The following is a 57,671-nucleotide window of genomic DNA, read 5'->3' on the forward strand; positions in this document are numbered from 1 at the left end:
TATAAATATGAGTTGTGGATGTAAAACATCCGGCGATTCGTCCCATTCTTGCGGAACAAAATCTGCGAATGGCTGTGAAAGTGTAGATACTTGCGGAAATAGCTATAAATTAAGCGTTTTCGATTGGCTCTCGAATATTAACAATCCATCTCAATCTCAAACAGATTTTGTGGAAGTAAGATTCAAGAACGATCGTAAATTTTTTTATAAAAACGTCAATAACTTACCGCTTCATATGGGAAGCGTTATCACAGTAGAATCTAGTCCGGGTCACGATATAGGTGTAGTAAGCCTTACAGGAGAATTGGTGAAAATTCAGATGAAAAAGAAAAATGTCTCTGAAGAAAACCCTCTAAAAATTTACCGGTTAGCCAACCAAAAGGACATTGAGGTTTGGCAAGATGCAAGAGGAAAAGAAGAAGCTGTAAAAATTCAGGCAAGAAAGATTGCGATCGCACTTAATCTCGAAATGAAAATCACCGATGTCGAATTTCAGGGCGACGGTGCCAAAGTTACGTTCTTCTATACCGCTGAAACCCGTGTGGATTTCCGGCAGTTAATTAAAGAATTTGCTTCTTTGTTCCGTACCAAAATCGATATGAAACAAATCGGTTTCCGACAGGAAGCTGCAAAAGTTGGAGGTATTGGATCGTGCGGAAGAGAATTGTGCTGTTCAACTTGGTTAACGGATTTCCGATCTGTGAATACCAACGCGGCGCGCTACCAGCAACTGAGCATTAATCCTCAAAAATTAGCCGGACAATGTGGCAAATTAAAATGTTGTCTGAACTATGAACTCGACAACTATTTGGATGCGCTGAGCCATTTCCCATCTTCCTCAACAACGCTTGATACTGAAAAAGGGAAAGCTTTCTGTATCAAAATTGATGTTTTCAAGAAGAGAATGTGGTTCGCTTATGCAGATCACTCCATGGCCTGGTATGATTTAGATGTTGACGATGTCAAAAAAATGATTGCCAAAAACAAGAAAGGCGAGAAAGCACAACCTTTAGAAGATGTAAAAGTTCTTGATGCTCCAGTGAAATCAGTAGATTTAATTCAGGAAAACAACATGGATCGCTTCGAAAGAAGAGGTAAAAGTTCGGGTCCCAATAAAAATAAAAGAAAGCCGAATAATCAACAGAAGCCGGATAATAACTCTACTGGAAATCAAGGAGATAGAAGAAAAAGAATTTCTGAAAAACCTGCTGGGCAAGCACCTGATAAACAAGGTGATAAACCTGCTCAACCCAATGCAAAGTCACCTCAACAAAAGCCAAAAAACTTTAAAAAGAAACCACAGCCAAAACGTGATGACAATGCATAAGATAATGGGTGCTTTTTTCGTTTTGTTTTTTCTTGCCAGTTGCAGCAATGATTCTGAGCAAGTGTTTTTGAATAATCTCAATGGAAAATGGGATAAAAAAGCGGAACAGAAATTTGACTTTAAAGTGACGGATGCTCAAAATCCAAAAAATATTATATTTGTTGTAAGAAACAATAACGATTACCCGTATAGCAATATCCGGATGATCGTTAATTTTCAGGATGGGCAAACCAAAGAGAAAAGTACCGACACTTTAAATTATATTTTGGCAGAACCCAATGGGAATTGGATTGGTAAAGGGTTTGGAGATACTAAAGAAATTCATTTTCAATATAAAGTAGACTATCAGTTCCCTGCAAACGGTAATTATTCAATCGGAATTATTCAAGCGATGAGAAATGATAACCTGCCCGGAATTGAAGATATAGGCGTAAAAATAGAAACGGCAAAACCGTAAACTTATTTATGGAAAACACACAGAATAAAGGAAGCAAACCGCAAAAGTTTCCGCTTCCTCCAAAAAAAGTCAAGAATACTGGCTGGAAAAGGTGGGTCAAAATAGTATGGACCGCACTGATTCTCTTGATCGTAGGGATTGCAGGTGTATTTTTCGCGGTGTCACAAGGTTTCCTTGGTGACATGCCCGACGTAAAAGAATTAGAGAATCCCGATATTTATGTAGCCTCTGAAATTTATTCATCAGACGGAAAAATGCTCGGTAAGTTTGAAAAGGAGAAAACTCAGCCAATTACTTATAAGGAATTGCCACCTTACCTGATTTATGCACTACAAGCTAAAGAAGATGAGCGATTTAAGGAACATTCCGGGATCGATCTTCAATCTGTAGCGAGAGCAATAGCGTATGGAGGTAATAGAGGTGGTGGATCTACGATCACCCAACAGTTGGCAAAACTACTTTTTACAGGAACCGCTTCTCAAAATAAAATTCAGAGATCTTTTCAGAAACTGAAAGAATGGGTTGTAGCAGTAAGTCTGGAAAAAAGATATACAAAAGAAGAAATTATCACGCTTTATTTCAACAAATTTGATTTCCTCTACAATGCCAATGGTATTGAGATGGCATCTCGAGTTTACTTTAATAAAACAACCTCGAAACTCACACTACCAGAAGCAGCAATGTTTGTAGCGATGCTGGAAAACCCGGTGAAGAATAATCCGATGCGAAATGAGGAAAGAGCAAAGAGCAGAAGAGACGTCGTTCTGGATCAAATGTTAAAGACCGGATATCTTGATCAGGCAACTTTTCAGCAGGCGGTAAGTACTCCGATTGCAGTAGATTATCATCCAATTAAATCGATTGATGATGGTTACTCGGCTTATTATAAATATTATTTAAGAAAAGAAATCGAGAGCTATATTAAAGATTATGAAAAGAAAACCGGTAAAACTTTAAATTTATTTAAAGATGGTTTGAAAATTTATACGACCCTGGATTCTAAAATGCAAACCTATGCTGAAGAGGCAATTAAAGAACATTTAACAGATCTGCAGAGTCGATTTGACGCCGAGCAACGAGGAAGAAAGCAAAGACCTTTCTATAAAATTAATGATGCTCAAATCAGTTCCATCATGCTTAGCGCAATGAAGAGAACGGGAAGATATAAGCAACTAAAAAATGCGGGAGTTCCAGAGGATTCAATTATGCTGGACTTTAAAAAACCAATTAAAACTTCGAGATTTACCTGGAAAGGCGAGGAAGAAGTTGAAATGTCTCCGTGGGATTCTATCCGTTATCACAAACAGATTGCACAGGCTGGATTAATGTCAATGGTTCCAGGAACCGGAGAAATTAAAGCTTGGGTTGGTGGAATCAACTGGCAGCATTTTCAGTATGATCATATTAAACAGGGGAAAAGACAGGTTGGGTCGACCTTTAAACCTTTTGTTTATGCAACAGCAATTATGAAATTAGGAATGACACCATGTTCTACCGTTTCAAATGCGACTTACACCAAAGGTTCCTGGAGCGTTAGAGGAAGAGGTGGAATGCTTACATTACGAGATGCTTTAGCACAATCTCAAAACCCGGTAGCCGTTCGATTAATTGAAATGACCGGTGTAAAAAGTGTAATACAAACGGCCAGAGATTTAGGAGTAACTGAAGAAATCCCGAACGAATATGCAGTGGCATTAGGTTCATCAGATATTACTATTTTTGAAATGTTAGGTGCTTACAGTACTTTTGCCAATTACGGAAATTACATCAAACCCGAAATGATCTGGAGGATTGAAGATGCCAACGGACGCGTTATTAAAGAAGTAAAACCAGTCACTAAAGAAGTCATGAACGAGTTATACGCTTACACCATGATCGATTTAATGAAAGGGGTGGCAGAGTTCGGTACCGCTTCTGGAGAATTAGGAAGAAGAGGTGTTGCCAAAGGAATTGAAATCGCAGGAAAAACCGGAACAACACAGAATAATTCCGATGGTTGGTTTATGGGAATAACCCCAAATCTTGCGACGGGAGTTTGGGTAGGCTGGGAAGACCGAGCCACTCACTTCTATGGAACTGGTGAAGGACAAGGAGCGAAAATGGCTTTACCGATCTGGGCGATCTATATGAAGAAAGTTTGGGCCGATAAAGAATTAGGAATTACTCCTGAAGATAAATTTGTGAAGCCTTCCAACTGGACCGGGAACTGTGCAGATCTTCAAGGACTGGGTGGATATGGCGACGATGGTGGTTTACAAACTATTGACGAAATTAAAAATCCAACAATTGTTGAGCCGACCAATACAGAAAGAAAACCGGCTGCGAAAAAAGAAGAAAACGTGAATGAGAAAATTAATACCGGCGACGATATCGATTTTAATAAATAGCGTTCATTTACAGAATAAATAGAAACATCCTTTCAATCTTTTGGAAGGATGTTTTTTTTAGCGAACTTTGAAATATGAATTTAGACCAAATTACTCAACAATATTTAGAACTCTTTCCTGGTGACCTTTCTGGGAATCCAATGCAAAGACAAACGCCAAAAGTTGTCTTTTCAACCGCGAAAATTGCTCATTTCGAAAATCCTGAATTGATTATCTCGAACGAAAAACTGTCCGAAGAAATAGGTTTAGGGAAAATTGAAAAGCAAGAAGACCTGGACTTTTTAAATGCAAAGTATCTTCCTTCAAATGTAAAAACGTACGCAACTGCTTACGCGGGACATCAGTTCGGAAACTGGGCAGGACAGCTTGGTGACGGACGTGCAATTTTTGCTGGAGAGATTAAAAATGACCAAGGTTTAAAATCTGAAATCCAATGGAAAGGTGCCGGAGCAACACCTTATTCTCGACATGCTGATGGACGAGGAGTTCTTCGCTCTTCCGTGCGGGAATATCTGATGAGTGAAGCGATGTTTCATTTGGGAATTCCAACAACGCGTGCTTTGTCGCTGTCGTTTAGCGGAGAACAGGTCGTACGTGATATGTTGTACGATGGTAATGCGGCTTATGAAAAAGGCGCAGTGATGACCAGAACCGCTCCAAGCTTTTTACGGTTCGGACATTTCGAATTGCTTTCTGCTCAAGGAGAAATTGAGACTTTACAGCAACTTACTGATTTTACGATTGAAAATTATTTTCCTGAGATTGATAGTGACAGTCCAAACAAATATGCTGACTTCTTCAAAACAGTTTCAGAGAAAACCGCTGACATGATCGTGGACTGGTTCCGCGTTGGATTTGTTCACGGCGTGATGAATACTGATAACATGTCGATTCTCGGCTTAACGATCGATTATGGACCCTTTTCTTTTTTAGATGAATATGATCTGAATTTCACGCCGAATACGACCGACTTGCCTGGACGGAGATATGCCTTCGGAAATCAGGCCAAAATCGCACAGTGGAATCTTTGGCAATTGGCGAACGCTCTATTTTCTTTAATTAAAGACGAGTCTATACTTGAAAATATCTTGAATGATTTCAACACCAATTTCTGGATCAAACATGATGAAATGATGGCAAAGAAATTCGGGTTTGATAAATTGCAGGAAGGTGATGACGAAATTTTTACTTCAGCACAACAAGTGATGCAGGATTTAGAAATCGATTATACTTTATTTTTCAATAAGCTAGAAACTTATTCTGACGATATTGATTTCAAAATTCACTTTAAAGAAGTATTTTATTCAAGAACAACAGAAGAGCAGTTTGAAAAATTAAAAGAATTTCTTACTCTTTATCAAAATCGATTAGCGAAAAATTCTATTTCAAAAACAGATTCTTTAAATCTCATGAAAGCGAACAATCCTAAATTCATCGTTAGAAATTATTTACTCTTTGAATGCATCAATGAATTGAATGAAGGAAAGAAAGATTTGCTGACCAAACTTCTAATCGCTCTCGAAAATCCTTACGAAGAAATCTACCCGGAATTTTCTGTAAAAAGACCGAATCTATATGACGGCCAAACCGGCTGCTCTACCCTTTCCTGTAGTTCTTAAAATTCCTTACTTTTACCGAAATTAACTACCTTGAATTTGAAACAAAAATTGACCGATTTTCTCAAAACTATTTTCCCGGAAACAAAATTCGAATTGTTTTTATTCCTTCTATTCATAATTGTTTATGGAATTTTGGGAACGGTGATCGCATTGGATTATCGAATTATTTTTGATAACAGAATTCCGTGGGATGCCTACTTCAGTTTTGACAATCGGGCGATCGTAATGACTGGCGGCGGATTTGAACGACATCCTTTAGCAAACTATTTTTTCAACTGGATCCGCGAGTTTGCTTTACTTTTTTCTAATGGCAAAATGAATGAAACTTTCCGACTCGTTTTGGCTTGGTGCAGCAACTTTGCGGTAAGTTTAAGTTTAGTTCAGATCTATAAATATTTAAAGAATATCATCACTTTACCGAAAAAGATTTCTTTGTTGATTCTCTTCTTTTTCTCTTTTTTTAGCACTCCAATTTTACTTTCTTTCACGCCGGAAACTTATACTTACACCTTATTATTTTTAGTTTTATTTAATTATTATGCAGCCTTAAAATTAAGAAAAGAAGAAAAGATTCCAGCAACCGCTTTGGCTTTGGCAGCAGTTTCCATCGGTGGTTTAACAGTTACAAATGTGGTGAAAGTTTATATCCCGCTTCTTTTTGAAAAAGGTGTTTTTAGAAACTGGCGAAAACTTGGAAATTTACTTTTGCGTGGTTTGATCTCCGTTTCGGTTTTTGTATTCCTATTCATGTACCGGTTGGATTTTAAATTTTTAAATTTTTTAAATAAATCTGGCGAACAGTACGAAAAGTTTTCTAATCCGAATGTGACCCCGGTTTGGGATATGATCGCCTCTTGGTTTTTCGGTGGTAATATGCTTTTCAGCGGTTTCGTGACTAGAGATTATCATAATAAAAAAGGATTCGAGTACAAAGCATTATTCATGGATGTTTATACTTCCTGGATTCCGTATGTATTTGTAGTAGCAGTTTTAATTCTGATTTTGTGGAGTTTTGTCAAGAATTTCAAAAATAAATTTGTTCAGATCCTGATGATTTCGTTTTTGGTAGATATTGTGATTCACTGCATTCTAAAATTCGGATTGCACACTTCTTACATTTACGGCGGACATTTTATATTCGTGGTTCCGTTGCTTCTCGGCTGGTTATTTTATGGTTATAAAGATTCGCCGAAAATACTTTCTATTTTGTACATTACGGTTTCTATATTACTCTTTTATCTGATCGTTAATAATATTTTCAGAATGACTGAATTCTTTGATTTTCTGGAAATGTATTATCGCTAGTTCGACCCAGACCGATCTTAATAAGATATGAAAATCTGCAGCCTCTCGTCCTTAAAGACGAGAGAGCTCTTTTTGTGCAACGCAGTGGAACAAAAAAGCGGGAGTACTTCGACAGGCTCAGTATAAATTCAAGGCGGAAATGTCTGCCCAAATAAAGAACAGTAAACTTATTGGTGTCTTATACTATCGCAGATCTTTTTGTAAACAAAAAAACGCACTTCACAGCGCGTTTTATATAATAGAGAATATTTACTTCTTTTTTGCTTTTACTTTATCCACTTCATCTTTTAAGAACGGATACTTCTGCTGCATATCTTCCAGAAGATGAGGGTCTAATTCTAAAGCTGTTGCCAATGATTCTCTCCCTTTTTTCTGATTATTCAATTGTAAATAGCAATTGCTTAACTGATAAAACAATTCGGCTCTGTTGTGCATTTTTGTCGCTGCAATCAAGACATTTACCGCTTCTTCAAATTCGCCAATCAGCATCAAGACTTCTGAGTAGGCGTACCAATTGTAGAACCGTGTTGGCTCATAATCAACCAACCTTTTCAGGCAAGCCAGACTCTCTTCAAATTTTCCACCTTCGATAAATAGAAAGGCGAGTCTTTTTTGATAATCCAGATTCGATTCGTTCAGTGAAACTGCTTCTTTTGCGAAATGCAGCGCCTCTTTCATGCCGCCCATTTCTTCATAGACATAGGATTGCTCCATCATTGACAAATAAAACTGCGGATCATCACGCAGTGATTTCTGAAAAGAATTTAAAGCTAAAACAGGCTGCTTATTTTCTTTGTAACACAAACCAATTTTATAAAAAGTAAATGATTTGGTATATTCTAAAGCTAACATTTCTTCGTAAACGGCAACGGCTTTTAACCACTCGCCCATCGCTTCGAAACACGCTGCTTTATTGGCATAAACTCCAACTGACTGCGGATTGATCGCCAACAAATAATCAAAACCTTTGATGGCTTCTTCGTATTTCTTCTTATTAAAGTAAAACTGTCCGTATTCGTACCACGCGGTTTCCGAGAAAGCAAATTTATCCAGATAACCATTCAAAAATTCGATGGCTTCATCGCTGCGTTTGAGTTGATTATAGCAGAACATCACGTTTTCTAACGAATATTCATCCTGTGGATCAAAATTGAGCGCCAGCTTATAATGCTTTAATGCTTTAAACGGATCTTCTAAATTCACGTATTCGTCAGCAATGAAGTTATGCAGAAAATTTTCTTCTTCTTCAAGTTTTAGTGCTGTTTCACAAAACTCAATGGAACGTCTTGGATTTCCAAGGTTTGAATAATATTTTGCACAGCAAACCAGGAAGTCTGTATTGTCCATACAGGATTCCTTCAGGTTATTCATCAGTTCTTTGGCTTCAGCATATTTTTCTAATTCCAAGAAAACTTCGAATTGCTTTATTTTTAGATCAAGGGAGTTTGGGTGAATTTTTAATCCATATTTTGTCGCCATATCGGCAAAGGAAATATCTCCCATTTCGAGGTAATAAATAATGATCTCTTCATATTCTTCGGTTTCGAAGTAGAATTCATCATTATTCTCGACCATTGCTTCGAACTTCTCTACGAGCTCGTTTTCAAAAAATTCTTCCAATATATTGTCTCTTCGTTATTTACAAAGTATGAAATTATCTTGCACACTTCGTAAAAAACTATTTTAATTAAACTTTAATAATGAAACCGTAAGGCTAAAATTATTATTTCTTCTCTTTCTACTTTATAAATCAATCGATGTTCTACTGTAATTCTTCTACTAAAACACCCAGAGAAATTATGTTTTAATTTTTCTGGCTTTCCTATTCCAATAAGTGAATGAGGATTTACTGAAATCTCTTCAAGCATTCTACTAATTTTATTTTGAACAGAAATAATCCCAGATTTTTTCCAAAATACTAAATCTTCTTTCGCTTGAATAGTGAAAACTATTTCCATAAACTGTCAATAGATATCTTTTCAAAATCACCCTCTTTAGCGGCTTCTAAAGACTTTTCTAAATGATTTCTATTTGATTGTGTAGAATTTAAGTATTCTGTTTCATCACGAAATTCATTTACATCCTCCTCAAAATCGACCTCAATCGCTTTAAGGATCGCTTTTATCTTTTCGGATTCTTTTTTGTTTTTTGGATTTATGGTAATGGTCATCGCTCAAATTTAAATTAAAGTTACTTAATTCTATTTAAATCAAACTTCTTATTTTTTCAATCATTTGATCTCCAAGACGGTCAGCTTCTTCTTGAGAAAACGCTTCGGTGTAAATTCTAATAATCGGTTCTGTATTTGATTTTCTTAAATGAACCCAGTTGTTATCAAAATCTATTTTTACGCCGTCAATGGTAGAAATATCTTCTGTTTGATACTCTTTTTCCATTTTAGTTAAAAGAGAATCTACGTCGATATCCGGAGTTAATTCAATTTTCTTTTTCCCCATGAAATAACTTGGGTAAGTCGCTCTTAATTCTGAAACGGTTTTATTTTCTTTCGCTAAATGCGTTAAAAACAAAGCAACACCCACCAAAGAATCGCGACCATAATGAAGTTCAGGATAGATGATTCCTCCGTTTCCTTCGCCACCGATAACTGCATTTTTCTCTTTCATTAAAGTGACGACGTTTACCTCTCCAACAGCGCTGGCGAAATATTCAGAACCTAAATCTCTCGCAACATCTCTTAATGCACGACTCGAAGAAAGGTTAGAGATTGCCGCTCCTTTTTGATGTCGCAAAAGATAATCAGCTACGGCAACCAAAGTATATTCTTCGCCGAAAAGTTCGCCGTTCTCATCAACTAAAGCCAAACGGTCAACATCAGGATCAACAACGATTCCAACATCAGCTTTCTCGGTTTTCATGAGTTCGCAAATGTCTCCTAAATGTTCTTTTAAAGGTTCTGGATTGTGTGGGAAATGTCCGTTAGGTTCGCAATATAATTTTACAACTTCACAACCTAACTCTTCCAACAATTGCGGAATTGCAATTCCGCCGGTGGAATTTACAGCATCGACAACAACTTTAAATTTCTTGGCTTTAACCGCTTCTGCATCGACCATTGATAAATCCAGGATCTTTTGAATATGAATATCGAATCCATCATTTCTGGTTTCGTATTTTCCTAAATCATCAACTTCAGCATAATCAAATTCCTGACTTTCTGCGAGAGCTAAAACTTCAGTGCCATTTTCACCGGTAATGAACTCGCCTTTTTCATTTAATAATTTTAAAGCATTCCATTGTTTTGGATTGTGAGAAGCAGTTAAGATAATTCCACCATCTGCATTCAATTCTGGCACCATCACTTCAACAGTTGGTGTTGTAGAAAGTCCCAAATCAACCACATGGATCCCCAGACCCTGCAAAGTTGCAGTTACCAATGAATTCACCATTGAGCCCGAGATTCTTGCATCACGGCCAACAACTAAAGTTAAGTCTTTTTTATTTTTATTATTCTGAAGCCAAGTTCCAAATGCGGAAGTAAATTTTACCACATCAAGTGGTGTTAAGTTTTCATCAACTTTACCACCAATGGTTCCTCGGATTCCTGAAATAGATTTTATTAAAGCCATAGAATTTTTTATTAAATAATAATTGCTGCAAAAATACGGAAATTAGGGCAAACGCAAATTTTCGCCACTGGGATCTTGTAATGCGATTTTAAAAGGAAATTTTTAAGAACAGCCACAATCTTTCTCACAACTCGAATCACTTTTTTTAAATTTCTTTAAAGAAATATTTTTACGAATTATTTTAAAAAGGTAATAACCCGCAAAAAGTAAAACGAGTGCAATGATGATGTACTGAAATAGTAAGGAATTCATAATCTTAGTGTCAAGAATATTATTATCGATAAAGAAGGAATGTCAAAAGCTCAGATTAATGTCCGCCACATTCCTGATCACAGCCAAACTCTCCTTTTTTCGGTTTCTTCGAGGAGAAGTTTCTTACAATGATTTTAAATAAAGAATAACCTGCGATCAAGACGATTACCGTGATAATGACGTACTGAAAAATAAGTGATTCTTCCATTATTTTAAAATTTGATAAACGATTAAGGAAGCAATATAAGCCAAGCCCGACATGCCGACGAGTTGTGCCATCGTCCATTTCCAGGATTTGGTCTCTCTATAAACAACGGCCAAAGTTGAAACACATTGCATGGCAAAAGCATAAAAGAATAAGATTGAAATTCCCGTGGCAAAACTATAAACTGGTTCTCCATTTGGTTTTTTATCTGCCCGCATTTTATCGATGATCTTCCCTTCTGGTGCTTCGTCATCTAAGCTGTACAAAGTTGACATGGTTCCTACAAATACTTCCCTGGCCACAAAACTCGTTAAAATTCCGACACCCATTTTCCAGTCGTAACCGAGCGGTGCAATGGCGGGTTCAATTGATTTTCCCATTTTGGCGAGATAAGACTGCTCTAATTTAACATCGGTCGCGACAAATTCTTCCTTATTCTGGGTTGGTCCAATATAGGAGAAAAACCAGATCACGATACTGAACAAGAAAATAATCTTACCTGCTCCAGTAATAAATTCCCAAACTTTCCCGAGCACGATTTTAAAATCATACCCGAAAAGGGGCATTTTGTACGATGGCAAATCCATTACCAGAAATGATTTTGCGTTGCTTTTAATAATTTTTTTAAGAATTAAAGAAGCCATTAAGGAAGTGAAAAATCCGAGGAAATACATCGCCATCAGGGCGATCGCTTTATAACTGATTCCAATAAAATATTCATTAGGAATGATTAATCCAATGATGATACTGTAAACCGGAAGTCTTGCAGAGCAGGTCATAAACGGTGTTACTAAAATGGTGATCAACCGTTCTTTGACATTCTCAATATTTCGAGTGGACATAATCGCCGGAATGGCACAAGCAGTTCCTGAAACCAGCGGTACAATACTTTTTCCATTTAATCCAAATGGACGAAGAAACCGGTCCATTAAAAAAATCACTCTGGCCATATATCCTGAATCTTCCAGTAAATAAAGGAAATAAAGCAAGATCCCGATCTGCGGTGCAAAAACCATGATCCCACCAATACCTGGAATAATTCCGTTGGCGATGAGTGAATTGATTGGTCCTGCCGGAAGATGCTCATTCGCAAATCCTGATAACCACAGGAAAAAATCTGAGATCCAGTTCATCGGATATTCTGCTAAGAAGAAAACACTTTGGAAGATGATTAATAAAATCAACCCAAAAATGAAATATCCCCAGAACTTATGAACTAAAACTTTGTCCAGCTTTTCTGTTAACAGCTCTTTGAATTGAGGTTTTTTAGATAGAACTTTAGAAATAATTTTGTCAATTTCCTGATAACGCCTAATCGTTTCTTGCGTCTGTAATCTTTTAGGAACCAAACATTTAACCTCATCATTATTCAACTGCTCTTTAACAGATTCCAGTTTTCCTAAATAAGTATCTGAAGAAAGTAAGGTCCAGACTTTATATTGATTTTCTTCTTTTGTTTCGGCTAAAATTTTAAAAACCAAACCTTTGTGTTCGGTTGGAATATCGAAAGAAACCGTTTCGGATCTGGTGAAATTGCCCTTTTGAATTTCAGCACGTAATTCTTCAATACCTTCATTTTCTTTGGCATTAGCCTGCAGAACGGTAACGTTTAATTCTTTGGAAAGTTGATCAATATCGATATTGATCCCACGTCTTTCGGCTTGGTCAATTTGATTAACCACTAATAAGATCGGAATTCCTAAATCCTGAATTTGTTGGAAAAGTAGTAGACCTCTTTTGATGCTTAGCGCTTCTAAAATATAGACAACGCCTGAATAATTCTTTTGTTCATCGACCAAGAATTTTGATAAAATAGCTTCATCTTCGGAACTCGGGTAAATACTGTATGAACCAGGTAAATCGATTACTTCTACGTTTTCGCCTTGGAAATCATAATTCCCAGAATGGCTCGCTACGGTAACTCCGGCGTAATTTCCGGTCTTTTGCTTTTTGTTACAAAGTAAATTAAAGACGGTAGATTTCCCTACATTGGGATTTCCTACCAAAAGGATTTGTTTCTTGTTTGAAGTGTTCATTCTTCGCTCGATCTAATTTGAAATTGTATCGGGATCTTTTAAGCTAAAGCTTCCACGATGATAAACTGCGCTTCTTCTTCGCGAAGGGCAATTCTGCTTTTTTCGTCACCAAACTCTATATACATGGGCCCTTTGAACGGCGCCTGGTACAGGATTTTGAAAACGGTTTCCGGGAGCAGACCCATTTCAATAATTTTATTGGGCATTCTGAGGTCGTCATTTTCATAACCCAAAATTTTCCCTGATTGATTTCTGGGAAAACAGCATAACTTATTTGATTTATCTCCTTTCAACACTAAAATTTTGAACCGCAAATGTACGTTATTTAAATTAAATCTAAATAAGGAATTGCGATGAATTGATCACAATTATAAAAAAACCCCAAAACAAAAATTTGTTTCGAGGTTTCAAAATATAACTTAGTAGTAATGAATGTTATTTTTTTGCTTTTGCAGCGGGAATTTCAATAGGATTATTGTTTGCGTTAAAGAAATCTTTCGCCATTTTTTCCTGGTTTTTCAGGTATTCTCCCATAGTAACGTCGCTTCCCGGCATTTTTCTGCTCATGTTTTCAGGAGTCATATACGGTCTTGCTTCTGCTAAAGGATCTGCTTTAAAATTATCAAATGATTTTTCAAACTTATCTTTTGAAATGATGTTTACAGCGGAACTCATTCCGTATTTTTCGAGCATTTTCTCGCCTTCTGTCAGTTCAGAATAATTTTCAATCTTCTTATTTCCTTTCAGTTCCCAAGAATAATTTTTACCCTCATCTTCGACTTTTACAATCAACCCAGGAAGTCCGTAAAATCGGTAAGGTCCGTCGGCAAATGGTAAATCTGAGGAAAACCAAGCCGTCCATTTTCTACCGCCATATTCTGTCGTAGCTTTTTGGGTGTTGTACTCTCCCACTTTTTCTTTGGTAGAAAGGATATTCCAGTTAAATTTTAGATCGTCTTCATATCCAAAATATTTATTGCTGATTCTGTCAACATAAGTTTCTTTCATTGTTGGATAAGCCTTGGTCACCTTATAAGCAAATTTCGGCATTTTGACCATTTTCATGATATCAACAAAAACGCCGGATGTTTCCATCTTTTTAACGGCAGCTACGATAATAGAATCCTGTGCTATACCAGTGTAGTCCTGATAAATCGATTTGTCTTTAGAAATATCTAAAACGGTCATTACTTTCTCAAGTTTTGCTGAATCTTTCTTCGGCTTAAAAGTTAATTCATAAAAGAATCTGTTCGCGGTTTGCTGCGCGTTTAGAGCAAAAAATACGCTTACTGCAACGAGGGTGAATATCTTTTTCATATTATTATTTAATCTATTAGTTAGCATGTTATCCATTTTGTTACAGTTTTTTATGAATATTTTAATATTCGTTTAAGACAAAAATCATTATCAGCCTATTACCTTTACTAAAACAAAAAATATGGAAACCGTACTTAACCTTAGAAAAGAGTTTAACCAGGAATACGAAACCACCAAAAAATTCCTGGAAGTTTACTCAGACGAACAAAATGAATATCGCCCTCATGAAAAGAGTATGAAAATGATGGCACTTGCTACTCATCTCGCAGAAATTTTCGGTTGGCCAGATTATATGATGACCACGGAGAAACTTGATTTTGCAGCGGGAGATTACCAACCTACCTATCTCAACACAAAGGTAGAACTTCAGGAGAAATTTGAAGAAGATTACAAAAAAAGTCTGGCTACGTTTGCCAATATGAAAGAAGAAGATCTGGAAGGAAGGTGGAGCATGAATATGGGCGAACATGTCATCGCTGATTTTAATAAATATGAAGCAATAAGGCATGCCTTAAATCAGATCACTCATCACCGCGCTCAACTCGGAGTTTACTATCGATTAAACGATATTCCAGTTCCTGGAAGTTACGGGCCAAGTGCAGATGTGGAAAACTTCTAAAAACTTTAAATTCAAATAAAGAGAAATCCCATCCTGATTGAACAAGATGGGATTTATTTATCAATTTTTTTTAAATCTGTTTATTTAAAATTAAATTTAACGGTAAACATCACCTGACTTGGTCTAATCTCAATGCTGTTTCTGGTCGTTGAAAAATAGGTGGTGTTATAACTGATGGTTTCATATAATTTTTTGTTGCCAATATTTAACCATTTGATCTCAAAATCGATTTTCTTTTTCGCCCAGGTATATTGGTAAGAAAGATCGTAGAACGAGTTGCGAAGATTGATTGCTCCTTGCGAAGTCGTAACATCGTCCCAAACCAAACCGATCGTGTGATTTTCAATTGGATAAAGGAATAGATTTAAATTATGATTCCAACCAGAATATTTGTTCACGTTATTTCTGTAATCGTCGCTGTTTTTATTCCAGTTTAATGAGATATTGTAATCCAAACTCATCCATGAAAAATAAGTATTGTTGAACTTAAATGCTAAACTCTGACTGTTGTTGATGCTTTCAATATAATTATCAACGTTATTTTGATCCACTAAAATACTGTAGGAATTAGAATCTCTATTGCTGAAATTTATAGACGCATTGGTTTTGAATTTCGGAAAGTACTTTCCAATTTCGGCACTTTCACTCTGAGAATAAGAATTGTTATCGATGTATTCTAAAGTCACAGCTGAAGCACCAGAAGCGAAAGGACGGGATTTCGTAATGATATTTCTTTTTGCATCATTATAACTATAACGAGCATTAAAAAATAAATTGTTCAGTGGATTTCTATATTCTAATCTTGCAGAAGAATTGATATTTCTGTTTTCCGGCAAAAGATTACTGTCTCGGGCATTTAAAGATTTAGGACTTATTAAAATTGAGCCATCGTACACCGAACCAAAATCTCCGAAATTATAATTTAATCCTCCATAAGCAGATAATTTCCAGAAAGAAGCAAAATCAAAACTTCCGTAGAAAGTAGGTTCAAAAACTGTTCTGTTGATTTCAGAATCTTTATTTCGCAGCAAATCTTTATAATCAATACCGTACATGTTGAGTGGCAAATTAACCGTTGCGTTAATTGCTTTTCCTTTATAATTTAAAGCAACCTGAGAGTAAGGATTTATTTCGTTCCACTTCATTTGGTTCTGATAGCTGATCCCTAATAAATTCCCATCGGCATATAATTTTGAATTCATATCATTAAATGATAGATTCAAACCAACTTCTGGCGTAATCGTTAATCGTTTATAAGAAAAACCTACTGAAGCAGAATGATTTGCCATTAATGTTGTAGAAGAAACACGCTGGTCAAAACGATCGAAGCCAGAACCAAGATCAATAAAATTTTCATATTCTGCAGAAAGTGTTTGTCGGTCTTTTTGATAAGAAAGGTAACTCATGAAATTAACCAGTTTCTCTTTCCACGGAATAATGGTACTTAAAGAGTTTTTAATAATGCCGGTTGGCGCCCCCAAAGCTTCATTAATAAAAATGTCCTTCAATGTTGGATCAGGAATGGCCATGTTATATAATGTAGAAGTATTTCCGCGATCCTCGTTCCAGAAACCATTCCAGGTCGTGGTATTTTTAAAAAATCCTTTCTTAGCGTTTTTCGTAATAATTACTTCTCCTTTTGCGGCGTTGCTGTAAAGATTATTTGATTCATTAGTTATTATTTTGCCAGTTTTAAAGAAATCCGTGTCCTGTTCATAAACGGTTTCTCTAGTAGAATTTCTGTCGATGGCGTTATTGGTATAACTTGCACTGGCTTTCAATTCCCAATCTTTACTTTTAAAAGGGGTTGTTAAAACATTGGCAGAGAAAAAATGCACGTTGTTCATTAAATATCTTTTTTCGGGAACGTTTGGAACACTTGCTTTATCTACACTCAACCAATAGTTTCCAGCGGATTGTCCTCTTCTTCCTTCAAAACGATTTCCGAAGGCTAACATATTACCTTCTCGCTCAACACTTTCTCCGTTATTATTTGTTTTATAATTTAAAACCCATTGGTTTTTTTGTCCGAAGAACATCGGAGTTAATTTCACATTCCAGAGCAAAGGTTCCATTCCAACACCTACTTCTCCCCGACCCGTCATCGTGACCGATTTTTTAAGAATCACGTTTAATCCGGCATTTTCTGAGGGAACTTTGTCCTGAAGAATTTTTACGGGTTGGTGATTTTCCATCACTTCCACTTTCTGTACAGCTCCTGTAGGTAACGAATTATTAATTGTTCCGTAACCACCTTCCATTAAATCTTTTCCATTAACATAAAACTTATTAATTGGTTCACCTTGATACAGAACGGTTCCATCTTTATTCACATCAATTCCAGGAATTTTCTTTAAAACATCAGAAAGCGTACGGTCGGCTTTGCTTTCAAAAGCTTTAATATCATAAGAAATAGTATCACCTCTTTTAGTGATCATCTTCGCTTTTAACTTAACTTCCTTAATTTCGGTCGCATCAGATTGCAAAGTGAAATTCTGCGTTTGATCTTCGTTTTTGACTGCTTTTTGCGAAGGTTTCTGATTATAAGCTTTTATTTTTAAATCAACATTTTCCTCAGGAGTGGTAAAGGTCACCTTGTATTCTCCTTTTACATTAGTGATTGAAAAAGCGATGATCGCATCTTTTCCGGGCTCTTCTACCGTAACACTTGCGCTTGGAATCGGTTTGCCGTCTTCGTCTAAAATTTTTCCGCTAATGGAAGATTGTGCCCACGATAGAATGGCCAGAAACAAAGCAAATAAGGTAGATATTTTTCTCATGAAAAGATTTATTAATTAGTACGGCAAAGATCATAATTGTTACAATGAGAAGATATGATGGTTAATCACGAGCAAATTTAAATGCAGATTCTCATATGCTTATAATTATAAATGAAGGTTGGATTCTTTTTTTTATTATTTTTGCTCATCAAACAATTGCGCCATATGGGACTTCATTTACAACCTATCGACATCGTAGAGTCGATTACCAAAGAAGAATTTCGAGAAAAGTACCTGTTGCCGCGGAAGCCAGTTGTCATTAAAGATATGGCGAAAAACTGGCCCGCTTACGAAAAATGGACGATGGAATATATGAAAGAAGTGGTTGGCGATGTTGAAGTTCCACTCTATGATTCATCGAAAGCTGATCCTTCCGCGCCTATTAATTCTTCAGCTGCAAAAATGAAATTCACAGATTATATTGATTTGATTCAGGAGAAACCAACCGATTTACGAATCTTTCTTTTTGACCCTATTAAATTCGCACCTCAACTTTTAGACGACTACATTTCACCTAAAGACTTAATGGACGGTTTTCTGGATAAATTTCCGAATATGTTTTTTGGCGGAAAAGGATCCCAAACCTTTCTCCATTTTGACATTGATATGCCTCACATTTTTCATACTCATTTTAATGGCAGAAAACATGTTTTATTATTCGATTATAAATGGAAAGAGCGGCTTTATAAATTACCACTCGCAACTTATGCTTTAGAAGATTACGATATTGCAAATCCTGATTATGAAAAATTTCCTGCCCTAAATGGTGTTGAAGGAATTGAATGTTTCCTAGAACATGGCGACACTTTGTTTATGCCGACAGGCTGGTGGCATTATATGAAATATCTGGACGGAAGTTTCTCCATTTCCCAAAGAGCCTGGGACAAATCATGGGCGGTAAAAGCGCATTCGCTCTGGAATCTTGCAGTTCAGAGAAATTTCGACAACGTCATGAAGGGAAGATTCAAAAAAAAATACATGGACTGGAAAGAAAGAAAAGCCATTGAAAATGCAAATTATGCTTTGAAAAAAGGTTTGCCGAAATAATAAAAACGCTTTTAGATTAATTTCTAAAAGCGTTTTTTACATTATTTTTTTATCTTAAATAATTTTAAAGCATCTGTAGAATACAGCGCGAAAAAGATGAGAACGGGTTGAAAAAACAATCGCAATAATCTTTTGGAATCGGTATCTAAACCAAATCCATCACGGTGTTCGGTATATTGCGCAATATTTCCCGGGAAAACCAAAACAAAGAAAATAGCCAAAGCTAAGCCTACGTATTCCTTTTGTTTCGTGAAGAAGATCATCGCTATTCCGAACAGAATTTCTACTACACCGGAAGCCAATACGACGAAATCTTTTGAAAGCGGAATCCAATCCGGAACTTGCGCCTGAAAAGTTTCTCGAGCATAAGTCATATGGCCAATTCCTGCCAAAAGCATAAAGGCTCCTAATCCTATTCTTATTAAGTTTTTTATCATCTTTCGTACTTGTTATTATTTAAATGACACGTTAAAATTTATAAAATCCTGTAAATCGGATATAAACCAACGCTTCCTTCGTAGAATTGAGAATGTTTATAAATATACTCTAACTGCGCATTTCCATCTTTTGCAAAATCAGGATTGGCTATTTTTTCAAATTCCAAAGCTGTTTTTAAAACTTGATTGTTTTTCAATAAATCTGCGGCTGTATCTTCGAAAACGTAATCTGAGAAATATTCTTTTTGTCCAAGAATCGCATCGAAGAAATTCCAGTTAAAGAAAGAATCAGCTGCTTCTGGTTCTAAGGTTTCGAGCAGATATTTGACGCCATATTGTTTGGTTGAAACCAACACATCTCCTTTTCTAAATTTAAAATTTTTATTCTCTGACTTCACTTGAGTGTCATAATGAAGGTAATGACCTTCGTACGGGTTTTTCACCGTTTTGTAATCCGAAACCATATATTGTTGCGCAAAAATGACGGAATCTTGCTTGATCACGTTCATCGCTATATTATTGCGTTTCAGATATTGCAAAACCTTTTGTTCCGATTGTGGGATTATATAATAAGAAGGAATTGCGATTTCTTTGGTCGGAATATATTGATCGTAGAATTTTACTTTTCTGGTGAAAGGTTTCGTTCGGTCGTAGAACAATCTTGGCTTTCCGGAAACTACGCTTGGTTTTTTTCCAGCTTCAAATCCTTTGAAATCAATCAATTTAAATTTCGTGCTGTCCAGTTTCCACTGAATCGGATATTTCATTTTGGGTTGATAATTTGCGAGACTTTCACCCATTAATTTTTGAATTTCCTTAGCGTTTTTCGCCGTGTAATTAATGGAACTGAGCATGTTTTCATAAGTCGCTCGAACACGATCTTTATAAGGTTTCAACATATGCGTTTCGGCAACCGTTCCCATCGTATTAAAAAGCGTTGTGTAACCTGTTGCATATCTTGGAGAATCCATAAAGGTCGGGAATCCTTCGTCGGGTGAATCACCATGGATATTGACATAAGGAGTCGTGAGAATTCCTTTCTTTTCTAAAGTCTGTAAAATTTCGGGTTGCATCTTTTCATTAAAATAGTTTCCCAAGCTTTTTCCTAATCTTTCTTTATTGGTAGAAATATAAGTGAACAAATACTGGTAATCTGCGCCATTTGAAACATGATTATCAATAAAATAAATAGGTTTGAAATGCTGGAAAATAGTTTGAAAAGTTTTTGCATTTTCGGTATCATTTTTAATGAAATCACGATTCAGATCATAGTTTCTGGCATTCCCACGAAAACCGTATTGTTCGGGACCATTTTGATTGGCTCGGCTGTGCGATCCTCGTCTTAACATCCCTGAAATATTATATGCCTGAATGGCCACAATTCTTAAATTCTTCACTTCAATTTTTCCAGTTGCGAAATCGCGCATCATCATCATGGTGGCATCAATACCGTCTGGCTCACCCGGATGAATCCCATTATTGATCAAAATAGTTGGATTGTTTTTATCTACGGCAGCATTGTAAATAACCACTCGGATTGGTTCGCCATTATCATCATTTCCGATGGATCTTACGGTAATCGTTGGGAATTCTTTAGATAAATCGTCGTAATATTTCACCATTTCTTCATAGGTCGCAGTTTGGTTTCCGTTTCCTTTTTCGTAAGGTGTTTGATGTTTGGTTTGGGACGAAATAAGATTCGCCGCTAAAAAGAGAATTAAAGAAATATATTTCATTAGGATTAAATTAAGTGTCACGAATTTACAAAAAAGATTATCTTTATTGAATTATGAATTATCTGAGACTTTTATTAATCGCTCTCCTTTTGGTTGGCTGCAAAAAGAAAACTTTTGCAGATGAGATTGTTTTAACGACCAATCATAAAATCAAGATGAAAATTCAGGAATTTAATGAAGGTATTGGCGAATATGGATCTTCAATAATATACATAGGAAAAATTCAAGATTCCATTCCGATCAAGCATTATGACTCAATGTTTCCGCCTCCTCCCGCACCTCGACCTATTGGTTATATAAAAACTCAAAAAGAAATTAGTGATTCCATTATCTTCAATAAAATGCGTGACAAGTATTTTCATAGTGAGTTTGATCGATTGAAATTTTCGGATAACCCAATCAAGTTTGATTCTCTTACTAATGATCTATTAGAAATTGTAGTGAAACCAAACGATACCATTCCCCATTTTGTTATCGATTCGGCAAGAAATATTAAAGCATATCAATCATTTCCTGTTTTTGTAAAAAATATTTCAGGTAAAAAATTGAAAATGGTTGTTGAGAGTTTTCCAGGATTTGCAATTTTAAATGAGAATAAAAAGTGGCAAATTATACGAAACAACAGTTTTTATATTTGTGGCGATGCCATGTATAAACACAAATATTGGGTGTTCAATCCTAATGAAATAATTGTTTATGCTGTCAATTACTTTCATGGAAATCAAAAAGCACATTTTAAAATAGGTTTAACGCCCACTTTTTTTTCAGAGGAATTTGATGGAACTATTGATCCGAAAATTATTAAAAAACAGAGAGATGCATATTTTATAAAATAAAAAAATTCCTGAACGAATTCAGGAATTTGTAATATTATATGTTCTTTGAAGAAGCAAAAATCTGCAGCCCGGCTTGAGTGGAGCTCATTTTTTTTGCAGTGGCAAAAGCGCTGGCAAAAAAATAGCGGGAACGGAAGACGGAAATGTCTGCCCAAATAAATACGTTAATCGTTCAGTTTCAACACCGCCATAAATGCCGACTGTGGAACCTCCACTCTACCAATTTGTTTCATTTTCTTTTTACCTTCTTTTTGTTTCTCCAACAATTTACGTTTACGGGAAATATCCCCACCGTAACATTTTGCAGTAACGTCTTTTCTTAAAGCTTTGATGCTTTCTCTGGCAATCACCTTCGCTCCTAACGCCGCCTGAACCGCAATATCAAACTGCTGACGCGGAATCAGTTCACGTAATTTCTCACACATTCTTTTTCCAATATAATAAGCGTTGGAATCGTGAATCAACGAAGAAAGTGCATCGACCATATCGCCATTGATCAGGATATCCATCTTCACTAATTTGGAAGCACGGAAGCCGATCGGATGATAATCGAAGGACGCATATCCTTTGGAAACTGACTTTAAACGGTCATAGAAATCGAAAACCACTTCTGCCAAAGGCATATTAAAAACGAGTTCTACCCGATCTGAAGTCAAATAACTTTGTCCTACGATCTCGCCTCTTTTCTCAATACACAAAGTCATCACCGGACCAACATAATCGGATTTGGTAATGATGGAGGCTTTGATGAACGGCTCTTCTACCCGATCCATAATCATGGGATCGGTCATTTCTGAAGGATTGTTGATTAGGATCATGGTATCAGGATCTCTTTTGGTATAACCGTGGTAAGAAACGTTGGGCACGGTCGTAATAACATCCATGTTGAATTCGCGGTCTAATCTTTCCTGTACGATTTCCATGTGCAGCATTCCGAGGAATCCACAACGGAAACCGAAACCTAAAGCTGCTGAACTTTCTGGTTCGAAAACCAGCGACGCATCATTTAATCTTAATTTTTCTAAAGAGAAACGAAGTTCTTCAAAATCTTCGGATTCAATCGGATAAATCCCCGCGAAAACCATTGGTTTCACTTCTTCGAAACCGTCGATGGCTTCTGTCGCTCCTTTTTCAAAAGTGGTGATGGTATCTCCTACTTTTACTTCGCGGGCATCTTTGATCCCGGAAATAATATATCCTACATCGCCGGTTTTAATTTCGGCTTTCGGGGTTTGTTTTAATTTTAGAGTTCCAACTTCATCGGCTTCATACATTTTGTTGGTTGCCATGAATTTAATTCGTTGTCCTTTCTTGATGCTTCCGTTGACGACTTTGAAGTAAGCTTCAATTCCACGGAAAGGATTATAAACAGAGTCAAAAATCAAGGCTTGCAACGGTCCGTCTTCATTTCCAACCGGTGCCGGAATTCTATTAACGATATGTTCCAATAATTGGTGAACACCTTCACCTGTTTTTCCAGAAACTCTTAGTACATCTTCATAATCACAACCAATTAAGCTCATGATCTCATCGGTCACTTCTTCGGGATTGGCTGAAGGTAAATCGATTTTATTTAAAATTGGAATGATCGTTAAATCATTTTCTAAAGCCAAATATAAATTGCTTATCGTTTGAGCCTGAATACTTTGCGCGGCATCAACGATGAGAAGCGCTCCTTCGCACGCAGCGATAGAACGGGAAACTTCATAAGAAAAATCAACGTGTCCTGGCGTATCAATTAGGTTAAGAATATACTTCTCCCCATTCAATTCATAATCCATTTGAATGGCGTGTGACTTAATGGTAATTCCACGCTCTTTTTCAATATCCATATCATCCAGCGTTTGGGACTGGAGTTCTCTTTGGGTCACCGTATTGGTATATTCCAAAAGTCGATCTGCCAAAGTGGATTTACCGTGGTCAATATGTGCAATAATGCAAAAGTTCCGTATGTTCTTCATCTATAATTATCGTAATCTGCAAAGATAATGAAAGTGAATAGAAAATAATGATTTTTTCTCTAAACTGAAAATTTACTTTACAAAGCTGTATTCACCGTTTAAAAAATCAATGTAGATCTTATCTTTTTCTCCATTCAATGCCTTATTGTATTTTATATTAAATTCTATACCGGCCGCAATTCCTCCTATAGCGCCGAATAGGAAATAAGCAGACGACACATTAATTTCTTCTGGAAACAACATAAACTTGTTGCCCATTACGAAATAACCTCTTTGATCCTGTTCCAAGTCAAGAAATCCTGCCTGCGAATTTTTGTAAACTTTTCCTCTTTCAACATAACTGTAGATTTTCCGAGTGGGAATTCGATCATCATTGGCATTGACTGCTCTTACTACTTCTCCATTATTTTTGATGAGCTGATAGTTTTCAAGCGGTTTCTGTTCAAAGAAACTTTTATAATCCAGATATACGCCATCTTTCAATTTCTTACCTGAAAAAGCGGCGTAATTAGATTTTAACATTTCATTGTAACCACTCAAATTATTACTTGGAATTGCAATATCTAAAGGAGTCGCCCGATACGTCTCAAACATTAAGGTTTGAAGAACTTTTTGAGTATTCTCCACAAATAGATCTGGAATTCCACCAACTTCTTTTGTATTTAAACTGATGATGTTATCGTATCTTTTTAAGAAATAATAGTTTTCACCTTTTTTCAGAAAAGTACTGAATTTCATATCTAAAATACAGAAGATCTCTTTGTTCCGTACCTCGTTCGAGATATTTAAATCTTCTACCAACAGAACTATTTCATTAATTCCTTTCTCTCTTTTTTTATTGGTCTTTTCGAACCAGTTTTCAATATCCTGACTCAAATCATCGGTCGGAAAAACAAAAGAATAATATTTACCTCGGAAGACAATGTCATTGAGTTTTTTATTCTGGCGAACATCGATCACTTCTAAACTCTTTGTGGTGCCCGTGTAATCCTTCACGGGATAGTTGAGCTTGATTGTTTCTTTCTTCTGAGCGAAAAGAAAAACTGGAAGTAAAATGAGTAAAAATATTTTTTTCATTATAAATTGATTGCTACGAATTTATAGATTTAGTCCGAAAAAAGAACGACCTCTACAATAAAATTATAGAGGTCGTTCAAACATTAAAAAAATAAACTATTATCGTCTGCGCTGCGAGCCCGGATTTTTGGGTTCGTCTTGTTTTTTATCTAATATTTTATTGCGCATTTTTCCTTCGGTTTGGTACATTCTTAAGACCTGTTGCGGAGAAATCACTTTCATGAATTTTTGCGCATAATCTTTTCTATTATCTAATAGCTGTTGTCCGACATCAAAACTATTATTAAGTTCTTTTATCGCATCTTCATCTGTCATCTTTTCGCAGTCTTGCGTTGGAACGAACTTAGCTTTTATCTCGTTTTGCTTTTCCTGATATTCTGAATATAAATTTATGAACTCTGGTTGCGTATTTTCTGGAACTGCTAATTCAGCGATGATCATTTTTTCCCGAAATTCTTTTAGAAGCGCTACTCTTTCTTCGGGTTTCATATTCTGAATGACCTCCTTTCTTTTCTCTGGCTTCATGCTTTTCCAATCATAGCCAAACTGTTGCGCAAAACTAAACTGCGCGGCTAAAATTAAAGTTAAAACTACTGCTAATTTTTTCATGGTTCTTTTTTAATTATACAAATCCAAATAAATGTCTTGTTCTGTATTTCTTCCAACAGTTGCCAACTCTGCAGAGGTGAAGTTTGCTAAGATCTGATCTACCTGAACTTCAGGATTCTGACTTGTTTTCTGCTCTTTTTGGTTTGCGAAACTAGCGGTTTTCTTTGGAGACACACTGCTTGGTTCTGTACTTCTTTTTGGATAAGTCTTAGGCACCGAAGTTAAATCCTCTTCTAAAATTTGCAATGCAACAGCTTCTTGTTTCTGAGGTTTAACCTCTGATAATGCATAGGTTGCAGGTTCAGAATCTATAGATACAATTCGAGTGATCGATTGAGTTTCAACCGCCGGATCAGAATTCATTACGACACTCACCCCAACTAAAAGTGCAACTGCAGCAGCCGCACTGTACGCCCAATTGAGTTTTATAATTTTTCCTTGCTTCACAGGAACAGTTTCTTGCAGCACATTCTTTTGCATATCTTCAAAAAAACCGTCGGGTGTTTTAAAGATATTTTCTCGTTTTAATTTTTCGATATCAAACTCTTTCATTTCTAGATGCTCTTATTCTGTGTAATTCTGTTTTAAATAATCCTCCACTTTTTGCTTGGCGTAATGGTAGTTGGTTTTCAATGTCCCTACCGACATATCCAAAATTTGTGAAATATCCTCGTAAGGTAAATCTTCGTAATACCTCATATTAAACACCAATTTCTGTTTCTCAGGTAAGGTGCTAATCGCCTGCTGTAATAAAATCTGAATTTCATCAGCACTTGGCTGCACATTATCAGCGACTAAATTTTGCAGATGACTGGTGACTTCCTCATCAGATTTCTGCATTTTCTTCATCTTATTTAATTGTTGCAAAGATTCGTTCGTTGCAATTCGATAGAGCCAGGTGTATAATTGACTTTCCCGTTTGAACTGATGAAAATTTTGATAGGCCTTTATAAAAGTATCCTGCAAAATATCCTGAGCCAAATCGTGGTCGACCACAAACCTTCTGATATGCCAATACAACCTGCTCTGATAAGCATCCATCATCAGGCGAACTCCCTTTTCACGGGATTTTTCGCTTGACATCAACTCGATAATTTCGGTTTCCTGGATCTTCATTGAGATGCTTTCGTTGTTTGGATGGTAAATATATTTAAAAGTTAAATAACACTTCAATTTTTAGTCCAAAGCAAAATAAGTATCTTTGTTCATATTCCTTTATATGAAGATTGTCATCATCGGTTCGGGAAATGTAGCTTACCATTTAGCAAAAGCATTTCAAGAAAATAAAATTCCGGTTTCCCAGCTTTTTGGAAGAAACGAAAACGACTTAAAATTCATTTCCGAGCAATTACAAGTTCCTTTTTCTGCAACGCAATTACAAGACGCCGATCTGTATTTGATCTGCGTAAGTGATGGTTCAATCTCTGAAGTTTCAAAATTGATTACGAAAGAAAACTGTTTGGTTGCACATACTTCAGGTTCTTTACCGAAAGAAATCTTAGAAGGAAACTTTCGAAAGGCCAGTTTCTATCCTTTGCAGACATTTTCAAAGTCGAAGGATCTCGATTATAAAGAAGTTCCGTTTTTCGTAGAATCAGACGATGATAATGATTTAGAATTATTGAAAAATCTTGCTTTACATATTTCGAAAAAAGTAATGATTTCAACTTATGAAAAGAGAAAGTATATTCATTTGACTGCCGTTTTTGCCTGTAATTTTGTGAATCATCTTTTTGCCAGAGCTAAAGAAATTTCAGATTCGCAGGAAATTCCGTTTGACTATTTTTTACCATTAATTAAAGAAACGACGGCGAAGATTGAGATATTAGAACCAAAATTTGCTCAAACTGGTCCAGCCATTAGAAATGACGAACGGGTTTTGAAAGCACATGAAGATTTAATTACTGATGAAGAGCAATTGAAAATTTATAAAATAATGAATGAATCGATAAAGAAAATGTATGAGTTATAAATCGAATTTAAAAAATATAAAAGCCTTCGTATTTGATGTTGACGGCGTTTTTACTGATGGAAGTGTCTATTTAATGCCAGACGGAAGTATGTGTCGCACGATGAATGTGCTTGATGGATACGCAGTGGTTAAAGCCAGAAAACATAATTATCCAATTTGCGTGATCACAGGTGGTGATGATCCTATGGTGAGAAACAGAATCAGCTATTTAGGAATTACGGATTACTATGCTAAGATCGGCGATAAGCTGGAAAAATTTGAAGAATTCAAGCAAAAATATAATTTGAAGAATGAAGAAATTCTTACCATGGGCGACGATCTACCAGATATGGGAATGATGAGAATCTCGGGAATTTCAGCCTGTCCCGAAAATTCGGTTGCGGAAATAAAATTGATGTCAGATTATATCTCACCAATTCAGGGTGGGAAAGGAGCAGTGCGCGATGTCATTGAACAAGTCATGAAAGTGCAGGGAAAATGGCTGGAAGACGATACTAAAAGCACTTAATTAATTGATTTCAAATATTATATGAACATATTATTAGCCTCCAATTCTCCACGAAGAAAAGAATTGTTAAAAGAATTAGGTTTCGATTTTGAAATCGTTTCTGTGGACTGCGATGAAGTTTATCCAACCGATTTAGCCGTCGAAAAAATAGCAGCATATCTTTCAGAACTAAAGTCTAACGCATTTCGAACCTTAAATCCTGGTGAAGTTTTAATTACTGCAGATACCATTGTGGCGCTTAATAAAGAAATTTTAGGAAAACCAAATGATGAAGTTCACTCCAAAGAAATGTTACGAAAACTTTCCGGAAAAACTCATCAGGTTTATACGGGAATCACGATGAAAACTTTTACCCAAACCATTACTAAAACTGATGTTGCCAATGTTGAATTTGATGAAATCAGTGATGAGGAATTGAATTTTTACATTCAAAAATACCGACCATTTGATAAAGCCGGAAGTTATGGCATTCAAGAATGGCTGGGCATGGCAAAAATCAAAAATATCGAGGGAAGTTTCTACACGATCATGGGATTACCCACCCATTTGGTGTATTCTCTTTTAAAAGATTTAGAACAAACATCTTCCTAAAACAAAAAATCATTATTTTTACATCAATTAACTGGTGTTATTAATAATAAAACACTGATTTGAAAGTTATTATCTGATAATGAAAAAAACGATACTCTTCCTTTTAGCAATCACCGTTTTTAATTCCTGTTCCTCTCGAAAGAAGACGAATGACTCTACTTTTATGAAAGGGTTTTTCTCTTATTACAATACGCTCTTTAACAGTAAAGATGCATTGGAAACGGAACTAAAGAATAGAGACAAAGCCCATAAAGACAATTTTTACGCGCCCTATATTCAGCTGCTGACATACGATGAGCAACCTTTAGGAAGTGATTTTCAAGCTGGTTCAGGCGGAATGTTTGGTAATGATCCCGTTGGATCTGGTCCAGCGTCACCCACAAGAAATAGAAATTCCGGTCCACCTTCTCCGCCCAATTCATCCGCTTCGATGGGTGGTCCTGGATCCATGAATTTTTCTGGGAATTCAAGCTATTCTGGAAATTCAGGACAAAATTCTGAGACCAAAAGAGGAGCTTCAATTTTAGAAATTTCAGAAGCTAAAGCCTTGAAAGCCATCTCGAAATATTCTGTAATGAAAGGAGGTGAGGAAAAAAATAAAAAGATGTTTGATGCTTACATTTTATTGGCTCAAAGCAGATTATACCGCAACAAACCTTTGGAAGCATTAGACGGACTCAACTTTGTTTTTGCGAATATGAGGAAAGACAAACGACTTCCTTTAGCCAGAATCTACCAAGCGCAGGCATACTCAAAAATGGAAGATTATCACAGAGCTGAAGAGGTTTTCGCTGATCTGAAAAAAAGTAAAATCAAAAAAGAATACCGCAAGCTTTTAGAAATTTATTATTCTGAAATGTTGCTGGCTTCTGGTAAAAAACAAGATGCAGTTAACGAACTTGATGACGCATATGTTGTTAATAAAAATAGAAAATTAAGAAGTAGAATTGCTTTTTTACGCGGACAAATTTTATCAGAACTTGGCAGAAATGAGGAAGCCAGAGAAAGCTTTGCAACTGCTTACAAAAATGCCAATGATTTTGAATTTGAAGTGAAATCTCAAATTGAAATCGCGAAAACCTTTAATGGAGCTGGCGATGATTATCAAGGCGCAAAAACCTATTTAGAAAAAATAAGTAAAAAAGGAACTTACGGTTCTCGAAAAAATGAATTCTATTATGCGTTAGGTTTAATGGCGAATAAAGCCGGAAAGAAAGACGAAGCCAAAGAATTTTTTGCACAGTCGCTAAAAGAAAAAGTATCTGATCCCCAAATTCGTGGCTTGACCTATTACGAAATCGGTAAAGCCTATTTTGAGGAAAGTGACTATCTTTCTGCAGGTGCCTTCTACGATTCTTCCTTAGCAGTAATGACTTATCAACCTTCAAAAATTTTATTGGAAGAATACTCCGCCAATATTAAAAAGGTTTCTGCTAACTACTATCTGATCAAAAAAAATGACAGTATTCTGGCTTTGACTAAAATGCCGGAAGCAGAAAGAATTGCCTATTTTAATAAATATATTGACGATATCAAAACCAAAGAAGCGCGCGAAGAAATAGAGCGGAAAAAGGAAGAAAGAAGTAAAGGTTTTGATACAGGAGATTATTCGGCAAATTCTATGTTCGCAGGAGCTGCCGGAGGATTTCAGGACTTCGGAGGAAGTAAAGGTGGGTTTTATTTCGCCAATCTGGGAACGGTAGCTAAAGGAGAATCTTCTTTTAAGCAAATCTGGGGAAACCGTTCTTTAAATGATAACTGGCGAACTTCAGCAAGAAGTAATTCAATAGAAGATTTAAAAAGTCAAGCGATGGGAATTACTACCGCGCCAGATCCAAGAAGGCTAGAACCTAATTTCTACATTGAAAAAATCCCAACAAAAACAGAAGATATCCTTGCGTTGAAAAAAGCCAGAGATACTGCTTCTTTAGGCATTGGAAGAATGTATGAAACTTATTTTTCAGACACCCCATTGGCCACCAAAACACTGTATGATCTAGCAGATACGCAACCAGAAGAAGATATTAAACTGCAAGCGTTGTATCAAATTTTCGCCTTTAACTATGAGAAAAATCCAGGTGCAGCGGAACGGGCAAAACAGATGATTTTGGACGAATATCCTTACACTTCTTATGCAGAATTTGTAAGAAATCCTAAGAATAGCTCATTCGCAAAATCTGCTGAAGAAGTAGAAAAATTATATGCTCAGGCTTTTGATTTGTACGACAAAGAGAAATATGAAGAGAGCAGAACGATGATTGACGGTGCTTTAGAAAAATATCCGAAAGATGCTCTGGTTCCAAAATTCTCTTTGTTGAATGCCTTTAATATTGGAAAAACTGCTGGTAAAGAAATAATGATTTTACAACTTGAACAAATTTCTTTAAACTACGCTAAAACTCCCGAAGGCGAGAAGGCAGCAGAAATGTTGAAATATCTTAAAAGTGATCTGCAAGTTGAAAGTTTAGACGAGACTGGAAATGTCATTAACGCTAATCAACCACCAGTTCCTAATGAAGATCAAAAAGAAATGCCTGACACAGAAAGACGTAGTGGCCCACCAAGTCCTCCAGGCGCCAATACTGGAATTCAAGAAACTAAAACGCCAGATTTAAAAGGTTTGCAACCGGAAAGAGCGGCAGTGCAGGAAATGAAAATAAAGTAAACAAAAAAGCGAAAATTATTCTTCGCTTTTTTTCTTTTTAACTCCTTGAAAATCTTTTAAATAAAAGGGTTCGAAATACGCCACATCTTCAAATTCCTGTCGGTTGTATTTTTCCACGGCTTTTTTAATTAGATATTTCGCAGAGGGATAAACGGTCTCATTGAATTCGGCATTTTCTAATTGAAGAATCTCTTTCGCTTTCTTTGCGCCATCTCCAACGAACAAAATCTTTTTATCTTGATACTCCTGATAAGAGTTTTCATCCAGGATCTTTGCTTCGGTCGCACTAATCATCTCGCCTAAATTGCCGTCAAAAACAGCTGAATAAACCTCCATTCTTCGTGCATCGATCAACGGAATGATCAAATCATAATCCTTGTTTAAAAAAGGCTCTATCATCGTTTCTAAAGAATTTGTTGCGATTAACGGAATTTGTAATCCATAGCAAAATCCTTTGGCAGAAGAAGCGCCGATTCGAAGGCCTGTGTAAGAGCCAGGACCTTTTCCCAAGGAGACAGATTCAATGTCTTTTAAAGTCAATTTCGCACCTTCTAAAGCCCACTTAACATACGTATGTAAGCTTTCGGACTGTTTGTAATTTTCAGAAACTTCTTCACAGAGACAAAGGATCTTTTCACCATCAGAAATGGCTACAGAACAATTTTTGGAGGAAGTTTCAATATGAAGAATTTTCATTTTTTTAATCTAAAATTTTATAAATGTAAAAGTTTAACAGTGCTGACCATTATTTACGATGAATCGTTCTCGGTTCACTTTGGGCGCTGGGATAAATTGTTAAATCAGAGATCATAACATGTGTCGGTGCATTAATACAGTAGGCAATAGCATCGGCGATATCTTCCGCTCTCAAAGCATCATAACCTTTGTATACTGTTTTTGCTCTGTCTTCATCACCTTTGAATCTCACTTTTGAAAACTCAGTTTCAACAGCACCGGGTTGAATATTGGTGACTTTAATTCCGAATTCGGTCAGTTCTAAACGCATTCCATCCGAAATCACATCCACGGCTTTTTTCGAAGCGCAATACACCACGCCGTTGGCGTAAGTTTGTCTGGCTGCGACCGAGGAAATATTAACGATATGTCCTGAATTTCTCTGTTTCATGCCGGGCATGATCATTTTCGAAACATAGAGTAATCCTTTCACATTTCCATCGAGCATCATATCCCAGTCACTAATATTTCCATCGATTAACGATTCTAAACCGTGTGCATTTCCAGCGTTGTTAATAAGAACATCGATCTCTTTCCAATCTACGGGAAGCGATTCAAACGCTTTTTGTACTTCTTCAAAATACCGCTGATCAAAGTTTAAACTAAAGGTTTCGGTATGCTCAGATAGCTCCGTTTTTAGCTGGTCTAAAACTTCCGTTCGTCGTCCGCAAAGAATCAATCTAAAGCCTTGTTTTGCCAGAAGTTCTGCGGTAGCTTTTCCAATACCGGAAGTTGCTCCTGTGATGAGTGCTGTTTTCATTATTAAATATTTACGATCTGTTAATTGGCATCGAAGCTTTGAAAAGCATCTTCGAGATGCATGATTTGTAATTTTCTATTTTCATCAGGTAAAACGGCAATGATATCAAACCGAACTTCCTGATTTAGATTTCGATCTTTCATGAAGAAGTCTGCGACCATGACCAGCGATTTAATTTTTGTTTTAGTGACCGCTTCCTGCGGTTCCATGAAGATGTCGCTTCCTCTGGCCTTGACTTCTACAATGATAATTTGATTATTAAATTCCGCAATAATATCGATCTCGCCTCTTTGATACCTGAAATTTTTAACCAGAATTTTATAGCCTTTTTTTTCTAAAAAAGTGGCAGCAAGTTCTTCGGCAAGATTTCCTAAATCATTGTGTTCTGCCATGGTGATTGGCTTTTAAATTAAAACTGAACCATTACTTTATCTTCAATTTCCATTTTGATATTTGCTCCAATAATTAAAGGTCGATTATCTAAAATATGTCCATTTGGAAAACCAAACAGAGTAGGGAAGTCGTATTTTTTTAATCGGTCTGAAATCAGTTGATTCGCAAAATCATCATAACTTTCTTCGTAGTTTTTATTGTCTTTTTCATCACCCATATTGGTCATTCCGCCAATAATTAGACCTTTAATCTTTCTGAAAACTCCGGCTAATTCCAGACTCATCATCATTCGATCCAATGCATAATATTTCTCGCCGATCTCCTCAATAAATAGGATCTTATCTTTAAAATCGAAAGAATAAGAAGTTCCTAAAAGCGCATAAATCAAGGCCAAATTACCGCCCACTAGTTGACCTTCAATTGTTCCTTTCTTATTTAAGAAATTGCTTTCTACATTATAATTAGGCTTCTCACCTTTCAAAATATCAAATATCAGATCATAACTTTCACTGGTTACTCCGAAACTTGAGGTTTTAATGGTCTGTGCGTGAATAGATGCAAAATTATTTTTTAATAAAAAACTCTGAATAACGGTATTGTCAGAATATCCAATATACCATTTAGGATTTTTCTTAAACTTTGAAAGTTGCAGATGTGTTAATAAATGTTGACAACCGTAACCACCTCTGGAAGCCCAAACCGCAGCAATATCTTCTTTATTAAAAGCCCAGTTCAAATCAGAGATTCTTTCTTTTTCAGTGCCGGCGTAACTGTATCCGTTCGAAAACTTCGTAAAAACATGTTTTCCTAGAACTGGTACAAGACCTTTTTGCTTGATCATTTCTAAACCCTTCTCCAACTGCTTTTCTTCAACTGAACCAGCAGGAGAAATGATTGCAATCTGATCTCCTTCTTTCAATGATCTTGGGAATATAATCTCTTTCATTGTTGAATGATTTTTTGTTCTGTCCTTTCCGCCTCTTCTAATTTCTTATCAAATTGATTGAACTTTTTGAAACTCTGTAAGAATATAAAAATACTAAAAGCGACCAAAATATAGCCAACTCCTTTTCTAATTTGATTAGCAACATTTTGAGTGAGTTTATCGTGAAATATTTTAGCCAAATAAATTTTAAAGAAATCAATTACCAAATAAGTTCCGACCACAAGTGCCATGTATAAAAGAAAATCTTCAATTTTAGGATAAGCATTCCTCACGGAAATTACCGTTACTAACCAAAAGAGGACAACACCAATATTTAGAATATTAAAGAAATAACCATTCAAAAAGGTTTTAAAATAATTCTGATTGATCAATTTATCTTCTCCTGGCAAATGCATTTTCGTTTTTGAAACGACCATATAAATGGCATAAATAAAAACAATGAAGGCGGTAATTCGATAAAATCCTGGATGCTTATCGATGATCTCAACCAGATCACCACTGGCAAAATAGGCTGCCACGATACAGGTAATATCCGCCAGGACGACGCCACAATCTAAGGTGAATGCATGTTTGGGTCCGCGGGAGAAACTTGTTTCAATCAGCAGGAAAAAGATCGGCCCGATGAAAACAATACTTAACATGATTCCTAATCCGACGGCTGAAAGTATAAGTTCTAGCATAATTACTAATGTAGTATTTCGTTATTATTGCTTTGCGAAAATACGTAATCTTTCATAACCATAAAACCAAACAGACCATCTTCTAAGTAATATGTGATTGTTTTTTTGTCTTTCATCATCTCATAGTTAAAAAACATTCGGGGAAAATAATACGCTTCGAATTTTCCATCTTCTAAATGAATTGTTGTAGATCTTCCTTTCTTAGAAGAACGTGGCCCACGATCTCCCTGAACATCTGTTATCCCATATTGATAATCATAGGTTTCCTTTCTGTTATTGCTGGAAAATAAATAATTAGCGAGAAAAAACAAATTAAAAATAAACGGTACGTAAATCAAATAATACTGATATTGATTGATGCCAAATCTCCATTGACGGTACACGATATAACCTACCAACATTAAAAAAATAAAACTAATGAACAGCCACCAGACTTCTATAAAGGTATAAGTGACAATCCTAAAAAAAATAAAAGCATTCAGAATTAATCCGAATACTTTTAATAAATCCTGTAAAAAATTCCGATAATTTTCGGTCATTTAGACAATCTTGAAATCCAATTGCTTCTGAATTAAATTCGCTTTCATTACTCTAATGGTCACTTCATCACCCAATTGATATTTATTTCCGGTTTTACTGCCAAATACCGCATGGCTTTTAGCATCGTAAGAATAAGAATCATCCATTAAATCTCTCAATTTAATTAAACCTTCGGCGCCATTTTCTGGAATCTGAACCCAGAATCCAAAATCGGCAACGCCAGAAATAACACCAGTAAAATCTTCACCAACATGTTTCTCCATAAACTTAACCTGCATGAATTTAATGGAATCTCTTTCGGCATCAGAAGCCAATTTTTCCATGGAACTGCAATGTTTACACTTGGTCTCTAATTCTTGTTTTTGAGGTGATTTGCCACCATCTAAATAATGTTGCAACAAACGATGCGCAATTAAATCCGGGTAACGGCGGATAGGAGAGGTGAAGTGGGAATAATACTCGAAGCCTAAACCATAATGCCCGATTGGATCAGTAGAATAAATCGCTTTACTCATCGAACGCATCGCCAAGGTTTCGATCATATTTTCTTCGCCTTTTCCTTTAACATCTGCTAATAATTTGTTGAGAGATTCTGCTACTTTTTTGGTGTTTGCCAAATTCATAGTATATCCAAATGTTCCCACAAAATCCCGCAATGCTTCTAGCTTTGCTGGATCTGGATCGTCGTGAATTCTGTAAATAAAGGTATTATTAGTCGGAACTCCTTTCTTACTCAAAGAAATATATTCCGAAACTTTTCGGTTAGCGAGCAACATAAATTCTTCAATCAAATGATTGGAATCTTTACTCACTTTAAAATAAACACCGATTGGCTGACTGTTTTCATCTAAGTTAAATCGAACTTCGCTTCTATCAAAAGTAATCGCACCGTTTTCAATACGGGCTTTTCTCATGATTTTAGCTAATCGGTCTAAGGTTAAAATTTCTTCAACTAAATCACCTTCCTGTGTTTCAATTCTTTCCTGTGCTTCTTCATAAGCGAACTTTCGGTCAGAATAAATGATCGTTCTTCCAAACCATTCGCTTTGGATTTCTGCTTTGTCATTCAATTCAAATACGGCTGAAAAAGTATATTTTTCTTCATTCGGACGAAGAGAACAAACGTCATTACTTAAAACTTCTGGTAACATAGGCACCACGCGATCTACTAAATAGACCGATGTAGCACGTTTGTAGGCTTCTGCATCGAGGATTGTTCCGGGCACAACATAATGAGAAACATCGGCAATGTGAACCCCAATTTCCCAGTTTCCGTTGTCTAATTTTTGAATAGAAAGCGCATCATCGAAATCTTTTGCATCTTTCGGGTCAATGGTGAACGTACAAACTCCACGCATATCACGGCGTTTTGCAACTTCATCGTCATGAATTCTTCTATCAATTTCCTGAGCTTCTTTTTCCACTTCTTCCGGAAAATCGTAAGGTAAGCCGTATTCTGCTAAAATAGAATGAATCTCAGTTTCGTGATCACCAGGAGCCCCAAGAACAGTGATAATTTCACCTTCAGGATTTTTCTCTCCAGCTTTCCAGTCGATCATTTTTACAACTACTTTATCGCCATCCTGTGCACCTCCAATTTTTCCTTGAGGAATAAAAATATCGGTATTGATGTGTTTTTTATCACCCACAACGAATCCAAAATCTTTATGTTTGATGAACTGGAAAGTTCCCACGAATTGATCACGTTTCCGTGTCATCACTTCTAAAACAGAACCTTCCATTTTTTTACCTTTAAATTTATAGGTAACGATTAGAACCGTATCGCCTTGTAGGGCGTCTTTTACATTTTTAGAATGGATGAAAACGTCATCTTCTAAATTTTCAACCTTCACATAAGCGTTTCCGGTTTGATTAAAATCGATGGTACCGGTTAAAGTTCCTTCAATCTTTAGATTAATGATGTATTTTCCTTTTTCAACTTCCTTAATTCTTTGATCAGAAAGTAGTTTATGAAGTGACTGAATAACCAGTTCGCGCTGTCTCGGATTTTTGTAATCGATACCGTCTGCGAGCTGCTTATAATTGTAAATTTTTGAAGAATTATTATTCATAAAACGGAGAATCAATCGTCCGATTTCCTGTAATTTATGATTATTTTTATCTGAGAAATATTTTCCTTTTGCCATAAAGTATGGGTTGTGTTTATATAGAAGAAGGGTTTAACAAGTCGAAATCTTTTCAACTCTGTTCTGATGTCTTCCACCTTCGAATGGAGTATTGAGGAACGTATCAACGATATCAGTAGCCAATTGGCTGGCAATAAAACGCGCTGGAAGGGCAATCATGTTCGCATCATTATGTTGACGGGCAAGACTGGCAAGCTCGGGCATCCAACATAAGGCGCATCGTATTTTCTGATGTTTATTGGCAGTAATCGCAACACCTTCACCACTTCCACAAATAAGAATTCCTAATTCATTTCTTCCCTGTTCAATAGAATCTGCGGCTGGATGTACAAAATCGGGATAATCCACAGAGTCTGGGGAAAAGGTGCCGAAATCTTCTACTTCAAACTTGCCTTCCAAATGTTTTTTTATGATTTCTTTGTATTCGAAACCTGCATGATCGCATGCTATTGCTATTTTTTTCATGATTGATCTTTTAACTCAATTTTCAATTCAGACAAATTTAACATTATTAAAATAAAAAGCATTCTGTTAGAAGTTAAATCTTCATAATCATCCTTTTATCTGCTTAGATTATAGATGATCTCAATAAACTTAATCATCTTTATAAATAACTTGTGGAAAACCTACAGAATGGGTGTTAATAAGTTTGTCGAACATTGTCTTTCAAAATCAAATTAAATTGCATAATGGACTTTAATTTTGAATAAAAGTAAATAATCTTTCATAAAATTTTAGAGGTTCAATTCTTAAGTTATTAAGATTTACATTATAAATATTAACGCAATTTTTAAGTTATTAACATTTGTTAACAACAAGTATATTCTGATGATAATCAGCTTATTAAAATATGGATAAAGTATGGTTAAAAGCAGAAGAAAATGCGGTGAAGTATTTCTTTTATTTTTCTCCCCAAACTCCCACACTACAACAACATCATTCATATTCTTTTTATATAAAAAAAAAGGAATTGTAGATAAGATGAGTATTTGTGGATTGTGGATTTTTAAATCGAATTTAATTTTGAATCGAGGGAATAAGTAGTAAATTTGTGAAACTTAAAACGGAGAATTTTTATGAAAACAATTAACGATTTTGACTTCAAAGACAAAAAGGCTTTGGTAAGAGTAGATTTCAATGTACCGCAAGATGCAGACTTGAAAGTTACTGATAACACGAGAATTCAGGCGGTAAAACCTACCATCGAAAAGATTTTGAATGATGGAGGATCAGTGATCTTAATGACGCATTTAGGTCGTCCGAAGGGAAAAGTTTCAGAAGAGTTTTCTTTAAAAAATATCCTTCCTGAGATTGAGAAAGTGTTAGGAAAATCAGTTAAATTTTCTGACGACTGTATCGGAGCAGAAGCGAAAAAAATGAGTGCTGATTTACAGCCTGGTGAAATTCTTCTATTAGAAAATTTACGTTTTCACGATGAAGAAGAGAATGGTGATGAAGCATTTGCAAAACAGTTAGCTGACCTCGGAGATGCCTATGTAAACGATGCTTTCGGAACTGCACATAGAGCCCATGCGTCTACGGCAGTTATCGCACAATACTTTCCTTCAACTAAATTTTTCGGTTTATTGATGGCGAAAGAGTTGGAAGCGATTGATAAAGTATTAAAAAGTGGTGAGAAACCAATTACTGCAATTTTAGGAGGTTCGAAAGTTTCAAGTAAAATTACGATCATAGAAAACATATTACCGGCAATTGATAATTTAATTATTGGTGGTGGAATGGCTTTTACCTTTGTAAGAGCTTTAGGCGGTGATATTGGTAATTCATTGGTAGAGGTTGATAAGCAATCGTTAGCTTTAGAAATTTTGGAGAAAGCGAAAGCGCAAAATGTCGCGGTTTATTTACCGGTTGATTCTTTAATTGCTGATGACTTTAATAATGAGGCCGAAATAAAGGAAGTTGATATTTATGAAATTCCAGACGGCTGGATGGGGCTAGACGCTGGAGTTCGATCCAGAAAAATATTTCATGACGTGATCATGAATTCCAGAACTATTTTATGGAACGGTCCGATCGGTGTTTTTGAAATGTCTAATTTTGCTGCAGGAACGGTTGCGTTAGGAGACAGTATTGCAAAAGCGACCAGCTTAGGAGCTTTCTCGCTTGTTGGAGGTGGAGACAGTGTTGCTTTTGTAAAGCAATTCGGATATGATGAGAAGGTAAGTTATGTTTCTACAGGTGGAGGAGCAATGTTGGAAAGTTTAGAAGGTATGGAACTTCCTGGCGTAAAAGCAATCAATAGTTAATTTTGAACTAAAACCTTAGTTCTAGATAAAAACAAAAGTTTCTTGTAAAAAGGAAACTTTTTTTGTCTTTAAAATTTTATTATAAAATAGAGTTTTAAAGATTTTTCTTTTTTCTGTTATTTGTTAATTTTAAGCTTCGATATTGATTTAATTTTATTTTTAACAGAACAAAATTATTTTTTATCTTCTGCATTAAATTCAAGTTATTTGAATAAGGATATATGGAAAGGATTACGAATTTTTGAAATCTTTTTCTTTCGTTGTCATATTTTTATTCTGGTAAGATCTAAAATTTAAATTCGAAATTTCAAATGTGAAAGTGAACATCAATATTAACATTGAAAGTTACTCTTGAAAATACTAAATTTTTAAATAATGCATACTTTTTAGTGAAATTCGCTCAAAATTGGATATCAGAAACTAGCCAAAAATCGATCTTCTACTTTTTTTCGATAATGTATATCAAACTGGAAAATTCGCCCGTTTTTGATGCTTTTATGTTAGAAATGAGTCCGTAGATCAATCCTTTCAGCCAAGAAAGTTGTGATTTTTGATATTTTTCGCTCAACATTGAAATATAAAAGGAATCGAGTAGGAGTGGTTTAATTTTTTTGATTTTCCAGGAATCGTTATTCATTAAATTTTCCATGCCGGATTTTGAGAAATGAAAGATATGTCTGGGAACATCATAAGCTGCCCAAAACTTTCTATATTTTAAAGCATCATAAGAAGTTGGATTTGGTACTGCAATAATTAAAGTTCCATTTTCTTTTAACTTATTATAAAAAACATTTAACATCTCATCCTGATTTTCTACATGTTCGAAAACATGCCAAAGCGTAATCGCATCTAAAGTTTCATCCTTAATAAAATCAAGACTGCTGATAATTTTAGTTTTATCAACTTTTTTTATGGCAGATTTAATAGCGGATTCATTGGGTTCAAAACCGAAAGTTTCGAACTCATTTTCAATATATCTTACAAATTCGCCAGCACCACATCCGTAATCTAAAACTTTTTTGTTTCTACCAACAAAGTCAAATAGGATATTACGTTTGTATTTCAGATTAAAATTTTGTAAAAATTTATACAATTTTTCTTTCGACGAACCGGAATCTTGATGATGAGAGATATAATCTTTACTATCGTAATACGATGAAATATTTTCAGGAATAGGATAAGTTTTATATACTCCAGGAGTTGAAGTTTCCTTTAATTCAAACTCTTCTTGAGTAAGGAAATGATCTTTAATTTTCATAGACGGATACAACAATATTCTTGTAATGTTTCACGTGGAACATTATTTTAAATAGATTAAAAGTATATTAATGTCTGCAGGTGAAACTCCACTAATTCTTGCCGCTTGTGCAATTGTTTTTGGCCTTACTTTATTGAATTTTTGTTTGGCTTCTGCAGAGAGCGATTTTAGATTACTGTAATCAAACTCATCTGGAATTTTAATTGTTTCCAATCTACTTAATTTAGCAACGTTATCTCTTTCTTTTTCAATATACCCTTTGTATTTGATATTGATCTCTGCTTGTTCTTTTACTTCAGTCGAGTAGTGCTGCGTAGCTTCTTTAATGAAATCTATTTCTTCTAATTTCGCCAAGGTCATGTTGGGTCTTGTAAGAATTTGAGCTGAACGATAGGCTTGATCAACTTTAGCTGAATCAATACTTTCTAAGACTGGATTAATGATTCCTGGTTTTAAGGAAGTATCTTTTAAGAAGCTTTCTAACTGATTACTTTTAGCAATTTTGTCCTGTACTTTAATTAGTCTTTCTTCATTTGCCAAACCTAAATTGTAAGACTTTTCTGTTAGACGAATATCCGCGTTATCTTGACGTAATAACAATCTGTATTCAGCTCTGGAAGTAAACATACGATAAGGCTCATCGGTTCCTTTTGTTATCAAATCATCGATCAAAACTCCAATATAAGCTTCATCTCTGTTGAGAGTGAATGGATCTTTTTCATGAACTTTATTGTGAGCGTTAATTCCGGCGATTAAACCTTGCCCAGCGGCTTCTTCATAGCCTGTTGTTCCATTAATTTGACCTGCAAAATAAAGGTTTTCAATTAACTTCGTTTCTAAAGTATGATTAAGCTGGGTAGGAGGGAAGTAGTCATATTCAATAGCATAACCAGGACGGAATACTTTCGCATTTGCAAAGCCTGGAATATGACGCATTGCTTTTAATTGAATATCTTCGGGAAGTGAAGAACTAAAACCGTTAACGTAGATTTCGACCGTTCGCCAACCTTCTGGTTCTACAAATAATTGATGACGTTCGCGTTCAGCAAATCGATTTATTTTATCTTCAATACTTGGGCAATACCGCGGACCGATACTTTGAATGGTCCCGTTAAACATTGGACTTCTGGCAAAACCTTCTCTTAATATGTCATGTACCGTTTCGTTGGTATAAACGATATGACAGCTCATCTGTTTTGTTAGTTTTGGACTTTCTAAATAGGAGAATTTCTTAGGATTTTCGTCTCCTTTTTGTTCTTCCATTTTAGAATAATCCAATGATCTGCCGTCTACTCTGGGAGGAGTTCCTGTTTTCATTCGGCCTGATTCAAAACCTAAACTTACCAGTTGTTCTGTGATTCCAAAAGCGCGTGGTTCACCCATTCTTCCACCACCGAGTTGCTTATCTCCAACATGAATTAATCCATTAAGAAAAGTTCCGTTGGTTAGGACAACAGATTTTCCTCTAATTTCTAATCCTAAGGACGTAATAACTCCGACAACTTTATGATTTTCGATGATTAAACTTTTTACCATGTCTTGAAAGAAGTCCAGGTTTGGAGTTTGTTCCAAAGCAATTCTCCATTCTTCGGCAAAAAGCATTCTGTCATTTTGTGTTCTTGGAGACCACATCGCAGGACCTTTAGAAAGATTAAGCATCTTGAATTGTATCGCAGATTTATCTGCAATAATTCCAGAGTAGCCGCCCATCGCATCTATTTCCCGAACAATCTGTCCTTTTGCAATTCCACCCATAGCTGGGTTACAAGACATTTGTCCGATGGTTTGCATGTTCATTGTAATTAACAAGGTTTTTGAACCTAAGTTAGCGGCAGCAGCTGCTGCTTCTGAACCAGCATGCCCAGCACCTACTACAATAACGTCGTATATTTCGTTTATCATTTTGTTCTGTTAGAATGTTTCACGTGAAACATTAATAAAATAGTGTAAAGATTTCTGCAATTTTAGCCCCGATGGAAGCGGCATCCTATTGTGTAGCGAAGCGAAACAATAGATATAGCGGACAGCGGGATTAAGCTTCTAAAAAATATTTAGATAGAAATCTTCTTTATTGCGCATTTCTGTAATCTCTTCGTCCGTTTTATCTTTATATCCACACAGATGAAGAAGTCCGTGGGCTAAAACTCTGTGAAGTTCTGATTTAAAATCTTTTGAGTGCGATATTGCGTTTTCAGAAATGCGGGGCAAAGATACAAAAATATCTGCCGAAATGGTTTTACCCTTTACATAGTCAAAGGTGATGACGTCCGTATAATAGTCGTGTTGAAGGAAGTCTCGATTTACTTTTAATAATCCATCATCGGATAAAAAAATGTAGTTGATCTTACCCACTTTTTTACCTTCATGTACGATCAGTTTTTGCAGCCACTCATTGGTGCTGGAGTCGATTTCGATAGGGTCGATATTTTCAAAGAAAAATTGTATCATCATATTAAAACCAATGTCCCAGAATTACGCTGAACATTCCTCTGTTAATTTTTAGTGAATGACTATAATTGACTTTTATTTGGCCAAAAGGAGATTTGTAGCCTGCGGTTAATCCAGCAGAAGAATCTGAAACGTGTAAAATATCATCAACATTTAAATCGTCAAACAGATTCGCAAAGGAAAAATTTGCATCTGCAAAGAAGTTTTTTGATAATCTAAATTGAGCAGTACTCGAAGAAATTAAAATATTCTGCGCCACTGTCTGACCAAATTGATAGCCTTGGAAAGTTACAAAATTGCCTAGATTCTGATCAAATATTCCACCCATTCTGTAGTTATAATAAGGACTAAGATTATCTCCAATGGTAAATCCTCCAAATAATCCAAGACGGTAGGTTAACCAATTCGTCACTGGGAAATTCAATTGCGTATCGATTTTAAACTGAAGAATTCGACCATCGTCAAACTTGTTCAATATATCTAAAAGTTTTCCTTCGGCTGATAAAAATAAACCTCTGGTGGGAAAACTACGGTCATCCTGCGTATCACTTTTAATAAAAGCATAGGCATTTAGAAAATTTTGAGAGTTGTTATAACCAGTAGTGCCTGTAATTTTCGAGTCAAAATAATCACTGCTGATTCCCGCTCCAACCGCATATTTATCTCGCCAAATGGATTGTAAAAATACTTCGCTTCTGAACCAGTTCCATTTTTCGAAGATATTACCAGCCTCATCTTTCAGGTCGAGGGACATTCCAGATGCGTACACTCCAAGACCGGGAATGTATCCATTATCAATGAAATAATTGAAGTAATATCGAGGCTGATCACCAACGACAATATCTAAGGAAACCGTAGAATTACGGAATAACAGACGTTTTGCAGTGGCGTTCAGTAGTAATCCCGTTTTAAATATTTCATCGTAATGTAAACCGAATTTCAAAAAGAAGCGGGTATCATCTTCGGTCACATCTAACTTCAAATAATTCTTATCATTGCCTTGAACGATATCATAATTAATTAAACGATAATTGTTAGTCGCATATAATTTATCAATCATTTTATTAATACCACCGTAGGTTTGAAGAGAAGGAATTTTTAAATTCATTTTTCCCAAAACATAGTTTTTTCTGAAAATATGATCGTTTTCCAGAATAAGGCTGTCAATTTTATAAACGTTTGAATAAACAGAGCTCATCGGTGCGCGGAGAAGAATATCCTCTCTTTTTGGTAATAAAGAAAGCGTTTGAGCATACTTTTGAACTTCAACATAACCCGAATCCAAAATTGCTTTTTTAGCATCATAACTGGTAGCGCCCGTTCCATCCAAGTTTGGATGAATATTGATGTCCGTATAGTTGTATTGATTTTTTGTTTCTTTCTGAATGCCAAAATCAATCACTTGATTTAAAATAGAGATTGCGGACTGCAAATCTTTTCGACTTGATAATCCCTGACTTAAATCGACACCGATAACAATATCAATTCCCTTATCTTTTAATGGCTTAGAAGGATAGTTGATGGTCATCGCGCCATCAATATAAAGCGAGTCATTTATTTTTACCGGATCCATTAAGGAAGGAAACGCTGAGCTAGCCATAATGGAACTTACCAGATCTCCGTTTTCAAATAATTTCATTTTTCCACTTTCCAGATTGGTGGCAACGCACATAAAAGGAATTGGTAATTTGGAGAAGTCAGTAATTGTTGAAACGTTTTTAAAGAGTTCCTTCAACATATAAATGTTTTTCTGACCCGTAGATATCGCTTTCGGAAGTACGTTGATCTTCCCATCTTTTATGGGAACAGTCAGAATATACTTATCGACTGATTTGTTAAAAAATGACGTCTCTTGTCGCGTTTTTTCATTGGCGATTAGAGAATAGAAATCAGTATCCATTACGATCTGTTCGATTTCTTTTCCAGTGTATCCAGAGGCATATAAACCACCGACAATGGCTCCCATGCTCGTTCCTGATATATAGTCGACTTTTACTCCTAAAGAATCTAATACCTTGAGAACGCCAATATGGGCGAAACCTTTGGCTCCACCACCAGAAAGTGATAAACCGATCCTTGGATTTTTTGGGATAGTAAAACCGTCCTTAATCTGTGCATTCAAAGCAACAGTCATAAAAAGGAAAAGGAAATAGATGATGTTTTTTTTCATTTAATCTTTGATGTATATACGCTTAACGCGCCGTGATATTGAAGTTAGGACTTCATAAGATATTGTTTTGCAGTAGCCTGCGAATTCTTCTAAGGATGGATTGGAGTTAAAGATAATAACTTCTTCACCTTCTTTAACCATAAAATCTCCCAAATCGATCATCATCATATCCATGCAAACATTGCCGACAATTGGAAAAAGATTATTTCTTATTCCAACGAAACCAACGTTATTTCCGATCAGTCTGGGAATTCCATCAGCGTAACCAACTGGAATAGTGGCGATATTGGTATTCTTTTCTGTTTTAAATTTTCTGTTGTAACCGACTGAATCACCTTGTTTTATCTCTGAAATCTGCGAAATAACGGTCTTAAAAGTAACTGCACTTTTAAGTTGTTTTTTAATTTCTGGGTTTGCCGAAATTCCGACCATTCCAATACCAATTCTAACCATATCAAATTGATAATCAGCAAAATTAACAATGCCTGAAGTATTGAGAATGTGCCTGATCGGGTGATCATTTAAACCAGCGATAAGGTCTAACGAATTTTCATTAAAGATATGAATTTGTTCTAAGGTATATTCTTTTTCTTGATCATCATCAGAAGAAGATAAATGGCTGAAAATAGATTTTACTTTCACATTCATCGAGTTCAACTTATCGATAAGTTCTGGCAATTCATCTTTATTAAAACCAAGACGATGCATTCCTGTTTCCAGCTTGATATGAATTGGATAACGATGTTGAATTCCTTTTTGAATCAGTTTTTCATTAAACAATTCCAGCACTCGAAAACTGTAGATTTCCGGTTCCAGATTAAAATCGATGATGATGTTGTAACTGTGCTGTTCCGGATTCATCACCATAATCGGTGTCGTAATTCCGCTTTTTCTAAGATCGACGCCTTCATCAGCGTAAGCAACTCCTAAGTAATCGATATGATGATGCTGCAAAAATTCTGCAATTTCGTAACCTCCTAAACCGTAAGAATAAGCTTTCACCATTGCCATCATTTTGGTCTTAGGCTTCAGTAAAGCTTTATGAACATTGATGTTGTGTAGAATAGAGTTTAAATTTACCTCTAAAACAGTATCATGTTTCTGTAATTCCAGATAAGATTTTACTTTATCAATTTCAAATTTTCTGGCTCCTTTCAATAAAATTAAATGATCTTCAATTTGGTGAAGATTCACACTTTCAATGAGTTCAGAGGTATTATTAAAAGTAAAAGTGGTGGCTTCAAATAATCTTTCCAGTTTCGTTATCTCGTCCCCAATTAGAAAAACTGAATTGAAATTTTGTTCGTTCGTCAAAAAAGCAACTTCGTGATATAACTGATCCGCATTTTTTCCCTCTACAAAATCTGTTAGAATTAAAGCTTTATTCGGTTTGTTATATTCGTTGATATTCTGAAAGGCAATTTTCAAAGAATCTAAATCAAGATTAAAAGAATCATTGATAATTAAATTATTCCGAATTCCATTCACACTTTCCAATCGCATTTCAACCGACTTTAGTGAATTTAATCTCTGGATAATTTTAGAATTTTCAAAACCAAATTCTTTCAAGACACATATCACACACAATACATTGCTGATGGTAGCTTCATCTCTCTGATAAACCGGAACTGAAAAATGCTCATCAAAATATTGAATTTCTATCTCTTTCGATCTGTCCTTCCAATCGTTTTTAATAAACACGTCATTATGATCTTTAAAACCAAATGATGTTAATTTTTTACTTGAATAGATTTCAGTTATTTTATTAACAACCAATTCATTATCTCCATTAAAAATAATCGTTTCTGAATTGACAAATAATTTAATTTTTTCATCAATAAGTTCCTCAACAGAATCAAAATTCGAAGAATGCGCCGCTCCGATATGCGTAAGAATACCAATTTGTGGAGAGAACAGATCTTCTAGAATGATCATCTCATTGGGTTTCGAAATCCCAACTTCAAAAATTCCTAACTGATGTTTTTTACTGATCTCCAGCAGCGAAAGTGGAAGTCCCAATTGAGAATTAAAACTCTTTGGACTTTTTACAGTAGCGTAATCGTGAAATAAGGATTGGTAGAGCCATTCTTTGACAATTGTTTTACCATTACTTCCGGTAATACCTATCGTTTTTAAATCAAATTGATTAAGATGGTGTTTTGCGATTTTTTGAAGAAATTCAATTGAATTTTTAACGATGATCCAGGTGATATTTTCATATTGCGGGAAATGATGTTCCGCAATGATGATGTCAATTCCTTTTTCGATCGCAGATTGAATGTATTTTTCTCCAGAATTTTTTGAAGTATTAATAGCCAGAAAGGCAGTATCATTAACCGAAAATAAAGTTCTACTGTCGTAGGCGATATTTTTAATGTGCAAATTTTCCTCACCAATTAATTGGGATCCGGTAATTTCTGCAATTTGTTTGGCGGTATAATTCATCGATTTTCGTTGTTCAGAAACTCTTCATTGAAAACTTTTCTGCTCACGGCTTCATAACTTTCGGTTTCGCCTAACTGAACCAAGTCAGTACTGGTCGAAATTCGCATAGAATGGTTGGCGAGATTTCCCGTTCTCTTGCAAATAGCGTGCACTTTTGTAACATATTCCGCCGTGGCCATTAAATTGGGAATCGGTCCAAAAGGTCGACCCATAAAATCCATATCCAAGCCCGCAATAACCACTCGTATTCCGCTGTTAGCCAATTTATTAGCTACTTCTACAATACTTTCGTCAAAAAACTGCGCTTCATCAATTCCAACAACATCGCACGTAGAACCTAATAAAAGAATCTCGTTTGGACTTTCTACCGGTGTACTGCGGATTTTATTTTGGTTGTGAGATACCACTTCCTCATCTGCATATCTGGTATCCAGTTTTGGCTTGAAGATTTCTACATTTTGTCCTGCCATTTCTGCACGGCGTAACCGACGGATTAACTCTTCAGTTTTTCCCGAAAACATCGAGCCGCAGATTACTTCCATCCAGCCGCTTTGTTTTGCGTGATTTATTGTATTTTCTAAAAACATTTGTTAATTTAGCCGTAAGATTTAAAAGCCCAAAATTACGGAAATTTAATAAGATTCTGATATGCAAAGTCTCCAAGATATACACGATAAAATTTTTTTCGAAACCAAAAGTATTCTCGAAACGCTCTGTAAAATAAATTCAAAAGATGAACTTCTGGCGAAACAAGATTTATTTACAGAGGTAACCGATCGAATTGCCTTTTTAAGAATTTTAGAAAAAAATGAGGAAAACTTTGCCCGAATTCTCACTGGAGAAATCGCAGAAGATATTTCTATAGATCAAAATCAAGTCATCGATAAAGCCACTGAGCATGTAGAATTTACTGAACAGGATTTTAGTGATGATGTCATCGAGGAAGAAGTGATGTTTACCACCGAACTCAACAATTTTGAGGATGAAATTGAGACTGAAGATAAAAATGTTGATAGTTCTTTACATTCTGAGATGATCGAAGAACCGTTTTTTGAAGAAGAGCTTGACTCTATTTCTGAATCGGATTTGGCAGCAGAAGATGAAATTCCTTTGGTAATTGAACAGGAAGAACCTGATTATGCCGAGAGAGTTGCGCAGAAAGAACGTGAGCTGGAGGAAATGGAAGAACGCCGTCGAAAAATTGTAGAGTTTAGTAAACATGAAACTCAGCCAGAAGACACTACAGAAATCACTGAACATAAAGCTGAAACCACACTGCAACAGGCTGAGAAAAAATTCAAATTGGCCAATATTAAAGGTTTGAAGGTAATGCAACAATTATTTGATAATGATCCTTTGGACGAAGAAAAAGTTGTACAACATGTACAACCTGAGCCAGGAAGTATTTTGAAATCGAATGTGCAGACTGATTTTATGGAGGCCGAAAAAAAGAAACCAGAATTTAAACTGGATTTAAATGATAAAGTTGCCTTTAGCAAAAGTTTGTTTGGTGGCGATGATGAAGAATTAAAAAGTACGATTGAAAAACTAAATAGTTTTAGCACTTTGGAAGAAGCGAAACAATATCTTAGCGAAGTTTACTATCGAAAAGACTGGAGCAAAAAAGATGAATTTGCGCAGAGACTCTGGAATTTGGTTGAAAGTAAATTTTAGTAAAAGCAGAAACTTTGAGTATGATAAAAAATATAAACGATTTCCAAAACGTCTTTTTTATTGGCGTTGCGGGAGTTGGAATGAGCGCCATCGCTCAATATTTAAAAGGAATTGGAAAAGAAGTTTCCGGCAGCGATCGCTATTTTCATCTGGGAGAATATAATAAAACCAAAGAACAGTTAGAAGCTGAAGGAATCAATTGTTTTCTTCAAGACGGAACCGGAATTACAGAAAAAACTGATTTGGTTGTAGTTTCTACGGCAATCGAAGATACCGTTTATGAAGTTAAAAAAGCCAAAGAACTTGGAATTCAAATTATAAAAAGAAGCGAACTTTTATCAATCATCGCTAAAAGTAAAAAGACGATCGCAGTTGCTGGAACTTCTGGAAAGTCAACCACTTCAGCGATGTTGTATCAAATCTTATTAGACGCTCACTTAGAGCCAAGTATTATTTCCGGAGCTGGTTTAACCAGTATTATCAAACAAGGTAAAATTGGAAATGCTGCCGTAGGAAAAGGAGAGTGGCTGATTATTGAAGCTGATGAAAGCGACGGTTCGGTCGTTCAGTATCAACCTGAAATCGGTTTGCTTCTAAACATTGATAAAGACCACCAGGAAATCGACGAATTGATCGAATTATTTACCATATTTAAAAATAATACTAATAGCTTATTTGTTGTCAATCAATCAAATACACTAGCGAAAACTTTGTCGGCGAATGCAGAAAATGATTTCGGATTTGAAGATCAAACTACGGGTTATTCTGCAGAGAACTTTAAACAGGATGGATTGTCATTAACTTTCGAAGTTTTAGATCAGAAGTTTCAAATGAATTCTTTGGGACAACATTCAGTTGAAAATGCAACTGCTGCAATTGCCGTTGCTAATCAAATCGGAATCGACTTAAAAACCTGCTCAGACAGTTTAGCAACTTACGAAGGGATATATCGGCGTCATCAAATCCTTGGACAGAAAAATGGAGTTTGGGTAATTGATGATTATGCTCACAATCCAGCAAAATGTGCAGCTTCAATTAAAGCATGTCAACCTTTAGCAGAAAAAGTAATTGCTTGGTTTCAACCACATGGTTACAAGCCAACACGATTTTTGAAAGACGACTTTATTCAGGAAATTGCTGATTCTTTAAGACCACAAGATGAGATCTGGATGAGTGAAATTTTCTACGCTGGCGGAACTGCTGTGAAAGATATTTCAGCCAATGAATTAGTTGAAGGAATAAAAGCAATGGGAAAAAATGCCCATTTTGTAGAAGACCGCAATAATTTATTGGAAGCATTGAAACCTGAGTTAAAGGAAGGAACAGTATTGTTATTAATGGGCGCGAGAGATCCGAGTTTGGAGAATTTTTGCAATGAACTGTTTGATAATTTATAAGATTGAAATCTAAACAAAACCCTAAGATTAATCATTATTTAAACCCTGAGATTAAAATCTCAGACAAGAATATCGGCCGTTTCGCTGTAACTAAAATCCAGTCGCATAGCGACGACCGACATAAAAAGCGTTGGAATTCATTCCAATGTGACTAAAAAGGATTATTGTATTATATCAAAATTTATATCATTCAGAGTAATTATAATTTTTAAAATGTTGTCAATATGCCAAACACTTATGTAAAATTATATGTTCAAACTGTTTTTTCTGTAAAGTATAGAAATGCACTCATAAAGGATCATTTTAGAAAAGAGTTACATGCAGTAGTCGGCAGTTTAATAAATGAGACGGGTTGTAAAACATTTATTGTTAATGGAGTAGAAGATCATATTCATTGCTTATTTTCTTTGAAATCATCGATTTCGCTTTCTGAAGTTATGAAAAGTGTAAAAGCAAAATCCTCGAAATGGATTAACGAAAATGGATTTGTTAAAGAGCGGTTTGAATGGCAAAGAGGATTTGGAGGATTTAGTTATAGCCAATCTGCCATAAATAATGTTTATAAATATATTCAAAATCAAGAAGAGCATCATAAAAAGGAAAACTTTAAAGCAGAATATCAGAAACTACTAAAGGAATTTGAAGTTGAGTATAATGAAGATTATTGGTTTGAGGATTTAATTTAAAGAATACATTAATTTTGCAAAAGATTCAAAATGAATCTAAAACCTAGGATTAAAATCTTAGACAATAATATCAGTCAGTGCTGCAACTAACATTCAGTCGCATAGCGACGACCGATATCAAAACGTCGGAATTTATTCCAACAAGAAAAAACAAAAATGAGCGGCATCCTATATTTTGTTCCAACACCGATTGGAAACCTAGAAGACATGACTTTCAGAGCGGTAAAAATTCTGAAAGACGTTGATTATATTTTATGTGAAGATACCCGAACTTCAGGTTTTCTGTTGAAGCATTATGAAATTTCAAAACCGTTGAAATCATATCATCTGCACAACGAACATCAAATGACAAAGAAGGTAATTGATGATTTAAAGAACGGACAAAATATCGCGATAATCACCGATGCCGGCACACCCGGAATTTCAGATCCCGGCTATCTTTTAGCAAAAGCTGTTTCAGATGAGGATCTAGAAATGCAGTGTTTACCTGGCGCGACAGCGTTTGTTCCTGCTTTGGTGGTTTCTGGATTGCCGAACAATGAGTTTTTATTTGCCGGATTTTTACCTCAAAAAAAAGGAAGACAGACTAAGCTCAAACAACTGGCAGAAGAGAAGAAAACAATTATTCTTTATGAAAGCCCACACAAGATCAACACCACTTTAGAGCAGATCAAAGAATTCTTTGGTGAAGAAACAAAAGTGAGTTTAAGTCGGGAGATTTCCAAAAAGTTTGAAGAAACTAAGCGTGGTAATATCAATGAGTTAATTGACTTCTCCAAAAGCAAAACTTTAAAAGGAGAAATCGTTTTAGTCATCAGTAATGTGATGGGAAAAGAGGATGAAGAAGAGAAACCTTTGTCGAAAAACAAATATAAAAGTTTAGAAAAATAAACGAAAAGATATGGGATTATTAGAAGGAAAAGTTGCCCTAATTACCGGCGCAACGCGCGGAATCGGAAAGGGAATTGCGGAAGTTTTCGCCAAAGAAGGAGCTGAAGTTGCTTTCACCTATGCTGGTTCTGTTGACAAAGCAAAGGCTTTAGAAGAAGAATTAGGAAAAATTACGAAAGTGAAATCTTACCAATCCGATGCTTCTGATTATGACGCTGCTCAGCAACTGGCTGCCGATGTCATCGGTGATTTCGGTAGAATTGATATCCTCATTAATAATGCAGGAATTACCAGAGATAATCTAATGTTGAGAATGTCCAAAGACGATTGGGACACCATTATCAAAGTGAATTTAGATTCAGTGTTCAACTTAACAAAAGCCGTTATCAAACCAATGATGAAGGCGCGTTCCGGTTCGATCATCAATATGACTTCGGTGGTTGGCGTGAAAGGAAATGCGGGTCAGGCGAATTATGCGGCTTCGAAAGCGGGTGTCATTGGCTTTTCAAAATCGATTGCTTTGGAATTAGGTTCCAGAAATATCCGTTGCAACGCGATTGCTCCAGGATTTATTGAAACTGAAATGACCGCTGCTTTAGATGAAAAAACAGTTCAGGGTTGGAGAGATGCGATTCCTTTGAAACGAGGCGGACAGCCGGAGGATGTGGCAAATGCGTGTGTTTTCTTAGCGAGCGATATGTCAACGTACATCAGCGGTCAGGTTCTTAATGTTGATGGTGGAATGTTGACTTAAAAATTTTAGAAGCACAGAGATTTGTTTCTTTTTTCAAAACCCGTCCCGCTTTCCACTATATCTTTTGCCATCGCTGTCGCGATATCAAAAGGATGCCGTTGCAATCGGGGCTAGAACAACCATAAAGATAACTTACTAACAATTTGAATGTTACGATTGTTAGTAAGTTTTATTACTAATTTTTAGAAACTAGTTGGATAATTTTTCATTAGTGGAATATTATTTGTATTCATCTACGCTTGTAATCAATAGATATTGATATGAGTGAATTATTACAATTATATAAAAAGACGCGATCGCAGTCAACCGCCCTTTGTGAACCTCTGGAAATAGAAGATTACATTCCGCAGCCTGTTGATTTTGCAAGTCCACCTAAATGGCATCTAAGCCATTCTACCTGGTTTTTTGAGGAAATGATCCTCAAAAAATTTGTTACCAACTACAAAGTATTCAATCCACACTTTGGATTTCTTTTCAATAGTTATTACCAGACATTGGGTGACAGAGCAATCCGTACCGAGAGAGGTACGATTACAAGACCCACAGTTGCAGAAGTTGTAGACTACCGAAAATATGTCGATCAGCATATCGAAAATTTATTGCTCAACAACGATGATCCCGAATTGAGGGAACTCATTATTCTAGGAATTAATCACGAACAGCAACATCAGGAACTGTTAATAACCGATTTAAAACATACCTTTTCCTACAATCCAATTCATCCAGTTTATAAGGAAGGATTTAATCTGACCTCACAGCAAAACGAAGAAAGTGGTTGGCTAAAAGTGGAAGAAGGAATTTACGATATCGGATATGACGGTAAAGAATTTCACTTTGATAATGAAAAAGGTCAACATAAAGTTTTTCTTCACCCGTTCGAAATCTCAAAAGCTTTAGTGACCAACGGTGAATATATAGAATTCATGGAAGCTGGCGGATACGAAAATTTTAAAGTTTGGCTCGATGAAGCTTGGACTTGGGTTACCGAGAATCAAGTCAAATCGCCTCTTTACTGGAAAAAAATTGAGGACCAATGGTTTTCCTATACTTTAGAAGGTTTAAAACCAATTGAACCTAATGATCAATTAACTCATATTTCTTTTTATGAAGCGCAAGCTTTTGCAACCTGGAAAGGCTTAAGACTTCCTACAGAATTTGAATGGGAAGCAGCGTGTGACCAATTTAAATGGGGAAAACGTTGGGAATGGACGTACTCAGCCTATTTACCTTATCCTCAATTCAAAATTGCTGAGGGAGCAGTAGGCGAATACAACGGAAAATTTATGATCAGTCAGATGGTTTTACGCGGAGCATCTACCGCAACGGCAAAAGGACATGAGCGGAAAACATACAGAAACTTTTTTCAACCAAAACACAGGTGGCAAGTCACCGGCATAAGATTAGCAAAATGACGAAAAACAATACCTTCTTAAAAGACGTGCTCGACGGTCTAAGTCAACCTTCAAAATATATTTCATCCCATTATTTTTATGATCAAGCTGGCGATCAACTTTTTCAGCAGATTATGGAAATGCCGGAATACTATCTTACCGATGCTGAACTTGAAATTTTCAGAGAACAAAGTGATGCGATCATCCAATCATTTGGACTTAATAAAAATGAAGATTTTGAGTTGATCGAGTTGGGTGCGGGAGATGGTAAAAAAACGCAACACCTTTTAAAGGCTTTGTTAGATGCAGGATATACTTTCAGTTATTGCCCCGTTGATATTTCCAGCAATAGTTTGAATACGATTACAACCAGAATGCAGGGTTTGTTTCTTAGTTTGGAAATTGAGCCAAAGCAAGGAGATTATTTTCATGTGTTAGATGACCTTTTTATTTCTAATAAACCAAAAGTGATTTTGTTTATCGGTTCTAACTTAGGGAATATGAGTGATGAACTGGCCACTACTTTTTTAGGAAAAGTTGCTCAAAATTTAAAGCCAGGCGAAAAATTACTTTTAGGCTTAGATCTTTTAAAATCGAAAGACATTGTGCTTCCAGCTTACTCTGACGCGGCCGGTATTACGAGTAAATTTAATTTGAATCTCCTAAAAAGAATTAATTCAGAATTGGGCGGTGATTTTATTATCGAAAACTTCGAACATGCTCCCGAATACACTGAAGAAGAAGGGATTGCCAAAAGTTTTTTAAAGAGTAAAATCAAGCAAACCGTTTATATTTCGGAGCTGAATCAATCTTTTCATTTTGATAAAGACGAAGTAATTCACACCGAAATTTCCCGGAAATATAACGATGAAATTTTACAAAATGTAATTGAAGATTCCAATTTAAAAATTAGTCATAAATTCTTAGATTCTAAAAATTATTTTGCAGATTATATTTTAAACAAAGATGAGTAGTATTATTTCTAAGGGAGTTTTAGGTTTAGGAGCAGTTTCCACTGCATTCTACCTAAAAGAAATTCATAAAAAATATCACGAAAGAAATCATCAGTTTTCAACGTGCCCTCTGCTGATGTATCAAATTGATTTTCAAGAAATAAACCCTTTTTTACCAAATCAATTCGGGGTTTTAATTCCCAAATTAAAAGAGACTTTAAAAGAGATCACAACTTTAGGAATCATGAAATTACTGGTTCCAAATATTACGCTTCACGAAACTTTAGATCAGATAGAAATTCCGTTGAAAATCTGTCATCCGGTTGATTTGACTTTAAAGCATTTAGAAGATCATCAGATCTCCGAAGTATATCTTTTTGGAACTTTATACACGATGAACTCAGAATATATAAAGTCGAGATTTCTCGCAAAAAAGGTGAAGGTTTTACAACCTGCAGAATCTGATCAGAAATGGATTGATGATTTTCGAAAAAAGGTCTATCAGGGAAACGAGACTTTAGAGGAAATCATTTTTTTTCAAACTTTGATCCGAAAATATTCTGAAAAAAACGTTGTTGTGATCGCATGTACTGAACTTTCAGTTTTTTCCTTAAAAGAAAATCCATCGTGTATTGACATGATGGATCTACAGGTTGAAGAATTTCTAAAGTAGATTTGAACGCTAAAATTTTTTCTATAGTTCAGTTCCGTGGAAAGGACAATACACGTAATTTCCCGGGAATTTGGCTGAATCATTTTTGCAGACTTTCTCCTTCATTAAGGAAACTAGTGGCAAGTTCCACTCAAATATATCTTTACCAATTTTAACCGAGAAATTGCCTTTTTTATACGGATCTAAAATTCGCTTTCCTGCGCTATCTTTATTATTGAATATAAAAACATCTATACCAGAACCTATTGTTCCTAACATTTGTGCGAAAACGGGCTTCATCGTGTCGTTCATCATCTTCAAGACTTCACTATCGATATCAGAATCATCCAAAATAGGTACTACTTTGCCATTTTCCGAAAAAATTAAAGATTTTCGCACGTCATTAACGGTGAAATCCAGAGCGCCATTATTTGCAGCTAAAGAATAATCTCCGGCGACCACTATCGTGTAATCTTTAAATAAATTAACAACATAATCCCGTTGCTCCATGGTTCCTGCATTTTGCTCATTCATTACAGCCTCCCAAAATTCGGTTGGAATCCACCAAACTAATTTTATGCTTTTGGTCGTTTGTTTAATCTGCTGAATTTCTTCGGTCATCCTTTCTATCGCCGTTTTCTGTTGACTAAAGAGGGATAGACTGAAGATGATAGAAAAGAGAATTGTAAATTTATTGATCATTTTTTTTTATTTTCTGATGAGGCTGTTAACTTCCAAAGACCTGATTTTCCTGTTCTAAAACCCGGATAAAAGTGGTGCGTTTCGAAAGTTCACGCAACGTAGAAGCACCAACATAAGTACACGTGGAGCGAACGCCGCCGAGAATATCTTTTACGGTTTCTGAAACAGCTCCTTTATAAGAAACCTTCACCGTTTTACCTTCCGAAGCGCGATATTCTGCCACGCCGCCAGAATGTTTGTCCATGGCTGTTTGAGAACTCATTCCGTAAAACAGTCTGAATTTTTTACCATTCTCTTCTACGATTTCACCGCCACTTTCGTCATGTCCAGCGAACATTCCGCCCAACATCACGAAATCAGCGCCACCACCAAAAGCTTTGGCAACATCTCCCGGGATCTTACAGCCTCCATCAGAAATGATGTGACCGCCAAGGCCGTGCGCTGCATCAGCA

53 protein-coding genes (1 of these 53 running past the window's edge) are annotated in these 57,671 nt (G+C 35.8%); 21 read left to right on the forward strand and 32 right to left on the reverse strand.

The genetic code is table 11. The annotated features are described in order from the left end of the window. Nucleotides 1-7 precede the first annotated feature (7 nt). The 5 genes from ACEYOS_RS08825 (at nucleotide 8) to ACEYOS_RS08845 (ending at nucleotide 7,095) form a co-directional block, all read left to right on the forward strand. The gene (locus ACEYOS_RS08825; RefSeq protein ID WP_373709697.1) at nucleotides 8-1,327 is read left to right on the forward strand and encodes a stage 0 sporulation family protein; all 1,320 of its coding nucleotides are present in this window, start codon (nucleotides 8-10) and stop codon (nucleotides 1,325-1,327) included. Continuing rightward, the gene (locus tag ACEYOS_RS08830; protein ID WP_373709690.1) at nucleotides 1,320-1,784 is read left to right on the forward strand and encodes a gliding motility lipoprotein GldH; all 465 of its coding nucleotides are present in this window, start codon (nucleotides 1,320-1,322) and stop codon (nucleotides 1,782-1,784) included. The genes ACEYOS_RS08825 and ACEYOS_RS08830 overlap by 8 nt, the downstream gene beginning before the upstream one ends. Nucleotides 1,785-1,792: 8 nt before the next feature. After that, nucleotides 1,793-4,171: a penicillin-binding protein 1A gene (locus ACEYOS_RS08835; protein ID WP_373709689.1), complete on the forward strand. Its 2,379-nt coding sequence runs from the start codon at nucleotides 1,793-1,795 to the stop codon at nucleotides 4,169-4,171. Between the two features lie 74 nt (nucleotides 4,172-4,245). Next, nucleotides 4,246-5,790, forward strand: coding sequence for a YdiU family protein (locus tag ACEYOS_RS08840; protein ID WP_373709688.1), 1,545 nt, complete (start codon nucleotides 4,246-4,248; stop codon nucleotides 5,788-5,790). A gap of 48 nt (nucleotides 5,791-5,838) precedes the next feature. Further along, nucleotides 5,839-7,095 (forward strand): DUF6080 domain-containing protein, encoded by a 1,257-nt coding sequence (locus ACEYOS_RS08845; protein WP_373739129.1) that lies wholly within the window; start codon nucleotides 5,839-5,841, stop codon nucleotides 7,093-7,095. Nucleotides 7,096-7,344: 249 nt separating this feature from the next. Here ACEYOS_RS08845 and ACEYOS_RS08850 read toward each other — a convergent pair whose 3' ends face one another. The 8 genes from ACEYOS_RS08850 to ACEYOS_RS08885 form a co-directional block, all read right to left on the reverse strand. Beyond that, nucleotides 7,345-8,715, reverse strand: a complete 1,371-nt coding sequence (locus ACEYOS_RS08850; RefSeq protein WP_373709686.1) for a tetratricopeptide repeat protein — start codon at nucleotides 8,713-8,715, stop codon at nucleotides 7,345-7,347. 74 nt (nucleotides 8,716-8,789) lie between these two features. After that, on the reverse strand, nucleotides 8,790-9,053 hold the full coding sequence (locus ACEYOS_RS08855; RefSeq protein ID WP_373709685.1) for a Txe/YoeB family addiction module toxin: 264 nt from the start codon (nucleotides 9,051-9,053) through the stop codon (nucleotides 8,790-8,792). Beyond that, nucleotides 9,044-9,265: a DUF2683 family protein gene (locus ACEYOS_RS08860; protein ID WP_373709684.1), complete on the reverse strand. Its 222-nt coding sequence runs from the start codon at nucleotides 9,263-9,265 to the stop codon at nucleotides 9,044-9,046. The genes ACEYOS_RS08855 and ACEYOS_RS08860 overlap by 10 nt, the downstream gene beginning before the upstream one ends. Before the next feature lie 34 nt (nucleotides 9,266-9,299). Continuing rightward, nucleotides 9,300-10,682: a phosphoglucosamine mutase gene (gene glmM, locus ACEYOS_RS08865; RefSeq protein WP_373709683.1), complete on the reverse strand. Its 1,383-nt coding sequence runs from the start codon at nucleotides 10,680-10,682 to the stop codon at nucleotides 9,300-9,302. A 307-nt stretch (nucleotides 10,683-10,989) separates the two neighbouring features. Beyond that, nucleotides 10,990-11,142, reverse strand: coding sequence for a hypothetical protein (locus ACEYOS_RS08870; RefSeq protein ID WP_373709682.1), 153 nt, complete (start codon nucleotides 11,140-11,142; stop codon nucleotides 10,990-10,992). Continuing rightward, entirely contained in the window at nucleotides 11,142-13,175 is a 2,034-nt protein-coding gene (gene feoB, locus ACEYOS_RS08875; RefSeq protein WP_373709681.1) for a ferrous iron transport protein B, read from the reverse strand. Before feoB ends, ACEYOS_RS08870 begins: the two co-directional genes overlap by 1 nt. A gap of 38 nt (nucleotides 13,176-13,213) precedes the next feature. Then, on the reverse strand, nucleotides 13,214-13,468 hold the full coding sequence (locus tag ACEYOS_RS08880) for a ferrous iron transport protein A (protein WP_373709680.1): 255 nt from the start codon (nucleotides 13,466-13,468) through the stop codon (nucleotides 13,214-13,216). A gap of 142 nt (nucleotides 13,469-13,610) precedes the next feature. Beyond that, the gene (locus tag ACEYOS_RS08885; protein ID WP_373709679.1) at nucleotides 13,611-14,492 is read right to left on the reverse strand and encodes a GLPGLI family protein; all 882 of its coding nucleotides are present in this window, start codon (nucleotides 14,490-14,492) and stop codon (nucleotides 13,611-13,613) included. A 121-nt stretch (nucleotides 14,493-14,613) separates the two neighbouring features. On the opposite strand from ACEYOS_RS08885, the gene ACEYOS_RS08890 reads away from it, so the two are divergent. Then, a complete protein-coding gene (locus tag ACEYOS_RS08890; protein WP_373709678.1) occupies nucleotides 14,614-15,111 on the forward strand; it encodes a DinB family protein in 498 nt (165 codons plus the stop codon). An 80-nt stretch (nucleotides 15,112-15,191) separates the two neighbouring features. Here the strand turns inward: ACEYOS_RS08890 and ACEYOS_RS08895 are convergent, their stop codons facing one another. After that, nucleotides 15,192-17,891: a carboxypeptidase regulatory-like domain-containing protein gene (locus ACEYOS_RS08895; protein ID WP_373709677.1), complete on the reverse strand. Its 2,700-nt coding sequence runs from the start codon at nucleotides 17,889-17,891 to the stop codon at nucleotides 15,192-15,194. A gap of 165 nt (nucleotides 17,892-18,056) precedes the next feature. On the opposite strand from ACEYOS_RS08895, the gene ACEYOS_RS08900 reads away from it, so the two are divergent. Beyond that, nucleotides 18,057-18,938, forward strand: a complete 882-nt coding sequence (locus ACEYOS_RS08900) for a cupin-like domain-containing protein (protein WP_373709676.1) — start codon at nucleotides 18,057-18,059, stop codon at nucleotides 18,936-18,938. A gap of 41 nt (nucleotides 18,939-18,979) precedes the next feature. Here the strand turns inward: ACEYOS_RS08900 and ACEYOS_RS08905 are convergent, their stop codons facing one another. Together ACEYOS_RS08905 and ACEYOS_RS08910 are read right to left on the reverse strand one after the other, a co-directional pair. Then, a complete protein-coding gene (locus tag ACEYOS_RS08905) occupies nucleotides 18,980-19,375 on the reverse strand; it encodes a hypothetical protein (protein WP_373709675.1) in 396 nt (131 codons plus the stop codon). Nucleotides 19,376-19,413: 38 nt separating this feature from the next. After that, on the reverse strand, nucleotides 19,414-21,111 hold the full coding sequence (locus ACEYOS_RS08910; protein ID WP_373739128.1) for a M14 family zinc carboxypeptidase: 1,698 nt from the start codon (nucleotides 21,109-21,111) through the stop codon (nucleotides 19,414-19,416). Between the two features lie 53 nt (nucleotides 21,112-21,164). Between ACEYOS_RS08910 and ACEYOS_RS08915 the strand changes: the two genes are divergently transcribed. After that, entirely contained in the window at nucleotides 21,165-21,947 is a 783-nt protein-coding gene (locus tag ACEYOS_RS08915; protein ID WP_373709673.1) for a hypothetical protein, read from the forward strand. 164 nt (nucleotides 21,948-22,111) lie between these two features. Here ACEYOS_RS08915 and lepA read toward each other — a convergent pair whose 3' ends face one another. The 5 genes from lepA to ACEYOS_RS08940 all read right to left on the reverse strand — a co-directional run bounded on the left by lepA (nucleotide 22,112) and on the right by ACEYOS_RS08940 (nucleotide 26,710). Beyond that, complete coding sequence (gene lepA, locus ACEYOS_RS08920) at nucleotides 22,112-23,908, reverse strand: translation elongation factor 4 (RefSeq protein ID WP_373709672.1); 1,797 nt, start codon at nucleotides 23,906-23,908, stop codon at nucleotides 22,112-22,114. A gap of 72 nt (nucleotides 23,909-23,980) precedes the next feature. After that, complete coding sequence (locus ACEYOS_RS08925) at nucleotides 23,981-24,985, reverse strand: hypothetical protein (protein WP_373709671.1); 1,005 nt, start codon at nucleotides 24,983-24,985, stop codon at nucleotides 23,981-23,983. A 99-nt stretch (nucleotides 24,986-25,084) separates the two neighbouring features. Next, nucleotides 25,085-25,594, reverse strand: coding sequence for a hypothetical protein (locus ACEYOS_RS08930; protein ID WP_373709670.1), 510 nt, complete (start codon nucleotides 25,592-25,594; stop codon nucleotides 25,085-25,087). Nucleotides 25,595-25,603: 9 nt separating this feature from the next. Further along, nucleotides 25,604-26,146 carry a hypothetical protein gene (locus tag ACEYOS_RS08935; protein ID WP_373709669.1) on the reverse strand — a complete coding sequence of 181 codons (543 nt, stop codon included), beginning with the start codon at nucleotides 26,144-26,146 and terminating at the stop codon, nucleotides 25,604-25,606. 12 nt (nucleotides 26,147-26,158) lie between these two features. Continuing rightward, complete coding sequence (locus ACEYOS_RS08940; protein ID WP_373709695.1) at nucleotides 26,159-26,710, reverse strand: RNA polymerase sigma factor; 552 nt, start codon at nucleotides 26,708-26,710, stop codon at nucleotides 26,159-26,161. A 103-nt stretch (nucleotides 26,711-26,813) separates the two neighbouring features. Between ACEYOS_RS08940 and ACEYOS_RS08945 the strand changes: the two genes are divergently transcribed. The 4 genes from ACEYOS_RS08945 to ACEYOS_RS08960 all read left to right on the forward strand — a co-directional run bounded on the left by ACEYOS_RS08945 (nucleotide 26,814) and on the right by ACEYOS_RS08960 (nucleotide 31,330). Further along, nucleotides 26,814-27,566, forward strand: a complete 753-nt coding sequence (locus ACEYOS_RS08945) for a Rossmann-like and DUF2520 domain-containing protein (protein WP_373709694.1) — start codon at nucleotides 26,814-26,816, stop codon at nucleotides 27,564-27,566. Then, complete coding sequence (locus tag ACEYOS_RS08950; protein ID WP_373709668.1) at nucleotides 27,556-28,074, forward strand: KdsC family phosphatase; 519 nt, start codon at nucleotides 27,556-27,558, stop codon at nucleotides 28,072-28,074. Before ACEYOS_RS08945 ends, ACEYOS_RS08950 begins: the two co-directional genes overlap by 11 nt. A gap of 21 nt (nucleotides 28,075-28,095) precedes the next feature. Then, nucleotides 28,096-28,665, forward strand: coding sequence for a Maf family nucleotide pyrophosphatase (locus ACEYOS_RS08955; RefSeq protein ID WP_373709667.1), 570 nt, complete (start codon nucleotides 28,096-28,098; stop codon nucleotides 28,663-28,665). 79 nt (nucleotides 28,666-28,744) lie between these two features. Next, nucleotides 28,745-31,330: a heme biosynthesis protein HemY gene (locus ACEYOS_RS08960; RefSeq protein ID WP_373709666.1), complete on the forward strand. Its 2,586-nt coding sequence runs from the start codon at nucleotides 28,745-28,747 to the stop codon at nucleotides 31,328-31,330. Nucleotides 31,331-31,345: 15 nt separating this feature from the next. Here the strand turns inward: ACEYOS_RS08960 and tsaB are convergent, their stop codons facing one another. The 8 genes from tsaB to rpiB are packed head-to-tail and all read right to left on the reverse strand — an operon-like array spanning nucleotide 31,346 to nucleotide 37,996. Then, the gene (gene tsaB, locus ACEYOS_RS08965) at nucleotides 31,346-32,026 is read right to left on the reverse strand and encodes a tRNA (adenosine(37)-N6)-threonylcarbamoyltransferase complex dimerization subunit type 1 TsaB (protein ID WP_373709665.1); all 681 of its coding nucleotides are present in this window, start codon (nucleotides 32,024-32,026) and stop codon (nucleotides 31,346-31,348) included. A 49-nt stretch (nucleotides 32,027-32,075) separates the two neighbouring features. Continuing rightward, nucleotides 32,076-32,825: an SDR family NAD(P)-dependent oxidoreductase gene (locus ACEYOS_RS08970; RefSeq protein WP_373709664.1), complete on the reverse strand. Its 750-nt coding sequence runs from the start codon at nucleotides 32,823-32,825 to the stop codon at nucleotides 32,076-32,078. A 20-nt stretch (nucleotides 32,826-32,845) separates the two neighbouring features. After that, nucleotides 32,846-33,217 carry a YraN family protein gene (locus ACEYOS_RS08975; protein WP_373709663.1) on the reverse strand — a complete coding sequence of 124 codons (372 nt, stop codon included), beginning with the start codon at nucleotides 33,215-33,217 and terminating at the stop codon, nucleotides 32,846-32,848. A gap of 17 nt (nucleotides 33,218-33,234) precedes the next feature. Continuing rightward, on the reverse strand, nucleotides 33,235-34,164 hold the full coding sequence (locus ACEYOS_RS08980; protein WP_373709662.1) for an LD-carboxypeptidase: 930 nt from the start codon (nucleotides 34,162-34,164) through the stop codon (nucleotides 33,235-33,237). Continuing rightward, complete coding sequence (locus ACEYOS_RS08985; RefSeq protein WP_373709661.1) at nucleotides 34,161-34,844, reverse strand: LysE family translocator; 684 nt, start codon at nucleotides 34,842-34,844, stop codon at nucleotides 34,161-34,163. Before ACEYOS_RS08985 ends, ACEYOS_RS08980 begins: the two co-directional genes overlap by 4 nt. Before the next feature lie 5 nt (nucleotides 34,845-34,849). Further along, nucleotides 34,850-35,383 carry a hypothetical protein gene (locus tag ACEYOS_RS08990; protein WP_373709660.1) on the reverse strand — a complete coding sequence of 178 codons (534 nt, stop codon included), beginning with the start codon at nucleotides 35,381-35,383 and terminating at the stop codon, nucleotides 34,850-34,852. Next, complete coding sequence (gene rnr, locus ACEYOS_RS08995; protein WP_373709659.1) at nucleotides 35,384-37,531, reverse strand: ribonuclease R; 2,148 nt, start codon at nucleotides 37,529-37,531, stop codon at nucleotides 35,384-35,386. 33 nt (nucleotides 37,532-37,564) lie between these two features. Then, nucleotides 37,565-37,996, reverse strand: a complete 432-nt coding sequence (gene rpiB / locus ACEYOS_RS09000; protein WP_373709658.1) for a ribose 5-phosphate isomerase B — start codon at nucleotides 37,994-37,996, stop codon at nucleotides 37,565-37,567. A 611-nt stretch (nucleotides 37,997-38,607) separates the two neighbouring features. On the opposite strand from rpiB, the gene pgk reads away from it, so the two are divergent. After that, nucleotides 38,608-39,798, forward strand: coding sequence for a phosphoglycerate kinase (gene pgk, locus ACEYOS_RS09005; protein ID WP_373709657.1), 1,191 nt, complete (start codon nucleotides 38,608-38,610; stop codon nucleotides 39,796-39,798). A 439-nt stretch (nucleotides 39,799-40,237) separates the two neighbouring features. On the opposite strand, the gene ACEYOS_RS09010 is transcribed toward pgk, so the two are convergent. From ACEYOS_RS09010 to ACEYOS_RS09035, 6 genes are all read right to left on the reverse strand, one after another. Next, entirely contained in the window at nucleotides 40,238-41,056 is an 819-nt protein-coding gene (locus tag ACEYOS_RS09010) for a class I SAM-dependent methyltransferase (RefSeq protein WP_373709656.1), read from the reverse strand. Between the two features lie 42 nt (nucleotides 41,057-41,098). Then, nucleotides 41,099-42,958: a tRNA uridine-5-carboxymethylaminomethyl(34) synthesis enzyme MnmG gene (mnmG, locus tag ACEYOS_RS09015; RefSeq protein ID WP_373709655.1), complete on the reverse strand. Its 1,860-nt coding sequence runs from the start codon at nucleotides 42,956-42,958 to the stop codon at nucleotides 41,099-41,101. A gap of 138 nt (nucleotides 42,959-43,096) precedes the next feature. Further along, a complete protein-coding gene (ybeY, locus tag ACEYOS_RS09020) occupies nucleotides 43,097-43,504 on the reverse strand; it encodes an rRNA maturation RNase YbeY (RefSeq protein ID WP_373709693.1) in 408 nt (135 codons plus the stop codon). A gap of 4 nt (nucleotides 43,505-43,508) precedes the next feature. After that, nucleotides 43,509-45,674 carry a patatin-like phospholipase family protein gene (locus tag ACEYOS_RS09025; protein WP_373709654.1) on the reverse strand — a complete coding sequence of 722 codons (2,166 nt, stop codon included), beginning with the start codon at nucleotides 45,672-45,674 and terminating at the stop codon, nucleotides 43,509-43,511. Further along, nucleotides 45,675-48,119 carry a bifunctional UDP-N-acetylmuramoyl-tripeptide:D-alanyl-D-alanine ligase/alanine racemase gene (locus ACEYOS_RS09030; RefSeq protein WP_373709653.1) on the reverse strand — a complete coding sequence of 815 codons (2,445 nt, stop codon included), beginning with the start codon at nucleotides 48,117-48,119 and terminating at the stop codon, nucleotides 45,675-45,677. Continuing rightward, the gene (locus ACEYOS_RS09035) at nucleotides 48,116-48,706 is read right to left on the reverse strand and encodes a thymidine kinase (RefSeq protein ID WP_373709652.1); all 591 of its coding nucleotides are present in this window, start codon (nucleotides 48,704-48,706) and stop codon (nucleotides 48,116-48,118) included. The genes ACEYOS_RS09030 and ACEYOS_RS09035 overlap by 4 nt, the downstream gene beginning before the upstream one ends. Nucleotides 48,707-48,767: 61 nt before the next feature. Here ACEYOS_RS09035 and ACEYOS_RS09040 point away from each other — a divergent pair, with 61 nt between their 5' ends. The 8 genes from ACEYOS_RS09040 to ACEYOS_RS09075 all read left to right on the forward strand — a co-directional run bounded on the left by ACEYOS_RS09040 (nucleotide 48,768) and on the right by ACEYOS_RS09075 (nucleotide 56,538). After that, the gene (locus ACEYOS_RS09040; protein ID WP_373709651.1) at nucleotides 48,768-49,793 is read left to right on the forward strand and encodes a hypothetical protein; all 1,026 of its coding nucleotides are present in this window, start codon (nucleotides 48,768-48,770) and stop codon (nucleotides 49,791-49,793) included. Nucleotides 49,794-49,813: 20 nt separating this feature from the next. Next, nucleotides 49,814-51,190, forward strand: coding sequence for a UDP-N-acetylmuramate--L-alanine ligase (gene murC, locus ACEYOS_RS09045; RefSeq protein ID WP_373709650.1), 1,377 nt, complete (start codon nucleotides 49,814-49,816; stop codon nucleotides 51,188-51,190). Between the two features lie 224 nt (nucleotides 51,191-51,414). Beyond that, nucleotides 51,415-51,876 (forward strand): IS200/IS605 family transposase, encoded by a 462-nt coding sequence (gene tnpA / locus ACEYOS_RS09050; RefSeq protein ID WP_373709649.1) that lies wholly within the window; start codon nucleotides 51,415-51,417, stop codon nucleotides 51,874-51,876. A 156-nt stretch (nucleotides 51,877-52,032) separates the two neighbouring features. Further along, entirely contained in the window at nucleotides 52,033-52,767 is a 735-nt protein-coding gene (gene rsmI, locus ACEYOS_RS09055) for a 16S rRNA (cytidine(1402)-2'-O)-methyltransferase (RefSeq protein WP_373709648.1), read from the forward strand. Between the two features lie 10 nt (nucleotides 52,768-52,777). Continuing rightward, nucleotides 52,778-53,521 (forward strand): 3-oxoacyl-[acyl-carrier-protein] reductase, encoded by a 744-nt coding sequence (fabG, locus tag ACEYOS_RS09060; protein WP_373709647.1) that lies wholly within the window; start codon nucleotides 52,778-52,780, stop codon nucleotides 53,519-53,521. Between the two features lie 260 nt (nucleotides 53,522-53,781). After that, complete coding sequence (gene egtB, locus ACEYOS_RS09065; RefSeq protein WP_373709646.1) at nucleotides 53,782-54,933, forward strand: ergothioneine biosynthesis protein EgtB; 1,152 nt, start codon at nucleotides 53,782-53,784, stop codon at nucleotides 54,931-54,933. After that, a complete protein-coding gene (locus ACEYOS_RS09070) occupies nucleotides 54,930-55,886 on the forward strand; it encodes an L-histidine N(alpha)-methyltransferase (RefSeq protein WP_373709645.1) in 957 nt (318 codons plus the stop codon). Before egtB ends, ACEYOS_RS09070 begins: the two co-directional genes overlap by 4 nt. After that, the gene (locus ACEYOS_RS09075) at nucleotides 55,879-56,538 is read left to right on the forward strand and encodes an aspartate/glutamate racemase family protein (RefSeq protein ID WP_373709644.1); all 660 of its coding nucleotides are present in this window, start codon (nucleotides 55,879-55,881) and stop codon (nucleotides 56,536-56,538) included. The genes ACEYOS_RS09070 and ACEYOS_RS09075 overlap by 8 nt, the downstream gene beginning before the upstream one ends. A 21-nt stretch (nucleotides 56,539-56,559) precedes the next feature. Here the strand turns inward: ACEYOS_RS09075 and ACEYOS_RS09080 are convergent, their stop codons facing one another. Then, nucleotides 56,560-57,219, reverse strand: a complete 660-nt coding sequence (locus ACEYOS_RS09080) for a hypothetical protein (protein ID WP_373709643.1) — start codon at nucleotides 57,217-57,219, stop codon at nucleotides 56,560-56,562. A 25-nt stretch (nucleotides 57,220-57,244) separates the two neighbouring features. After that, nucleotides 57,245-57,671 carry the 3' end of a GMP reductase gene (locus ACEYOS_RS09085; RefSeq protein ID WP_373709642.1) on the reverse strand. 614 nt of this gene lie beyond the right edge of the window, so 427 of the gene's 1,041 nt are visible here — the last part of the coding sequence; its start codon lies off the right edge, out of view; its stop codon occupies nucleotides 57,245-57,247.

The organism is Kaistella sp., assembly GCF_041824135.1.
In the GTDB taxonomy this organism is placed as follows: Bacteria; Bacteroidota; Bacteroidia; order Flavobacteriales; family Weeksellaceae; genus Kaistella.

What these genes read in the sequence shown, in the direction of transcription:
- ACEYOS_RS08980 (WP_373709662.1), bottom strand. Translation starts at nt 34,164, where the DNA reads ATGAAAGAGATTATATTCCCAAGATCATTGAAAGAAGGAGATCAGATT.
- ACEYOS_RS09080 (WP_373709643.1), bottom strand. Translation starts at nt 57,219, where the DNA reads ATGATCAATAAATTTACAATTCTCTTTTCTATCATCTTCAGTCTATCC.
- fabG (WP_373709647.1), top strand. Translation starts at nt 52,778, where the DNA reads ATGGGATTATTAGAAGGAAAAGTTGCCCTAATTACCGGCGCAACGCGC.
- ACEYOS_RS08940 (WP_373709695.1), bottom strand. Translation starts at nt 26,710, where the DNA reads ATGAAGATCCAGGAAACCGAAATTATCGAGTTGATGTCAAGCGAAAAA.
- mnmG (WP_373709655.1), bottom strand. Translation starts at nt 42,958, where the DNA reads ATGATAAACGAAATATACGACGTTATTGTAGTAGGTGCTGGGCATGCT.
- ybeY (WP_373709693.1), bottom strand. Translation starts at nt 43,504, where the DNA reads ATGATACAATTTTTCTTTGAAAATATCGACCCTATCGAAATCGACTCC.
- ACEYOS_RS08910 (WP_373739128.1), bottom strand. Translation starts at nt 21,111, where the DNA reads ATGAAATATATTTCTTTAATTCTCTTTTTAGCGGCGAATCTTATTTCG.
- ACEYOS_RS08945 (WP_373709694.1), top strand. Translation starts at nt 26,814, where the DNA reads ATGAAGATTGTCATCATCGGTTCGGGAAATGTAGCTTACCATTTAGCA.
- ACEYOS_RS08930 (WP_373709670.1), bottom strand. Translation starts at nt 25,594, where the DNA reads ATGAAAAAATTAGCAGTAGTTTTAACTTTAATTTTAGCCGCGCAGTTT.
- ACEYOS_RS08895 (WP_373709677.1), bottom strand. Translation starts at nt 17,891, where the DNA reads ATGAGAAAAATATCTACCTTATTTGCTTTGTTTCTGGCCATTCTATCG.
- ACEYOS_RS08905 (WP_373709675.1), bottom strand. Translation starts at nt 19,375, where the DNA reads ATGATAAAAAACTTAATAAGAATAGGATTAGGAGCCTTTATGCTTTTG.
- ACEYOS_RS08900 (WP_373709676.1), top strand. Translation starts at nt 18,057, where the DNA reads ATGGGACTTCATTTACAACCTATCGACATCGTAGAGTCGATTACCAAA.
- ACEYOS_RS08840 (WP_373709688.1), top strand. Translation starts at nt 4,246, where the DNA reads ATGAATTTAGACCAAATTACTCAACAATATTTAGAACTCTTTCCTGGT.
- feoB (WP_373709681.1), bottom strand. Translation starts at nt 13,175, where the DNA reads ATGAACACTTCAAACAAGAAACAAATCCTTTTGGTAGGAAATCCCAAT.
- ACEYOS_RS08835 (WP_373709689.1), top strand. Translation starts at nt 1,793, where the DNA reads ATGGAAAACACACAGAATAAAGGAAGCAAACCGCAAAAGTTTCCGCTT.
- ACEYOS_RS08955 (WP_373709667.1), top strand. Translation starts at nt 28,096, where the DNA reads ATGAACATATTATTAGCCTCCAATTCTCCACGAAGAAAAGAATTGTTA.
- ACEYOS_RS09025 (WP_373709654.1), bottom strand. Translation starts at nt 45,674, where the DNA reads ATGAAAAAAAACATCATCTATTTCCTTTTCCTTTTTATGACTGTTGCT.
- murC (WP_373709650.1), top strand. Translation starts at nt 49,814, where the DNA reads ATGATAAAAAATATAAACGATTTCCAAAACGTCTTTTTTATTGGCGTT.
- ACEYOS_RS08855 (WP_373709685.1), bottom strand. Translation starts at nt 9,053, where the DNA reads ATGGAAATAGTTTTCACTATTCAAGCGAAAGAAGATTTAGTATTTTGG.
- glmM (WP_373709683.1), bottom strand. Translation starts at nt 10,682, where the DNA reads ATGGCTTTAATAAAATCTATTTCAGGAATCCGAGGAACCATTGGTGGT.
- tsaB (WP_373709665.1), bottom strand. Translation starts at nt 32,026, where the DNA reads ATGAAAATTCTTCATATTGAAACTTCCTCCAAAAATTGTTCTGTAGCC.
- ACEYOS_RS09070 (WP_373709645.1), top strand. Translation starts at nt 54,930, where the DNA reads ATGACGAAAAACAATACCTTCTTAAAAGACGTGCTCGACGGTCTAAGT.
- ACEYOS_RS09075 (WP_373709644.1), top strand. Translation starts at nt 55,879, where the DNA reads ATGAGTAGTATTATTTCTAAGGGAGTTTTAGGTTTAGGAGCAGTTTCC.
- ACEYOS_RS08890 (WP_373709678.1), top strand. Translation starts at nt 14,614, where the DNA reads ATGGAAACCGTACTTAACCTTAGAAAAGAGTTTAACCAGGAATACGAA.
- ACEYOS_RS09030 (WP_373709653.1), bottom strand. Translation starts at nt 48,119, where the DNA reads ATGAATTATACCGCCAAACAAATTGCAGAAATTACCGGATCCCAATTA.
- ACEYOS_RS08825 (WP_373709697.1), top strand. Translation starts at nt 8, where the DNA reads ATGAGTTGTGGATGTAAAACATCCGGCGATTCGTCCCATTCTTGCGGA.
- ACEYOS_RS09010 (WP_373709656.1), bottom strand. Translation starts at nt 41,056, where the DNA reads ATGAAAATTAAAGATCATTTCCTTACTCAAGAAGAGTTTGAATTAAAG.
- ACEYOS_RS08970 (WP_373709664.1), bottom strand. Translation starts at nt 32,825, where the DNA reads ATGAAAACAGCACTCATCACAGGAGCAACTTCCGGTATTGGAAAAGCT.
- ACEYOS_RS08950 (WP_373709668.1), top strand. Translation starts at nt 27,556, where the DNA reads ATGAGTTATAAATCGAATTTAAAAAATATAAAAGCCTTCGTATTTGAT.
- rnr (WP_373709659.1), bottom strand. Translation starts at nt 37,531, where the DNA reads ATGGCAAAAGGAAAATATTTCTCAGATAAAAATAATCATAAATTACAG.
- ACEYOS_RS08960 (WP_373709666.1), top strand. Translation starts at nt 28,745, where the DNA reads ATGAAAAAAACGATACTCTTCCTTTTAGCAATCACCGTTTTTAATTCC.
- ACEYOS_RS08985 (WP_373709661.1), bottom strand. Translation starts at nt 34,844, where the DNA reads ATGCTAGAACTTATACTTTCAGCCGTCGGATTAGGAATCATGTTAAGT.
- rsmI (WP_373709648.1), top strand. Translation starts at nt 52,033, where the DNA reads ATGAGCGGCATCCTATATTTTGTTCCAACACCGATTGGAAACCTAGAA.
- lepA (WP_373709672.1), bottom strand. Translation starts at nt 23,908, where the DNA reads ATGAAGAACATACGGAACTTTTGCATTATTGCACATATTGACCACGGT.
- ACEYOS_RS09040 (WP_373709651.1), top strand. Translation starts at nt 48,768, where the DNA reads ATGCAAAGTCTCCAAGATATACACGATAAAATTTTTTTCGAAACCAAA.
- ACEYOS_RS08870 (WP_373709682.1), bottom strand. Translation starts at nt 11,142, where the DNA reads ATGGAAGAATCACTTATTTTTCAGTACGTCATTATCACGGTAATCGTC.
- ACEYOS_RS08975 (WP_373709663.1), bottom strand. Translation starts at nt 33,217, where the DNA reads ATGGCAGAACACAATGATTTAGGAAATCTTGCCGAAGAACTTGCTGCC.
- ACEYOS_RS09035 (WP_373709652.1), bottom strand. Translation starts at nt 48,706, where the DNA reads ATGTTTTTAGAAAATACAATAAATCACGCAAAACAAAGCGGCTGGATG.
- ACEYOS_RS08925 (WP_373709671.1), bottom strand. Translation starts at nt 24,985, where the DNA reads ATGAAAAAAATATTTTTACTCATTTTACTTCCAGTTTTTCTTTTCGCT.
- ACEYOS_RS08915 (WP_373709673.1), top strand. Translation starts at nt 21,165, where the DNA reads ATGAATTATCTGAGACTTTTATTAATCGCTCTCCTTTTGGTTGGCTGC.
- tnpA (WP_373709649.1), top strand. Translation starts at nt 51,415, where the DNA reads ATGCCAAACACTTATGTAAAATTATATGTTCAAACTGTTTTTTCTGTA.
- pgk (WP_373709657.1), top strand. Translation starts at nt 38,608, where the DNA reads ATGAAAACAATTAACGATTTTGACTTCAAAGACAAAAAGGCTTTGGTA.
- ACEYOS_RS08830 (WP_373709690.1), top strand. Translation starts at nt 1,320, where the DNA reads ATGCATAAGATAATGGGTGCTTTTTTCGTTTTGTTTTTTCTTGCCAGT.
- ACEYOS_RS08990 (WP_373709660.1), bottom strand. Translation starts at nt 35,383, where the DNA reads ATGACCGAAAATTATCGGAATTTTTTACAGGATTTATTAAAAGTATTC.
- ACEYOS_RS08935 (WP_373709669.1), bottom strand. Translation starts at nt 26,146, where the DNA reads ATGAAAGAGTTTGATATCGAAAAATTAAAACGAGAAAATATCTTTAAA.
- egtB (WP_373709646.1), top strand. Translation starts at nt 53,782, where the DNA reads ATGAGTGAATTATTACAATTATATAAAAAGACGCGATCGCAGTCAACC.
- rpiB (WP_373709658.1), bottom strand. Translation starts at nt 37,996, where the DNA reads ATGAAAAAAATAGCAATAGCATGCGATCATGCAGGTTTCGAATACAAA.
- ACEYOS_RS08860 (WP_373709684.1), bottom strand. Translation starts at nt 9,265, where the DNA reads ATGACCATTACCATAAATCCAAAAAACAAAAAAGAATCCGAAAAGATA.
- ACEYOS_RS08885 (WP_373709679.1), bottom strand. Translation starts at nt 14,492, where the DNA reads ATGAAAAAGATATTCACCCTCGTTGCAGTAAGCGTATTTTTTGCTCTA.